At 69.2% G+C, this 57,041-nt stretch carries 51 protein-coding genes and 1 riboswitch (1 of these 52 running past the window's edge); of the genes, 35 read left to right on the top strand and 16 right to left on the bottom strand.

From position 1 onward, the window contains the following. The 5 genes in view from FHS97_RS15915 to FHS97_RS15895 are tightly spaced (at most 53 nt apart) and all read left to right on the top strand, a layout consistent with a single transcriptional unit that may run on beyond the window. Positions 1–916 carry the final stretch of a heme lyase CcmF/NrfE family subunit gene (locus FHS97_RS15915; protein ID WP_184040319.1) on the top strand. It extends 1,010 nt beyond the left edge of the window, so only the last 916 of its 1,926 coding nucleotides appear in the window; its start codon lies beyond the left edge, outside the window; it ends in the stop codon at positions 914–916. Beyond that, positions 913–1,440 carry a DsbE family thiol:disulfide interchange protein gene (locus FHS97_RS15910; RefSeq protein WP_184040316.1) on the top strand — a complete coding sequence of 176 codons (528 nt, stop codon included), beginning with the start codon at positions 913–915 and terminating at the stop codon, positions 1,438–1,440. The genes FHS97_RS15915 and FHS97_RS15910 overlap by 4 nt, the downstream gene beginning before the upstream one ends. Next, positions 1,437–1,829: a cytochrome c-type biogenesis protein gene (locus FHS97_RS15905; protein ID WP_184040313.1), complete on the top strand. Its 393-nt coding sequence runs from the start codon at positions 1,437–1,439 to the stop codon at positions 1,827–1,829. Before FHS97_RS15910 ends, FHS97_RS15905 begins: the two co-directional genes overlap by 4 nt. Positions 1,830–1,882: 53 nt before the next feature. Continuing rightward, on the top strand, positions 1,883–2,356 hold the full coding sequence (locus tag FHS97_RS15900; protein WP_246346723.1) for a DUF1440 domain-containing protein: 474 nt from the start codon (positions 1,883–1,885) through the stop codon (positions 2,354–2,356). A gap of 45 nt (positions 2,357–2,401) precedes the next feature. Beyond that, positions 2,402–2,986, top strand: coding sequence for an STN domain-containing protein (locus FHS97_RS15895; protein ID WP_184040307.1), 585 nt, complete (start codon positions 2,402–2,404; stop codon positions 2,984–2,986). A gap of 84 nt (positions 2,987–3,070) precedes the next feature. Here the strand turns inward: FHS97_RS15895 and FHS97_RS15890 are convergent, their stop codons facing one another. Further along, complete coding sequence (locus FHS97_RS15890) at positions 3,071–3,238, bottom strand: hypothetical protein (RefSeq protein WP_184040304.1); 168 nt, start codon at positions 3,236–3,238, stop codon at positions 3,071–3,073. Positions 3,239–3,368: 130 nt separating this feature from the next. Between FHS97_RS15890 and FHS97_RS15885 the strand changes: the two genes are divergently transcribed. From FHS97_RS15885 to FHS97_RS15870, 4 genes are all read left to right on the top strand, one after another. Next, the gene (locus tag FHS97_RS15885; RefSeq protein ID WP_184040301.1) at positions 3,369–5,333 is read left to right on the top strand and encodes an autotransporter assembly complex protein TamA; all 1,965 of its coding nucleotides are present in this window, start codon (positions 3,369–3,371) and stop codon (positions 5,331–5,333) included. After that, complete coding sequence (locus FHS97_RS15880) at positions 5,333–9,448, top strand: translocation/assembly module TamB domain-containing protein (protein ID WP_184040298.1); 4,116 nt, start codon at positions 5,333–5,335, stop codon at positions 9,446–9,448. Before FHS97_RS15885 ends, FHS97_RS15880 begins: the two co-directional genes overlap by 1 nt. 265 nt (positions 9,449–9,713) lie before the next feature. After that, positions 9,714–11,444: an SLC13 family permease gene (locus tag FHS97_RS15875; RefSeq protein ID WP_246346722.1), complete on the top strand. Its 1,731-nt coding sequence runs from the start codon at positions 9,714–9,716 to the stop codon at positions 11,442–11,444. A gap of 98 nt (positions 11,445–11,542) precedes the next feature. After that, the gene (locus tag FHS97_RS15870; protein WP_184040292.1) at positions 11,543–12,025 is read left to right on the top strand and encodes a DUF4142 domain-containing protein; all 483 of its coding nucleotides are present in this window, start codon (positions 11,543–11,545) and stop codon (positions 12,023–12,025) included. Between the two features lie 118 nt (positions 12,026–12,143). Here FHS97_RS15870 and FHS97_RS15865 read toward each other — a convergent pair whose 3' ends face one another. Then, positions 12,144–13,799 carry an alkaline phosphatase family protein gene (locus FHS97_RS15865; RefSeq protein WP_184040288.1) on the bottom strand — a complete coding sequence of 552 codons (1,656 nt, stop codon included), beginning with the start codon at positions 13,797–13,799 and terminating at the stop codon, positions 12,144–12,146. An 89-nt stretch (positions 13,800–13,888) separates the two neighbouring features. Here FHS97_RS15865 and FHS97_RS15860 point away from each other — a divergent pair, with 89 nt between their 5' ends. The 5 genes from FHS97_RS15860 (at position 13,889) to FHS97_RS15840 (ending at position 20,429) form a co-directional block, all read left to right on the top strand. After that, positions 13,889–15,871, top strand: coding sequence for a protein-disulfide reductase DsbD family protein (locus FHS97_RS15860; protein ID WP_246346721.1), 1,983 nt, complete (start codon positions 13,889–13,891; stop codon positions 15,869–15,871). A 90-nt stretch (positions 15,872–15,961) separates the two neighbouring features. Next, positions 15,962–17,455, top strand: a complete 1,494-nt coding sequence (locus FHS97_RS15855) for a circularly permuted type 2 ATP-grasp protein (protein WP_184040282.1) — start codon at positions 15,962–15,964, stop codon at positions 17,453–17,455. After that, positions 17,455–18,390 (top strand): alpha-E domain-containing protein, encoded by a 936-nt coding sequence (locus tag FHS97_RS15850; protein ID WP_184040279.1) that lies wholly within the window; start codon positions 17,455–17,457, stop codon positions 18,388–18,390. Before FHS97_RS15855 ends, FHS97_RS15850 begins: the two co-directional genes overlap by 1 nt. Continuing rightward, complete coding sequence (locus tag FHS97_RS15845; protein ID WP_184040276.1) at positions 18,390–19,190, top strand: transglutaminase family protein; 801 nt, start codon at positions 18,390–18,392, stop codon at positions 19,188–19,190. The genes FHS97_RS15850 and FHS97_RS15845 overlap by 1 nt, the downstream gene beginning before the upstream one ends. Before the next feature lie 28 nt (positions 19,191–19,218). Continuing rightward, positions 19,219–19,324, top strand: a riboswitch (SAM-I-IV-variant riboswitch). A 55-nt stretch (positions 19,325–19,379) separates the two neighbouring features. Beyond that, positions 19,380–20,429, top strand: coding sequence for a threonine aldolase family protein (locus FHS97_RS15840; protein ID WP_184040273.1), 1,050 nt, complete (start codon positions 19,380–19,382; stop codon positions 20,427–20,429). An 88-nt stretch (positions 20,430–20,517) separates the two neighbouring features. Here the strand turns inward: FHS97_RS15840 and FHS97_RS15835 are convergent, their stop codons facing one another. The 3 genes from FHS97_RS15835 to FHS97_RS15825 form a co-directional block, all read right to left on the bottom strand. Further along, a complete protein-coding gene (locus tag FHS97_RS15835; protein ID WP_184040270.1) occupies positions 20,518–21,276 on the bottom strand; it encodes an arginyltransferase in 759 nt (252 codons plus the stop codon). A gap of 133 nt (positions 21,277–21,409) precedes the next feature. Beyond that, the gene (locus tag FHS97_RS15830; RefSeq protein WP_184040266.1) at positions 21,410–22,651 is read right to left on the bottom strand and encodes a threonine ammonia-lyase; all 1,242 of its coding nucleotides are present in this window, start codon (positions 22,649–22,651) and stop codon (positions 21,410–21,412) included. A gap of 187 nt (positions 22,652–22,838) precedes the next feature. Further along, a complete protein-coding gene (locus FHS97_RS15825) occupies positions 22,839–23,549 on the bottom strand; it encodes a DUF4163 domain-containing protein (RefSeq protein ID WP_184040263.1) in 711 nt (236 codons plus the stop codon). Between the two features lie 44 nt (positions 23,550–23,593). Between FHS97_RS15825 and FHS97_RS15820 the strand changes: the two genes are divergently transcribed. Beyond that, complete coding sequence (locus FHS97_RS15820; RefSeq protein ID WP_184040260.1) at positions 23,594–25,264, top strand: amidohydrolase; 1,671 nt, start codon at positions 23,594–23,596, stop codon at positions 25,262–25,264. Between the two features lie 204 nt (positions 25,265–25,468). On the opposite strand, the gene FHS97_RS15815 is transcribed toward FHS97_RS15820, so the two are convergent. Both FHS97_RS15815 and FHS97_RS15810 read right to left on the bottom strand, forming a co-directional pair. Next, positions 25,469–27,322: a methyl-accepting chemotaxis protein gene (locus FHS97_RS15815; RefSeq protein ID WP_184040257.1), complete on the bottom strand. Its 1,854-nt coding sequence runs from the start codon at positions 27,320–27,322 to the stop codon at positions 25,469–25,471. Positions 27,323–27,405: 83 nt separating this feature from the next. Then, a complete protein-coding gene (locus tag FHS97_RS15810; RefSeq protein WP_343053476.1) occupies positions 27,406–28,767 on the bottom strand; it encodes a helix-turn-helix domain-containing protein in 1,362 nt (453 codons plus the stop codon). 231 nt (positions 28,768–28,998) lie between these two features. On the opposite strand from FHS97_RS15810, the gene FHS97_RS15805 reads away from it, so the two are divergent. The 14 genes from FHS97_RS15805 (at position 28,999) to FHS97_RS15745 (ending at position 43,437) form a co-directional block, all read left to right on the top strand. Beyond that, positions 28,999–30,525 carry an acyl-CoA carboxylase subunit beta gene (locus FHS97_RS15805; protein ID WP_184040253.1) on the top strand — a complete coding sequence of 509 codons (1,527 nt, stop codon included), beginning with the start codon at positions 28,999–29,001 and terminating at the stop codon, positions 30,523–30,525. A gap of 114 nt (positions 30,526–30,639) precedes the next feature. Then, positions 30,640–30,909: a GIY-YIG nuclease family protein gene (locus tag FHS97_RS15800; RefSeq protein WP_184040359.1), complete on the top strand. Its 270-nt coding sequence runs from the start codon at positions 30,640–30,642 to the stop codon at positions 30,907–30,909. Between the two features lie 108 nt (positions 30,910–31,017). Beyond that, on the top strand, positions 31,018–31,440 hold the full coding sequence (mce, locus tag FHS97_RS15795; protein WP_343053475.1) for a methylmalonyl-CoA epimerase: 423 nt from the start codon (positions 31,018–31,020) through the stop codon (positions 31,438–31,440). Continuing rightward, a complete protein-coding gene (locus FHS97_RS15790) occupies positions 31,437–32,219 on the top strand; it encodes an enoyl-CoA hydratase-related protein (RefSeq protein WP_184040247.1) in 783 nt (260 codons plus the stop codon). Before mce ends, FHS97_RS15790 begins: the two co-directional genes overlap by 4 nt. Before the next feature lie 2 nt (positions 32,220–32,221). Beyond that, positions 32,222–34,414, top strand: a complete 2,193-nt coding sequence (gene scpA / locus FHS97_RS15785) for a methylmalonyl-CoA mutase (protein WP_221233353.1) — start codon at positions 32,222–32,224, stop codon at positions 34,412–34,414. Between the two features lie 128 nt (positions 34,415–34,542). Continuing rightward, a complete protein-coding gene (locus tag FHS97_RS15780) occupies positions 34,543–34,923 on the top strand; it encodes a lysozyme inhibitor LprI family protein (RefSeq protein ID WP_184040244.1) in 381 nt (126 codons plus the stop codon). Beyond that, positions 34,911–35,927, top strand: coding sequence for a biotin synthase BioB (gene bioB, locus FHS97_RS15775; protein ID WP_343053474.1), 1,017 nt, complete (start codon positions 34,911–34,913; stop codon positions 35,925–35,927). The genes FHS97_RS15780 and bioB overlap by 13 nt, the downstream gene beginning before the upstream one ends. A 35-nt stretch (positions 35,928–35,962) precedes the next feature. Beyond that, positions 35,963–36,136, top strand: coding sequence for a hypothetical protein (locus tag FHS97_RS15770; RefSeq protein ID WP_184040241.1), 174 nt, complete (start codon positions 35,963–35,965; stop codon positions 36,134–36,136). A gap of 223 nt (positions 36,137–36,359) precedes the next feature. Then, positions 36,360–38,180, top strand: coding sequence for an ATP-binding protein (locus tag FHS97_RS15765; protein ID WP_281391789.1), 1,821 nt, complete (start codon positions 36,360–36,362; stop codon positions 38,178–38,180). Beyond that, on the top strand, positions 38,098–38,463 hold the full coding sequence (locus tag FHS97_RS17665; protein WP_343053473.1) for a DUF2118 domain-containing protein: 366 nt from the start codon (positions 38,098–38,100) through the stop codon (positions 38,461–38,463). Before FHS97_RS15765 ends, FHS97_RS17665 begins: the two co-directional genes overlap by 83 nt. A 69-nt stretch (positions 38,464–38,532) precedes the next feature. After that, positions 38,533–40,044: an efflux transporter outer membrane subunit gene (locus FHS97_RS15760; protein WP_184040238.1), complete on the top strand. Its 1,512-nt coding sequence runs from the start codon at positions 38,533–38,535 to the stop codon at positions 40,042–40,044. Next, complete coding sequence (locus FHS97_RS15755; protein WP_184040235.1) at positions 40,044–41,414, top strand: efflux RND transporter periplasmic adaptor subunit; 1,371 nt, start codon at positions 40,044–40,046, stop codon at positions 41,412–41,414. The genes FHS97_RS15760 and FHS97_RS15755 overlap by 1 nt, the downstream gene beginning before the upstream one ends. Continuing rightward, positions 41,404–42,126, top strand: a complete 723-nt coding sequence (locus FHS97_RS15750) for an ATP-binding cassette domain-containing protein (protein ID WP_184040231.1) — start codon at positions 41,404–41,406, stop codon at positions 42,124–42,126. The genes FHS97_RS15755 and FHS97_RS15750 overlap by 11 nt, the downstream gene beginning before the upstream one ends. A gap of 102 nt (positions 42,127–42,228) precedes the next feature. Further along, positions 42,229–43,437 (top strand): ABC transporter permease, encoded by a 1,209-nt coding sequence (locus tag FHS97_RS15745; RefSeq protein WP_184040228.1) that lies wholly within the window; start codon positions 42,229–42,231, stop codon positions 43,435–43,437. 192 nt (positions 43,438–43,629) lie between these two features. Here FHS97_RS15745 and FHS97_RS15740 read toward each other — a convergent pair whose 3' ends face one another. From FHS97_RS15740 to FHS97_RS15720, 5 genes are all read right to left on the bottom strand, one after another. After that, positions 43,630–44,301 (bottom strand): nucleotidyltransferase family protein, encoded by a 672-nt coding sequence (locus FHS97_RS15740; RefSeq protein ID WP_184040224.1) that lies wholly within the window; start codon positions 44,299–44,301, stop codon positions 43,630–43,632. Next, a complete protein-coding gene (locus FHS97_RS15735; RefSeq protein ID WP_184040221.1) occupies positions 44,288–45,211 on the bottom strand; it encodes an XdhC family protein in 924 nt (307 codons plus the stop codon). The genes FHS97_RS15740 and FHS97_RS15735 overlap by 14 nt, the downstream gene beginning before the upstream one ends. A 251-nt stretch (positions 45,212–45,462) precedes the next feature. After that, on the bottom strand, positions 45,463–47,712 hold the full coding sequence (locus tag FHS97_RS15730) for a xanthine dehydrogenase family protein molybdopterin-binding subunit (RefSeq protein ID WP_184040218.1): 2,250 nt from the start codon (positions 47,710–47,712) through the stop codon (positions 45,463–45,465). Further along, positions 47,709–48,674, bottom strand: a complete 966-nt coding sequence (locus FHS97_RS15725) for an FAD binding domain-containing protein (protein ID WP_184040215.1) — start codon at positions 48,672–48,674, stop codon at positions 47,709–47,711. Before FHS97_RS15725 ends, FHS97_RS15730 begins: the two co-directional genes overlap by 4 nt. Further along, positions 48,671–49,180 (bottom strand): 2Fe-2S iron-sulfur cluster-binding protein, encoded by a 510-nt coding sequence (locus FHS97_RS15720; protein WP_184040212.1) that lies wholly within the window; start codon positions 49,178–49,180, stop codon positions 48,671–48,673. Before FHS97_RS15720 ends, FHS97_RS15725 begins: the two co-directional genes overlap by 4 nt. Before the next feature lie 124 nt (positions 49,181–49,304). On the opposite strand from FHS97_RS15720, the gene FHS97_RS15715 reads away from it, so the two are divergent. Then, positions 49,305–49,568, top strand: a complete 264-nt coding sequence (locus FHS97_RS15715) for a hypothetical protein (protein WP_184040209.1) — start codon at positions 49,305–49,307, stop codon at positions 49,566–49,568. A 102-nt stretch (positions 49,569–49,670) separates the two neighbouring features. Here FHS97_RS15715 and FHS97_RS15710 read toward each other — a convergent pair whose 3' ends face one another. The 4 genes from FHS97_RS15710 to FHS97_RS15695 form a co-directional block, all read right to left on the bottom strand. Then, positions 49,671–49,919: a hypothetical protein gene (locus tag FHS97_RS15710; RefSeq protein WP_184040206.1), complete on the bottom strand. Its 249-nt coding sequence runs from the start codon at positions 49,917–49,919 to the stop codon at positions 49,671–49,673. A 48-nt stretch (positions 49,920–49,967) separates the two neighbouring features. Next, a complete protein-coding gene (locus tag FHS97_RS15705) occupies positions 49,968–50,510 on the bottom strand; it encodes a hemerythrin domain-containing protein (protein WP_184040203.1) in 543 nt (180 codons plus the stop codon). 3 nt (positions 50,511–50,513) lie between these two features. Continuing rightward, positions 50,514–51,038, bottom strand: coding sequence for a ferritin-like domain-containing protein (locus FHS97_RS15700; RefSeq protein WP_184040187.1), 525 nt, complete (start codon positions 51,036–51,038; stop codon positions 50,514–50,516). A 206-nt stretch (positions 51,039–51,244) separates the two neighbouring features. Then, a complete protein-coding gene (locus FHS97_RS15695) occupies positions 51,245–52,369 on the bottom strand; it encodes an NADH:flavin oxidoreductase (RefSeq protein WP_184040185.1) in 1,125 nt (374 codons plus the stop codon). Between the two features lie 90 nt (positions 52,370–52,459). On the opposite strand from FHS97_RS15695, the gene FHS97_RS15690 reads away from it, so the two are divergent. The 5 genes from FHS97_RS15690 (at position 52,460) to FHS97_RS15670 (ending at position 56,811) form a co-directional block, all read left to right on the top strand. After that, positions 52,460–52,849 (top strand): winged helix-turn-helix transcriptional regulator, encoded by a 390-nt coding sequence (locus FHS97_RS15690; protein ID WP_028967862.1) that lies wholly within the window; start codon positions 52,460–52,462, stop codon positions 52,847–52,849. Between the two features lie 169 nt (positions 52,850–53,018). Continuing rightward, entirely contained in the window at positions 53,019–54,035 is a 1,017-nt protein-coding gene (locus FHS97_RS15685) for an LLM class flavin-dependent oxidoreductase (protein WP_184040182.1), read from the top strand. A gap of 222 nt (positions 54,036–54,257) precedes the next feature. After that, positions 54,258–55,871 (top strand): NAD(P)/FAD-dependent oxidoreductase, encoded by a 1,614-nt coding sequence (locus tag FHS97_RS15680; RefSeq protein WP_184040179.1) that lies wholly within the window; start codon positions 54,258–54,260, stop codon positions 55,869–55,871. After that, positions 55,868–56,407 carry a pseudouridine synthase gene (locus FHS97_RS15675; RefSeq protein WP_184040176.1) on the top strand — a complete coding sequence of 180 codons (540 nt, stop codon included), beginning with the start codon at positions 55,868–55,870 and terminating at the stop codon, positions 56,405–56,407. The genes FHS97_RS15680 and FHS97_RS15675 overlap by 4 nt, the downstream gene beginning before the upstream one ends. After that, positions 56,404–56,811: a reverse transcriptase-like protein gene (locus FHS97_RS15670; protein ID WP_184040173.1), complete on the top strand. Its 408-nt coding sequence runs from the start codon at positions 56,404–56,406 to the stop codon at positions 56,809–56,811. The genes FHS97_RS15675 and FHS97_RS15670 overlap by 4 nt, the downstream gene beginning before the upstream one ends. Positions 56,812–57,041 lie beyond the last annotated feature (230 nt).

Here is a 57,041-nt window from a genome sequence, read left to right as displayed (position 1 = left end):
GCAGGGCAAGTTGTTCGAGCCGTTCAGCCGCGAAGGCTCGCTGGTCGCCAACAACCTGCTGCTGACCGTGATTCTCGGCATCGTGCTGATCGGCACCTTCTACCCGATCATCGCCGCCGCGTTCGACATCCAGCTCTCGGTGGGACCGCCGTTCTTCGATTCCACCGCCGGGCCGATCGCGCTGCTGCTGGTCGCGGTGATGGCAGTCGGGCCACTGCTGCGCTGGCGGCGTGACGAGGCCGAGGCGCTGATCCAGCGCGCGTTTCCCGCGATCGCCGCGGCGTTGTTCGCCGGGGTCGGCGTGTTCCTGCTCGGCGGGCCGATCGGCGTGCTGCCGCTCGCCGGGGTCGCCTTAGCGGCCGGACTGGCGGTGGCGAGCGTCGCGCCGCTCGCCAAGCGCAACCTCGCGCGTGCGCCGCTGCACCTGTGGGGGATGGTGATCGCGCATCTCGGGATCGCGGTGTCGTTGACGGGAATGGCGATCAGCACCGCCTATACGCAGGAGACGTTGCTCGCGGTCGGGGTCGGCGATCCGGCGCGGATCGCGGGCTATACCGTCCGGCTCGAGGGCGTGCGCCCGCTGGTCAGCGACAATTGGAGCGCGCTCGAGGGGCGGCTGGCGATCACCGACGAGCGCGGCGCGCGCTTCGTGCTGCGCCCGCAGGTCCGCTACTTCACCACGCCGGTGACGACCACCAACGAAAGCGCGATCGCGACGATGTGGAACGGGCAGCTCTACACGGTGCTCGGCGCCTTGGGCGACGACGGGCGCTGGCAGTTGCGCTTGTGGTGGAAGCCGTTCGTGACCTTGATCTGGCTGGGCGGCGCGATGATCGCGGTCGGCGGCGCGCTGTCGCTGGTCGGCCACCAATACCGGCTGTGGCGGACGCGGCAGCGCGCGGAGGCGTTCGCGTGAAGCGCTGGCTGGTGTGGCTGCCGCTCTGCGCGTTCGGCGTCATCGTCGCGGTGATCGCCTGGGGGCTGTGGCAGCCCGCCGACCGCACGGTGCGCTCGGCGCTGGTCGGGCGACCCTTGCCCGACTTCGTCCTGCCCGCGATCGCGCCCGGCAAGCCCGGCCTGGCCAGCGCCGACTTCCGACAGGGCAGCCCGCGGCTGCTCAACGTCTTTGCGAGCTGGTGCGTGCCGTGCGTCGCCGAGGCCCCGCAATTGCTGACGCTCAAGGCCGCGGGCGTGCCGATCGACGCGATCGCGATCAAGGATACGCCCGGCGACGTTTCCGCCTTCCTGCGCCGCAACGGCGACCCCTACGCCCGCGTCGGCGCCGACGCGCACAGCCGCGTCCAGCTCGCGCTCGGCTCGTCGGGCGTGCCCGAGACGTTCGTGGTCGACGGCAAGGGCGTGATCCGCGCGCAGCATGTCGGCGACATTCGCGCCGAGGACGTGCCCGACTTGCTGCAAGCGCTGGCGGACGCGAAGTGAGGGCGCTGGCGATCGTGGCGCTGCTGCTCGCCGCGCCGCTCGCTGCGCAGACCGCGCTGCCACGGCTCGCCTATACGCAATTGCGCGACCCCGATCAGGAGCGACAGGCACGCGCGCTGATGGAGACGCTGCGCTGCGTGGTCTGTCAGGGGCAGTCGATCGCCGACTCGGATGCCGACATGGCGGGCGAGATGCGCGCTTTGGTGCGGCAGCGGATCGCGCGCGGCGAGGCACCCGAGGCGGTGCGGACGTGGCTGATCGCGCGCTACGGCGATTACGTCAGCTACGCCCCGCCGCTGCGCGCCGCGACCCTGCCGCTGTGGCTCGCGCCGCTGGTGCTGCTCGCGCTGGGCGTGTGGCTGGCGCGCGCGACCTTCCGCCGGCGGTGATGCGTCGCCCGGCCTGATCGTGCGTTTAGCGTGCGATGGCTCGGGAGATCGTGATGCGTTCGTTGTTCACCACTGCCCTGATCGGCGTCGGCGCCGGCCTCGCCGCCTCGTTCGTCATGGATCGCTTTCAGGACCTCGCCGCACCCGCGTTCGGGATGGACGGCGGCAATGACGACCCGTCCACCGTCAAGGCTGCCGACACGCTCAGCAAGGCGGTCGAGGGCCGCCCGGTCACGCAGAAGCATCGCGAAGCCGCGGGCGCGGCGATGCATTACGCTTTGGGAGCAGCGATCGGTGGCGGCTATGCGCTGGCGGTGCGGCAATGGCCGGATCTGGCGAAGGGCTGGGGCGTGCCGACCGGGCTGACGACGATGCTGCTGCTCGACGACGTGCTGGTCCCCGCGGCCGGCTGGGGGCCGTGGCCGGAGGCGGAGGTGCCGGGGAACGCTTATGGCCTCGCCTCGCACCTCGTCTTCGGGGTCGCGCTGGAGGGCGTGCGCCGCGCCGGCGAGGCGTTGCCGGGCTGACGCCCGCGCGCTAACCCATGGTCCTTGTCTCCGGGGGTACCGTCCATGTTCTCGCCGATCGTTCGTCCGCTCGCCCTGCTGGGCACGGCCTGTGCCCTGCTCGCCGCGCTGCCGGCCGCGGCGGAATGCACGCGCGAGAAGGTGCGCGTCGATCTGCCCGAACAGCGGATGGACGAGCGCGTGCAGGCGCTGGCGCATCTGTCGGGCTGCTTCATGGAGGTCGACACGACGTTGCTCGCCGACAAGCAGGCGCGGCGGCTGAAGGGGCGGATGATCCCGCGCGACGCGCTCTATCGCTCGTTGCGCGGCAGCGGGCTGGAAGCGGCGCGCTACAAGGGCCATTGGCGGATCGACCGCCGCCAGCAGGAGCGGTTTGCGCGCCGCGTCGCGACGCTGCGCGCCACGACCGCCGAACAGCGCGAGCGCGAGGCGATCGGCAAGATGCGCGCGGCCGATGTCGGCCATACGCTGCGCCATGTCGAAAAGGCCGTCCCGCGCGAGGTGAACGAGCAGGCGCATCTCAACGTCGCCGACCGCATCCGCTATGACGAGCGCCTCGACCGCGTCGCGCGCAAGATCGGCACGCCGCCCGCGCCGCTGGCATTGGGCTGGGTCGCGCCGGTCAAGTAGTCGTCCGTCATTGCGAGCGAAGCGAAGCAATCCAGGGTCGGACCAGGGCACCCTGGATTGCTTCGCTACGCTCGCAATGACGGTCTACCGCTCCCGCCACCAGATCAACACCGCCAGCACGACGCCCGCGGCGATCCCGGCGAGGAACCCGATCGAGGGCTGTCCGGCATAGAGGCCGATCGCGGTGCCGCCCAGCGCGCCGATCGCGATGGGGAAGCCGCCGGCGGAGGGGGTGCGCGGGGGAGGAGCCATGCCGCGCTGTGCCACGCCGATGCGCGATGCGCCAGCCGCCGCGACGGGCCGGGGCGCGCGCGGGACATGGTTACGCAATCGTTGCGCATTGGCCCTTCTTCTCGGCGAATCGCTCCGCTAGACCGCAGGCATGTGGCCGGACGTGGGGCGGCACCGCGTGCTGGGTCACGTCGTGTGCGGCGCGATGATTGTGACGGGACCGGCGTTCGCGCAGACCGCGCCCGCGCCGCCCTTGGTCGTGCCGCCCGCGCCGATGAGCGACGTCGATCCCAACGACCAGCTCGCGCCCTTGCCCGACATCGGGGTCGACTGGCCCGATCTCGCCACCGCCCCCGGGGAGCCGACCGCCGCGGCGAGCAACGTCGCCGCCAGCTTCCGCTACGGCTGGCGGATCGACGGCGTCGACGCGATCGGCGGCCCACTCCTGCGGCAACGTTTCCGCGAATTGTCGGTGCTCGCCGGTGCCGAGGGCAAGGAGGCGAACGCCGCACAACTCGATCGACGCGCGCGGCAGGATGCCGACCTGCTCGTCACCCTGCTGAAGGGTGACGGCTATTATGATGTCGCCGTCGCCACGCGGGTCGAACGCGAGAAGGGGCGTCCGGTCGTGGTGCTCGCCGCGACGCCGGGGCCGCTCTACCGTTTCACCGGCGTGACGCTCGCCGGGGTCGAGGCGGCGGGGGCGAAGGAGCCCACGTTGCGCGACGCCTTCGGGGTCAAGGCGAACGATCCGGTCAACGCCGACGCGATCGCGGCCGCCGAGGCCAATCTGAAGACCCGCATCGGCGAGGAGGGCTTCCCCTTCGCGCAGGTCGGCGACCCCGAAGTGGTGGTCGACCGTGCGACGCAGACCGCGACGCTGGCGATGGAGGTCGCGCCCGGCACCGCGCGGCGCTTCGGCCGGATCACCGTCAACGCCGACAACAAGGTGTTCGACGCCGCGCACGTTCAGGACATCGCGCGGTTCAAGCCCGACGAGCCCTATGAGACGTCGCAGATCGACGATCTGCGCCGCGCGCTGGTGCAGACCGGACTGGTGTCGACCGCCGAGGTACGCGCGGTGCCGGGCGCCGACCCGGCGGTGGTCGATGTCGCGGTGCGGCTCGAATCCGCGCCGCCGCGCACCGTCGCGGTCGAGTTGGGCTATGGCACCGGCGAGGGCGCGCGTTCCGAAATCAGCTGGACGCATCGCAATCTGTTCCCGCCCGAAGGCGCGGTGACGCTGCGCGGCGTCGCGGGCACACGCGAACAGCTGGGGCAGATCACCTTCCGCCGCAACAACTTCCACGCTCGCGACCGCGTGCTGACCGCGCAGCTCTCCGCCGCGCACCTGCGCCGCGACGCGTTCGACGCGCAGACGATCTCGCTGTCGGCGGCGCTGGAGCGGCAGACCAACATCTTCTTCCAAAAGACCTGGACGTGGTCGCTGGGAGCAGAGCTGGTCGCGACCGACGAGCGCGACGTGATCGCCGCGACCGGCGTGCCGCGCCGCCGCACCTTCCTGATCGGCGCGCTGCCGACCAGCCTCGGCTATGACGGCTCGGACGATCTGCTCAACCCGACGCGCGGCTTCCGGCTGTCGGGGCGGGTCAGCCCCGAAGTGTCGTTGCAGGACAGTGTGTTCGGCTACACCCGCGTCCAGCTCGACGCGAGCAAGTATCAGCCGGTCACCGATGCGGTCGTGCTGGCGGGGCGGCTGCGCGTCGGCACGATCCTCGGCGCGCCGCGCGACCAGATCGCGCCGTCGCGGCGCTTCTATGCCGGCGGCGGCGCGTCGGTGCGCGGCTACAGCTTCCAGTCGATCGGCCCGCGCGACGTCAACAACGATCCGATCGGCGGTCGCAGCCTCGCCGAGTTCGCGATCGAGGCGCGCGTGAAGGCGTTCGGCAACTTCGGCGTTGTGCCGTTCCTCGACGGCGGCAACATCTACACCGGCGGGCTCCCCGATTTCAGCGGGCTGCGCTACGGCGCCGGGGTCGGCGTGCGCTATTACAGCAACTTCGGCCCGATCCGCGTCGATGTCGGCACCCCGATCAACCCGCAGCGCGGCGATTCGCGGATCGCGGTCTATGTCTCGCTCGGGCAGGCGTTCTGATGCGCGCCTTGCGCATTTTCGGCTTCGTCGTCGCCGCCCTGCTGGCGCTGGTCGCGATCGTCGCGGTGGTGATCGACACCGATATCGGCCACCGGATCGTTGCCGATCGCGTTAACGCGCTCAAGCCCGACAATGGCCTGCGCTTCCGGCTCGGGCGGATCGAGGGGTCATTGTACGGCAAGGCCGAGCTGGTCGACTTCCGGCTGTACGATCCCAAGGGGCTGGTGCTGTCGGTGCCGCGCGCGCGGCTCGACTGGTCGCCGTTCGCGTGGCTCCACAACCGGCTCGACATTCATGCGCTCGACATTCCGGTCGCGACGCTCGCCAAGCTGCCCGAGCCGCGCGACACCGGCCGTTCCGGGCCGCTGCTGCCGAAGTTCGACATCGCGATCGGCCGCTTGTCGATCGCACGGCTGATCGTCGCGCCGGCGGTGACCGGGCGGGTGCGCGATGGGCGGCTGCTCGCGCGCGCCGATATCCGCAACGGCCATGCGGTGGTCGCGCTAGACGCGCTGGTGGCGGGCAGCGACCGCGTCCGGCTGCGGCTCGACTCGCGCCCGGACGCGGGCAAGTTCGACATCGCCGCGCACGCGCAGGGCGCGGCGACCGGGGTGCTCGCGCAACTGACCGGGCTGCGGCGGACGATCGCGCTCGACATCGACGGCGCGGGCGACTGGCGGCAGTGGCGCGGGCAGGCGGTGGCGGTGGCGGGGGGCGCGCGGCTCGTCGACCTCGCGCTCGGCAACAACGCCGGCCGTTACACGCTGACCGGCACCGTCGCGCCGGCCAGCGTGACGCGCGGCAAGCTCCAGTCGCTCACCGCGCCGCGCGTGCTGGTCACCGGCGCGGGTACGTTCGCCAGCCGCCGCCTCGACGGGACATTGTCGCTGCGCTCGCCGTCGCTGGCGTTGCAGGCCGAGGGGATGGTCGACCTCGCCGACAGCGCGTTCCGCAACCTGCGCGTCACCGGCCGCCTGCTGCGCCCGCCCGCGCTGTTCCGCAACATGACCGCGCGCGAGCTGCGGCTGCGCGCGATCCTCGACGGCAATTTCCGCACCTTCGCCTTCAACTATCGCCTCACCGCCGACCGCTTCGCGTTCGACGACACCGGGTTCGAACAGGCGCGCGCCGCCGGGCGCGGACATTGGGGACCACGCCCGATCGCGCTGCCGGTCGCGTTCACCGCCGCGCGCGTCACCGGGGTCGGCGATGTCGCGGGCGGGATCCTGCGTAATCTGTCGGTGGCGGGGGTGCTGCGCGTCACCGCGGATACGATCACCGGCGACGGGCTCAAGCTGCGTTCCGACAAGCTCTCCGGCGACATCGGGCTGACGCTCGACCTGCACACCGGGCGCTATGACGTCGCGCTGTCGGGCGCGCTCGGGCGCTATCTGATCCCCGGGCTCGGCGTGGTCGATGTCCGCTCGCAATTGCGCGTCGTTCCCGGACCCGACGGCCACGGCACGCGCGTGATCGGGCGCGGCACCGCGCGGATGCTGCGGCTCGACAACGGCTTCTTCCGCAGCCTCGCCGGCGGGTTGCCGCAGATCGAGACCTTGCTCGAGCGCACCCCCGACGGCGTGCTCCACTTCACGCGGCTCGTGCTCACCGCGCCGTCGCTGCGACTGGCGGGCGCGGGCTATCGTCGCCGCGACGGCACGTTCGTGTTCGAGGGCGCGGGGACGCAGAGCAGCTACGGCCCCGTCCAGCTCAAGCTCGACGGCAGGATCGAGAAGCCGACCATCGATCTCGTCTTCGCGCGACCCAATGCCGCGCTCGGGCTCAGCAATGTCCGCGCGCATCTCGATCCGACGCCGCAGGGTTTCGCCTTCACCGCCGCGGGCGGGTCGCGGCTCGGGCCGTTCGAGAGCGCGGGCGCGATCCTGCTGCCGCCGGGCGGACAGGCGCAGATCGCGATCGCGCGGCTCGACGTCAGCGGCACCCGCGCCACCGGCACGCTCGACATCGTCGACGGCGGGTTCCGCGGGCGGATGACCGTCGCGGGCGGCGGCTTCAGCGGCGCGCTCGACTTCGCGCCGGTCGGCGCGGTGCAGCGGATCAGCGGCCGGATCGACGCGCGCAACGCGCGGCTCGCCGGTGCGGCGACCGTCCGGCAGGCGCGGGTCGACTTCAACGTGCTGCTCGAACCCGATGGCGCGCGCGTCAACGCCACCACCAGCGGCGCGGGGCTGCGGCGTGGTGCGCTGTCGGTGTCGCGCTTCTCGGGGCAGGCGGCGCTGACCGGCGACACCGGCGAGGTCCGCGCGTCGATCGCCGGCTCGCGCGGGGTCGGCTTCCGCGTCGACACCGTCACGCAGATCACCGCCGACGGCTATGCGGTGCGCGCCTCGGGGACGATCGGGGCGCAGCCGATCCGGCTGGAGACGCCTGCGGTCTTCCGCCGCGACGGCGACCTGTGGGCGCTCGCGCCGACGAAGCTGACCTTCGCGGGCGGTGCGGCGGAAGTGTCCGGTCGCCTCGGCAACGGCGAGACGGCGGTGCGCGCGTCGCTCACGCGCCTGCCGCTCGGCGTGCTCGACATCGGCTATAGCGGGCTCGGGCTCGGCGGCACCGCGACCGGCACGTTGGAGCTGAACGCGCGCGACGGCGCGGCGCCGACCGGGCGCACCAATCTGACGATCCGCGGCCTCACCCGCTCGGGGCTGCTCAGCTCGTCCGCGCCGATCGACATCGGCGTTGCGGGCGTGCTCAGCCCCGACAAGCTCGGCGTGCGGATGGTGATGGCGTCGGGCGGGCGCACCGTGGGTCGTGCGCAGGCTTTGCTCAAGCCGCTGGGCAGCGGCGATCTCGTCGAGCGGCTGACCAAGGCGGGTGTGTTCGCGCAGCTCCGCTATTCCGGCCCCGCCGACACGCTGTGGCGGCTTACCCGGATCGAGCTGTTCGACCTCTCCGGACCGGTCGCGCTGTCCGCGGACGTCACCGGCACCGTCGCCAGCCCGCAAATCCGCGGACTGGTCCGCGCCAGCAACGCGCGCATCCAGAGCGCGACCACCGGCACCGTCGTCACCAACATCCAGACCGCCGGGCGCTTCGACGGGTCACGGCTTCGGATCGAGCGCTTCACCGGCGATGCCGGGCGCGGCGGGCGGGTGACCGGCACCGGCACGTTCGATTTCGCCGCCGCGAACGGTGTCGCGTTCGACCTGCGCATCGACGCCGATCACGCCGTGCTGATCGACCGCGAGGACATCGGCGCGACCGCGACCGGGCCGCTCGCCTTCACGTCGGACGGCGTCGGCGGGGTCATTTCGGGCGATGTGCGGCTCGACAGCAGCCGCTACCGGCTCGGGCAGGCGACCGTCGCCAGCGCGCTGCCGCAGATCAACGTCCGCGAGATCAACGTGCCCGGCGGCGATCAGGCCGACGACGATGCCGCCGCGCCGTGGCGGCTCGACGTTCACGCCCGCGCGCGCAACGGCCTGATGGTCTCGGGGCTGGGGCTCTCGAGCGAATGGACCACCGATGTCCAGATCGCCGGCTCGCCGACCAATCCCGCGATCACCGGGCGCGCCGATCTCGTTCGCGGAGATTACGAATTCGCGGGGCGCGAGTTCGAATTGTCGCGCGGGATCATCCGCTTTGCGGGCGAGGTACCGGCCAACCCCGCGCTCGATATCGAGGCGGCGGCGAACACCACCGGGCTCAACGCGACGATCCGCGTCACCGGCGTCGCGCAAAAGCCGGAGATCAGCTTCGCGAGCACCCCGGCGCTGCCGCAGGACGAATTGCTTTCGCGACTGCTGTTCGGCACCTCGATCACCAACCTGTCCGCGCCCGAGGCGCTCCAGCTCGCCGCCGCGGTGGCGGCGTTGCAGGATGGCGGCAACGGGCTCAATCCGATCAACGCGGTGCGCCGCGCGGCAGGGCTCGACCGGCTGCGCATCCTCCCCGCCGATCCGCAGACCGGGCAGGGCACGTCGATCGCCGCGGGCAAATACGTGACGCGGCGGCTCTATGCCGAGATCATCACCGATGGGGCGGGCTATTCCGCGACGCGCGTGGAGTTCCAGGTGACGCGCTGGCTGTCGCTGCTGTCGTCGATCTCGACGCTGGGGCGGCAGAGCGGCAACGTGCGGGTGTCGAAGGATTATTGAGCGGAGGCTTGAAATAACCTGCTGCGAGACGCCAGTCCGACTTCGCTCGATGGCTCCTCAGCACGAACGAAGTGATTGGCGGCAGGATGATGCTTTGTCTCACCCACATCCGTTCGTGCCTCGTCTCGAAGGACAAGCGCACCCGCCGCCACGCCAATTCAACCTATCCTGCGGCAACACGCCGGAACCCCGCGACAGGGCCATTGTTGAGCGCCAGACGATGACCACCCCACAACTTCTCTCGATCGCAACCTTGATCGGGATGATGGCGCTCTTCATCTGGGGGCGCTTCCGCTACGATGTGGTCGCGAGCATCGCGCTGCTCGCCAGCCTCGCGCTCGGCATCGTCGCGCCCGCCGATGCCTTCAAGGGCTTCTCCGACGACATCGTCATCATCGTCGCCTCGGCGCTGGTCCTGTCGGCGGCGGTGCAGCGCTCGGGGGTGATCGAGCGCGTGCTGCGGCAGGTCGCGCGCCGCGTCCGCCGCGTGCGCGGGCAATTGCTGGTGCTGACCGGCTCGGTCGGTGTCGCCAGCGCGTTGGTCAAGAACATCGGCGCGCTGGCGATGCTGATGCCCGCCGCGATCCAGATGGCGAAGAAGAACAACGCCTCGCCCTCGGTGTTCCTGATGCCGATGTCGTTCGCGTCGCTGCTCGGCGGGCTGATGACGCTGGTCGGCACCTCGCCGAACATCATCGTCAGCCGCTCGCGCGAACAGATGCTCGGCGAGCCGTTCGGGATGTTCGACTATACGCCGGTCGGGCTCGGGCTGCTGGTCGTCGGCTTGCTGTATCTCAGCATCGCCTATCGCCTGATCCCCGCCGACCGCCGCGCCGCGCCGAGCATGGCCGAGGCGCTCGACATCAACGGCTATGTCACCGAGATCGTGATCCCCGAAGGCTCGCCCGCGGTCGGCGAGACGGTCGAAGCGTTCCTCGACCGCCACGAACATGAGGTGACGATCACCCGCATGGTGCGCGCCGGGATGCGCAGCCATCCGCTCGCGGCGACCGAGCTGCGCGCGGGCGATACGCTGATCCTCGGCGGCGACCCCGATGCACTGGAGCGCGCGATCGCGGGCGACCGGCTGACGCTGGAAAGCGAGGAGCGCGAGAAGCGCACCGATCGCGGCGAAAGCGAGATCGGCGTGATCGAGGCGGTCATCAATCTCGGCTCGCCGCTGGAAGGCCAGACCGCCGGGCGACTCGACATGCAGGCGCGCTACGGCGTCAACCTGATCGCGATCTCGCGGCGCGACGAGCGGCTGTCGCGCCGGCTCGGCAACATCGCGCTGCGCACCGGCGACGTCGTGGTGTTGCAAGGCACGCTCGACACCTTGCCCGAAAAATTGCGCGAACTCGGCTGCCTGCCGCTCGCCGAGCGCGAGCTGCGGCTCGGCACCAGCCGGCGCGGCTGGTTGCCGGTCGCGGTGCTCGGTGCGGCGATGTTCGCGACCGCGATGGGCTGGGTGCCGGTCGGCGTCGCCTTCTTCGCGGCGGCGGCGGTGGTCGTCGTGACCGGGCTGCTGCCGGTGCGCGAGGCGTACAATCATATCGAATGGCCGATCCTCGTGATGCTCGGCGCGCTGATCCCGGTGTCGGATTCGCTCCGCACCACCGGCGCGTCGGACGTGATCGCGACGTGGCTGGCGCAGACCGCGACCGTGCTCCCGGCGTGGGGCGCGGTGGCGCTGATCCTCGCGGCGGCGATGGCGGTGACGCCGTTCCTCAACAATGCCGCGACCGTGCTGGTGATGGCGCCGATCGCCGCGCAGTTCGCGGGCGATCTCGGCTATCGTCCGGAGGCGTTCCTGATGGCGACCGCGGTCGGGGCCGGCAGCGATTTTCTCACCCCGATCGGGCACCAGTGCAATACCTTGGTGCTGGGACCGGGCGGCTATCGTTTCGGCGATTATGCGCGACTCGGCGCGCCGCTCTCCGCGCTGGTGCTGCTGGTCGGCACGCCGCTGATCCTGTTCTTCTGGCCGCTGCATTGATCGGGATCACACAGAAATAGCTGCCTCTTTCCGGGACGTTCGCGGGGCGCGGCGCGTTTGCGACAGCACGTTTCTAAGCAAATTGACGGAGAGAGAAGATGAAGCGTTTCCTGCCGGTCGCTGCCCTTGCCATCGTGCTCGCCACGCCGGCCGTCGCGCAGCAAATGGCCCCTGCCGCCTATGTTGCCGCCGCGGGGGCAGGCGATCTTTATGAGAAGACGTCGAGCCAGCTCGTCCTGCAATCGACCAAGGACCCGAAGGTCCGCTCGTTCGCGCAAGGCATGATCCGCGACCACAACAAGAGCACCGCGATGGTCAAGAGCGCCGCCGCACAGGCCGGTCTGAAGCCCAAGCCGCCGGTCATGACGCCCGAACAGAGCGGGATGGTGGCGCAGCTTCGCAAGGAAAGCGGCACCGCGCGCGACCGCACCTATCTGACCCAGCAGCAGACCGCGCACCAGCAGGCGCTGGCGCTGCATCAGGGCTATGCCGCCAACGGCACCGCCGGTTCGTTGAAGACCGCCGCCGGCCAGATCGCGCCGGTCGTGCAGCATCACATCGACATGCTCGCGGGCATGTAATCACTTTCGTCGCCCCGGACCTGATCCGGGGCCCCGCCTTCACCGCAGCGCGACTTGAAGAAGCGGGGCCCCGGGTCAAACCCGGGGCGACGAAGTTACAAGGAAATGAAAGCGCCCGTCATTTCGGGCAGCTGTCCTCCGCACCCGCATCCAGATCGAGGCACCGCCCGTCGAGCCCCGACACCGGCAGTCCGATCGTCGCCGCCAGCGTCGGCGCGATATCGACCGTCTCGACCGACAGCGGCTGCTCGAACGCGACCATCCCCTTGCGCCAGAACAGGATCGGCACGCGCCGATCGTAATCCCATGGACTGCCGTGCGTCTCGACATAGAATGGCGCGGGCTTGACGATCGTCGTCACGCGCGGCTTGAGCATCACCATCAGGTCGCCGGACCGCTCCGCATCATAGGAGGCGCGCGCGCGCTCAAGCAGCGTCCACGTCTCCGGCGGCGTCTTCGCGAACGACGTCGCCGCGATCTCGTCGCGGGTGAACGCCGCGGCGACCTGCGGCATCGCCAGATAGCGGCGCTTCGCCTCGGCGAGCACCTGCTTGCGCCGGGCGGCGGGCACGCTGTCGGCGATGTACACGTCGCTCTCCGGCCCGATCAGCACCGGCCCGGCAATGCCGAGATCACGCCCGATCGCCGCGCCGACCAGCTTGGCGGCGTTGCTGGCGTCGGCATGTTCCTCCATCGGCATCGCGCGCTGTTGCTGGCGCTCGGTCATGTCGTGCGCGCCGTGGTCGGCGGTCAGCATCACCTCATAGTCGAGCCCCCATTCGTCGAGCTGCGCGAGGAACGCGCCGATCGTCTGGTCGAGCTGCGCCATCTGGATGCACATCTCCGAACCCTGCGTGCCCAGCGCATGGCCGACATAATCGGTCGCCGACCCGCCGACCGCGATCAGATCGGTGCCCGCGCCTTGCCCGAGCTTCATGTCCTGGATCAGCCCCGCCGCCAGCGCGAACACCGCACCGTCAAGCGCGGGGGAGGCGCGGAACGACCTGGCGTCGCCCGCGGCGCGCTGGAACTGCCCGGTGCCGATCGTCTGCCCGCCGACCGCGATCGGCTGTGCCAGTCCCTTGCAATAGCCGGGCAGCGGCAGCGGCGCCTGCGCCCCCGCCAGCAGCTTGCCGACCGCGTCATTGGCGCGCGTCACCACCGCCGGCACCGGCGCGGTGCTGCGCGAGGGGAGAGTGATGAAATGGTCGGTCGCCCAGAACCACATCTGATCGGTGTGGTGCCCGCCCATCATGATCGCCGCGCGGTCCTTGCCCGCCACCGCGACGACGCGGGTGCGCGGATCGGCGCGCTTCATCATGTCGCCCAGCGTGTCGACGCGCAGGTGCAGGTCGGACGGCTGGTATTTGTCGTGATCCGAGCCCGGGGCCCGCTCGTCTTCCGCGCAATAGACCGCCTTGTCCGGCCGGCCGGCGCGCTGGTCGATCCAGGTGTTGGCGATGATCCCGGTATGCGCGGGGCGCATGCCCGTCAGGATTGTCGAATGGCCGGGGCAGGTCTCGGTCGCGGCATGGCTCTGATAGCCCGACGGGAAAACCACGCCCTGCTGCAACCGCGCCAGCCCGTCGGTGTAGCGGCTGCGATATTGCGCGAACAGATCGGCGGAGAATTGGTCGACCGAAATCGCGACGATCAGCTTGGGCTTGCCCTGCGGCGTCGCGGCGGCCGCGGGCGCGGCGGCCGGCGTCTGGGCGAGGGCGGGCAACACCAGCGCGGCACTGGTCAACAAAGCGGCGGCGAACAGTGATTTCATCGGGCAACCTTGATGCAACGTGGGGGCGAAGCGGCTATGATCCCGCTCCGATGATCAGGCAAGCAGTGCGCGCGGCGCTTTTCACTCTGATGACAGCCGTTTCGCTGCTGCTGCCCACCATGGCGGGCGCGCAGGCGCGGCATGTCGCGATGACGCTGCTCGCCGAGAGCGACCGGCCCGCGCCGGGCAGCACCGTCGCGCTCGCGATCCATGCCGTCCCCGCTTCGGGGTGGCACGGCTATTGGCTCAACCCCGGCGACGCAGGGGTGGCGACGCGCGCCACTTGGACGCTGCCGGCTGGGGCGACCGCGGGCGCGCTGGCCTATCCGCCGCCGGGGCGGCTGGTGATCGCCGGACTGATGAACCACGTCTACGAACGGCCGTGGACGATGCTGACCACGTTGACCGTTCCCAAGGGGCTGGCGCCCGGCACCGCGCTGCCGGTGCGCGTCAAGCTCGACTATCTCGTCTGTACCGAGACGATCTGCGTTCCCGAGACGCAGGAGCTGAACACGCAACTGACCGTCGGCGACGGCGCGGTCACGCCCGCGCGCCGTGCGCAATTCGACGCGTGGCGCCGCGCGCTGCCGCGCCCGCTCGGCAGCACCGCGACCTGGCAGATCGACGCCGAACGCTTCCGGCTGTCGGTGCCGTATCCCGCCGACGCGCCGCTGGGGCAGGCGTGGTTCTACCCTGCACGCGGCGGCGCGACCGACTATCCCGCGGCGCAGACCGTCACCCGCGACGGCGAGCGGCTGGTGATCGAGACCAAGGCCGCCGCCACGCCGGAGCGCGGCGCGCTGGAGGGCGTGCTGACGCTCGGCGACGGCACCGCGCTGGCGCTGGTCGCGCAGCCCGGCACCGTCGCGCCCGCAGCGGCGTCGGCAGAGCTCGACTGGGGCGTCGCGCTGGCGGCGTTCGGCGGCGCGGTGCTCGGCGGGTTGCTGCTCAACATCATGCCGTGCGTCTTCCCGATCCTCAGCCTCAAGGCGCTGGGGCTGGCGCGCTCGGGCGAGAGCGAGCGCCATGCGCGCAGCGAGGCGCTGGCCTATACCGCGGGCGTGGTGCTGGTATGCCTCGCGCTCGGCGCGACCCTGCTGGCGCTGCGCGCGGGCGGGGCGAGCGCGGGCTGGGCATTCCAATTGCAGGACCCGCGCGTCGTCGGCGTGCTGCTGCTGCTGGTCGTCGCGATCGCGCTCAACCTCGCCGGGCTGTTCGAGTTGCCGACCCCGCAATTCGCCGGCCGCAGCGGCGCGAGCGGCGCGTTCATGACCGGTGCGCTCGCCGCTTTCGTCGCGACGCCGTGCACGGGGCCGTTCATGGGCGCGGCGCTCGGCGCGGCGCTGGTGCTGCCGCCGGTCGCGGCGCTGATGGTGTTCGCAGGGCTGGGGCTCGGCATCGCGCTGCCGTTCCTGTTGATCGGCTTCGTCCCTGCGCTGCGGCGGCGCCTGCCCAAGCCCGGGATGTGGATGGTGCGGCTGCGTCATATCCTGTCGGTGCCGATGTTCGCGACCGCGCTGGCGCTCGCCTGGGTGCTCGGGCGACAGGCGGGGGTCGACGGGATGACGATCGCGCTCGCCGCCGCGTTGCTCGCCGGGCTCGGGCTGTGGTGGAGCGGGCGGCGGCAGGTGCAGGGCGGCCGGCTCGTCTGGGCGCCCGCGCTGGTCGCGCTGCTGCTGGGGGGTGTCGCGATCGCCACGGTCCGGGCGCAGCCGGCCGGTGCGGCTGTCGCTGGCGTTGCGGGGGCCGAGCCGTTCACCGAGGCGCGGCTCGCGGCGTTGCGCGCCGAGGGGCGGCCGGTCTTCGCCTATTTCACCGCCGACTGGTGCCTGACGTGCAAGGTCAACGAAAAGGCCGCGATCGAGACGCAAAGCGTGGCCGACGCCTTCAGGGGCAACAAGGTCGCGGTGCTGGTCGGCGACTGGACCGATGGCGATCCGGTGCTCGGCCGCTTCATCGCGCAGCACAATCGCGCCGGGGTGCCGCTCTACCTCTTCTACCCGCGCGGCACGGCCGACCCGCGCGTGCTGCCGCAGGTGCTCACCCCGGCGATGCTCACATCGTTGCGCTGAGGGACTGCTGCACTGCAATGAAGTGTTGCGCGCACCGTTGATCTCGCTCAGCATGCGACGAATCCGGTCGTCGGACGTTGCAGGGGACAAATGGGGACAGCGGCGTTCGACGAGATCATGGGGGCAAGCAGCGTCGACGGCGCGCGCCCCGAATTGCGGGACTTGTGTCGCTGGCTGGCGGACACGCCCGACGGCGAACTGCGCCGTCGTCAGCAATCGGCGGAGACGACCTTCCGCCAGCTCGGCATCACCTTCGCGGTCTATGGCGAGAGCGAGGCGGGCGAGCGGATCATTCCGTTTGACATCGTCCCGCGCGTCTTCCTCGCCGACGAATGGGCACGGCTGTCCGAAGGGCTGGTCCAGCGCGTCGAGGCGATCAACGCCTTCCTCGTCGACATCTACGGCGACCAGAAGATCCTGCGCGACGGCGTGCTGCCCGCCGACCTGATCCTCGGCAATGCGCAATTCCGCCCCGAGATCGCCGGCATCCGCCCGCCGCACGACGTCTGGGCGCATATCTGCGGGATCGACCTCGTCCGCACCGGCCCCGACGACTTCTTCGTGCTGGAGGACAATGCCCGCACGCCTTCGGGCGTCAGCTACATGCTGGAGAACCGCGAGGCGATGGTGCGGCTCTGCCCCGAGCTGTTCTCGAAATTTCGCGTTGCCGCGGTCGACAGCTATCCCGACCGCCTACTCGAGACGATGCGCTCGGTCGCGCCGCGCGGCTGCGGCGGCCCACGCCCGACCTGTGTGGTGCTGACGCCCGGCCATTACAATTCGGCCTATTACGAGCACAGCTTCCTCGCCGACTCGATGGGGGTCGAGCTGGTCGAGGCCGCCGACCTCGTCGTCGATGACGATGTCGTCTACATGCGTACGATCGACGGCCGCGTGCGCGTCGACGTCATCTATCGCCGCGTCGACGACGATTATCTCGATCCGTTGGTTTTTCGCCCCGATTCGATGCTCGGCGTGCCCGGATTGATCGCCGCCTATGCCGCGGGCAATGTCGCGATCCTCAACGCGCCCGGCAACGGTATCGCCGACGACAAGGCGATATACAGCTACATGCCCGAGATCGTGAAATATTACTCGGGCAGCGACGCGCGGCTGCCGAACGTCGAGACCTATCGCTGCCGCGAGCCGCAGGCGCTCAAATACGTGCTCGACCATCTCGACCAATTGGTCGTCAAGCTGGTCGATGGCTCGGGCGGCTATGGGATGCTGGTCGGCCCGACCGCCTCCTCGGCCGAGATCGAGCGCTTCCGCGCCGCGCTGGTCGCCGCGCCCGAACGCTACATCGCGCAGCCGACGCTCGCGCTGTCGACCGTCCCGACGCTGGTCGAGCAGGGCGTCGCGCCGCGCCACGTCGACTTCCGCCCGTTCGTGCTGACCGGCGCGAAGGGCGTGCAGGTCGTTCCCGGCGGGCTGACGCGTGTCGCGCTGCGCGAAGGCTCGCTGGTCGTCAATTCGTCGCAGGGCGGTGGGACCAAGGACAGTTTCGTGCTGATGGACGAGCCGCACGGCATGACCCAGACGATGGGAAACATGACCCAGACGCTCGGGCAGGGGCAGCGCTGATGCTCAGCCGCACCGCCGCCTCGCTCTACTGGCTCGGCCGCTATGTCGAGCGCGCCGATTTCGTCGCGCGGCTGATCGAGGCGACGCTGCGCCTCGATGTGCTCTCCCCGCGTTCGGCGGGCGAGGATGCGTGGCGTACTGCGCTGGCGGTCAGTGAAACCGCCGACGCCTTCACCGCGGGCGGCCACACGCTCAGCCGCGAGGAGGTCGCGCACTTCCTGCTCGCCGACAGCACGCATCCGGGCTCGATCCTGCGCTGCCTCGCGATGGCGCGCGACAACGCCCGTGCGGTGCGCACCGCGCTCAGCCGCGAGGCGTGGCAGGCGATCAACGGTGCGTGGCTGATCTTCGACCAGCGGATCGGGCGGCTCGATCCGACCGCGGTGCTCGGGGTGGTTGATGCGGTAAAGGCCGAGACGCGCGGATTCGAGGGAGCGGTGCACCGGATGCTCCGCAACCAGACGACCTCGTTCATCCGGCTTGGGCAGGCGGTCGAGCGTACCGACAACACCGCGCGGCTGCTCGACGTCAAATATCACATCCTGCTGCCGGAGGGTGAACGCGTCGGCGGCACGGTCGATCGCGACCAGTGGACGACGATCCTCCAGACCGTCTCGGCCGTCACCGCCTTCCGCTGGCTCTACAACGACGGGCTCAACCCGACCAACGTCATCGACCTGCTGCTCAGCCGCGCCGAACTGCCGCGCAGCCTCGCCGCATCGACCGAGGAGACCGTCGCGGCGCTCACCGCGCTCGCCCGCGCCAGCGGCACGCAGGGCGAGGCCGACCGGATGGCGCGCACGCGGCAGGCACGCGTCGCGCGCACCCGCACCGGTGACGTGATCGCCGCCGGGCTTCACCAGCATCTCCAGTCCCTGATCGTCGAAAATGCGCAATTGCACGACGCGATCGGCCGGCAGTTCAAGTTCCACTGATGCGCCTGACCATCGACCATCGCACCACTTACCGCTTCACCGCGCCGCAGGGCCGGGTGGTGCAGCTGTTACGGATGACCCCGCGCAACACGCACGACCAGACGGTCGCGGCGTGGGACATCAACATCGATTGCGACGCGCGGCTGCGAGAGCACCGCGATGGCTTCGGCAACATCACGACGATGCTCTACGCCGAAGGTCCGCTGTCGGGGATCGAGATCAGCGTCTCGGGCGAGGTGGTGACGAGTTCGTCGAGCGGCGTGCTGCACGGCACGTTCGAGCCGTTGCCCGCCGCGCTCTTCCTGCGCAGCACGCCCGCGACCCACGCCGAGCCCGCACTCGCCGCTTTCGCGCAGGCGGCGACCGTGGGCCGCGCGCCGATCGCCGCGCTCCACGCGCTCAATGCCGCGGTGCATGAGCGATTCACCCTCGTCGACGGGCGCCCCGAAGCCGGACTGACCGTCACCGCGGCGTTCGCGCGCGAGACCGCCACCGCGCGCGATCTGGCGCAGATGTTCGTCGCCGCCGCGCGTGCCGCCGGCTTCCCGGCGCGCTACGTCACCGGCTATTGCGATGCGCTGCCCAACGGCCGTCCGACGCCGCACGGCTGGGCCGACGCGTGGGTCGAGGGGCTCGGCTGGGTCGGGTTCGATCCGACGCTCGGCCGCTCGCCCGAGGCGCATCACGTGCGCGTCGCGGTCGCGCTCGATGCCGCCGGCTGCTCGCCGGTCGCGGGCTCGCGGCTCGGCGAGGGACGCGAATGGCTCGACGTCGAGGTGCAGGTCAGCGGACAGGATTGACCGCAACCGTCGGATCGTATACCGATCGCGCCGACATCAAGAGTCGACCTAGTTCGACGCCAACCTGCTCCCGAGCAAGGTGGCGCCTCCAGCGATGGGGGGATGTGGCCGGACCGGCAACCAACGGGACCTCTCGCCACATATCGTTCCGACTCCTGATGCCCGAACCGAGCAACAGGATCAGCGACCGTGACGACCGAGCCCCAGCAATTCGCCAGCGACAATTATGCCGGAGCCTGCCCGGAGGCGCTGGAGGCGATGCTTGCCGCCAATGCCGGCTCGGCGGTCGCCTATGGCGATGACGGCTGGACGCAGCGCGCCTCCGACAGCTTTCGCACCCTGTTCGAGACCGATTGCGAGATTTTCTTCGTCTTCAACGGCACCGCCGCCAACTCGCTCGCGCTCGCCTCGTTGTGCCAGAGCTATCACAGCGTCATTTGCTCGTCGGCGGCGCATGTCGAAACCGACGAATGCGGCGCGCCCGAGTTCTTCTCGAACGGCTCCAAGCTGCTGCTCGCGCCATCGGCCGACGGCAAGCTGACCCCCGAGGCGATCCGCACGCTCGCGGGCAGCCGTTCCGACATCCACTTTCCCAAGCCGCGTGTCGTCACGATCACCCAGCCGACCGAAACCGGGCAGGTCTATTCGGTTGCGGAGGTGCGCGCGATCTCGGCGGTGTGCCGCGAACTGGGGCTCAAGCTGCACATGGACGGCGCCCGCTTCGCCCACGCCTGCGCCGCGCTCGGCTGCACGCCCGCCGCGATCACCTGGGAGGCGGGCGTCGACGTTTTGTGCTTCGGCGGGACCAAGAACGGGCTGATGGTCGGCGAGGCGGTGATTTTCTTCGACCGCGCGCTTGCCGAGGACTTCGATTACCGCTGCAAACAGGCCGGGCAGCTCGCGTCGAAGATGCGCTTCCTGTCGGCGCCGTGGATCGGGCTGATCGAGAGCGGCGCATGGCTGCGCAACGCCGAGCACGGCAACGCCTGTGCCGAGCGGCTCGCGGCGCGGGTCGCCGATCTCCCTGCGGTGCAGTTGCTGTTCCCGGTGCAGGCCAATTCGGTGTTCCTCGTCGCGCCGGATGCGGTGCTCGACGAACTGCGCGCGCGCGGCTGGCGGTTCTACACCTTCATCGGCGGCGGCGCGCGCTTCATGTTCGCGTGGGACGCCGACCCGGCGCGCGTCGACCAGCTCGCCGCCGATATCCGCGCCGCATGTGAGGTGCGCGCGCTGGCGTAGTTCGTCATTGCGAGCGTAGCGAAGCAATCCAGGGCGTCCTGGTCCGGCTCTGGATTGCTTCGCTACGCTCGCAATGACGACTTGAAGATCAGGCGGTCACCGCTGCCGCTTCAACCTCGGGCATCAGCACCCAGCCTTGCGTGCCGAGCATCTCGATCGGCCGGTAGCGCGTCTTGTACGCCATCCGCTGCGAGCCCTTTACCCAATAACCGAGATACACATAGGGCAGGCCCGCCTCACGCGCGCGCGCGATATGGTCGAGGATGATGTAATTGCCGAGCGCCGGGCGCGCGTCCTGATCGGTGTCGAAGAAGCTGTAGACCATCGACAGCCCGTCCGCCTGCCGGTCGGTCAGGCAACAGCCGACCAGCTTCCCGGGCCGCGCGCCATCTGATAGCTCGCGATATTCGACCACCACCGAATTGACCGGCGAATGTTCGATCATGTCGGCAAAGTCGCTCTCGTCCATCGCCGCCATTCCGCCGCCGGGATGCCGCGCCGACAGGTAGCGGCGCATGAGCGTATATTGCTCGTCGGTCGCCCATGGCCGGCACGCCGATACGTCGAGGTCGGCATGCCGCCGCATCAGCTTGCGCTGCGTGGCGTTGGGCTCGAACTCGTGCGTCCGCACCCGCACCGAGACGCAGGCGGCGCAGCCCGCGCAGCTCGGCCGATAGGCGACCGACTGGCTGCGGCGGAAACCGATCCGGCCGAGCGCGTCGTTCAGCTCGCCGGCCTCCGGGCCGGACAATTCGGTGAACACCTTCCGCTCCTGCCGGCCGGGCAGGTACGGGCACGGCTGCGGGCTGGTGACGAAGAAGCGCGGGAAGCGGAACGGTGCCGTCATGCGTGCCGCCCCTTTCCTGCTCTGCCCATCTGACCACCTACCTTCACCGCAAAGCGCTTATGCCCCAGACACTTCATATGCGATGTCGCATATCCGGTGAAAAGCCGCTTTACCATGAAAGCGGTGGACCGTTTCAGGCCAGTTCGACGGTGCTCACCTCGAACCCCGCCTCGCGCAGCCCCACCATCAGCCCGTCGAGATGGGCCCGGTCGCGCGCCTCGCACTCGATATCGGTGATCAGCCCCTTGGCGGGGAGGGTGGTGAACACCCGCTGGTGATAGATTTCGATGATGTTGACACGCTCCCGATCGAACACCCGCATTACATTATAGAGCGCGCCGGGCTGATCCTGCAGCCGCAGCCGCAGCCGCGCCAGCCGTCCCGACCGCGCCAGATCGCGCAGCAGCACGTTGGCGAGCAGCCGCGTGTCGATATTGCCGCCGCACAGCACCACGCCGATCGTCCGCCCGCGGAACCGCTCGGGATGCGCCAGCAACGCGGCGAGCCCCGCCGCGCCCGCGCCTTCGACCACGGTCTTCTCGATCTGGAGCAACAGGCTCAGCGCCTCCTCCAGATAGCGTTCGGAGACGAGCACGATGTCGTCGACGAGCTGCGCGACCATCTGCGCGGTGATCCCGCCCGGCTCCTTGACCGCGATCCCCTCCGCCAGCGTATCGCCAGCGCACGGCATGTCGGTGCCGTTGATGCGATTGTACATCGACGGATACAGCTCGGCCTCGACCCCGACCACCTCGATTGGGCGATCGGCGGCGCGCGCCACTGTCGCCATGCCCGAGATCAGCCCGCCGCCGCCGATCGGCACCACCAGCAGGTCGATCTCGGGATGCTCCTCCAGCATCTCCAGCGCGACGGTGCCCTGACCCGCGATGATCCGCGGATCGTCGAACGGGTGGACGAAGGTGAAGCCGCGCTCCGCCTCCAGCACGCGCGCATGGGCATAAGCGGCGTCGAACGTGTCACCTTCGAGGATCACGGTCGCGCCGTGGCCCTGCGTCTGCACCACCTTCACGACGGGCGTGTTGCGTGGCATCACGATCGTCACCGGCACGCCCAGCCGGTTGCCGTGATAGGCGAGGCCCTGCGCATGATTGCCCGCCGAGGCGGCGATCACGCCCTTGGCGCGCGCCGCGTCGGAGAGTTGCAGCAGCGTGTTGAGCGCGCCGCGTTCCTTGTAGGCGGCGGTGAATTGCAGGTTCTCGAACTTCAGGTAGACGGTCGCGCCGGTCAGCTTCGACAGCGTCTGGCTGATGAGTGTCGGCGTCCGCACGATCGCGTCGCCGATGCGGATCTGCGCGGCGCGCACGTCCTCGATCGAGACGGGAAGGGCCGGGGCGGACGCGAGCTGGGTTGCCATCCGTGGGACGTAGCGGAACACCGTTACGAAAGGAACACCCGCGCGACCCGTACGCCGTCGCCCCTGCGCAGGCAGAAGCCCATGTCTGTCGAGTTAAAGAACAAGGCTGACACACCATCCGCCTGCATTGTGTCAGATGCCCCGACGCACGAAGCAGCCATAGGCCCCTGCCTTCGCAGGGGCGACGTTACTTCGTGGCGAACGCCCCGCGCCACTCAGGCCGCACGAGCGCCAGCACGGCCGGGGTCACCGGCACCGTCATCTCGTACATCCCCTCGGCATAGGAGCCCGCGACATATTGCCCCGCCACCAGCCCGATGCGGTCGATCGCGCGGCGGTCGGTCGAGCCGAGCAGCACCGTCAGGTCCGACACCGGCGGGCACGGGAAGATGTCGTCCGCACCCGGATCATTCCCAAATCGTCGCCGCCGCTCGCCCTTCAGCCACGCGCACCAGCCCGCGCCGAACACGCGCTGCATCGCGGAGGGCGACTCGAACATCGCGCGCGGGTCGATCCGCCGCGCCTTGGCCTTGTCCCACACCAGCGGCTCCAGCACGGTATTGCCATGCGCGCCGCCGGTGAAGCTGTAGCTCTCGCCCGACAGGCTCAGCAGCCGCGGCGTCTCGGTCACCACCTTCCACTCACGCGTGGCGTCGTGCCGGTGGAAAGGGAAGTCGCTCTTCGCCGCCTCGCGCCGGTCCGCCGCCGCCATCTTCGCGGTGCGGGTGCGCAGCCACGCCCGGTCGGCCTCCAGCCAGCGGCGCAAGGGCGCGACCCGCGCGGCAGCGGCGGGGTAGGTATAGGAGAAGTCGAGTGTCGCGGTCTTCGCCTCGACCTTGGTCTGCGCCGTCGCCGGCATCGACAACAACAGCGCGATCAACCCCATTACCCGCCGCATGACATCCCTCGCCAAAACCGTGCCGCTTCCATATGGCAGCGGACATGAACCGACGCCATCTCACCGCCGCGATCGTCGCGCTCGCCGGGCTCGCGACGACGCTCCCCGCGGGGGGCGACGCGCTGATCGACAACGTCAACGGCCTGACGCTCAACCGCGACCGGCAGGTGGTGCGCTTCAAGGCGATGGTGATCGACGCGCAGGGCAAGGTCGTCCGCCTGATCGCCCCCGACGAGCAGCCGCCCAAGCCGACCAAGAAGAACCCCGGCCCGCGCTACGACTGGCGCGCCGACATGAAGGGGCGCGTGCTGGTGCCCGGCATGATCGATGCGCACGGCCATGTCATCGAACTGGGGCTGGCGGCGCTGACGCTCGACCTGTCGGATACGCGCTCGCTCGACGAGGCGAAGGCGAAGATCGCCGACTATGCGCGCGCCAATCCGGATCGGCAGTGGATCATCGGGCGCGGCTGGAATCAGGAAGTGTGGCAGCTCGGGCGCTTCCCGACCGCCGCCGATCTCGACGCGGTGGTCGGTGACCGCCCGGTGTGGCTGGCGCGTGCCGATGGCCATGCCGGGTGGGCGAACAGCGCCGCGCTCAAGCTGGCCGGCGTCACCGCCGCCACCGCTGCCCCGGCGGGCGGTCGTGTCGAGAAGCCGCTCGGCGTGCTGGTCGATCGCGCGAAGGAACTGGTCGAGCGCGTCGTGCCGAAGGTAAGCCCCAAGGACCGCACCGCCGCCTTCCTCAAGGCGCAGCAGATCCTGCTCGGCTACGGCGTCACCGCGATCGCCGACATGGGCACCAGCGTCGACGACTGGATGACCTATCGCCGGATGGGCGACATCAACGCGCTGCGCGTCCGCATCATGTCCTTTGGCCTCGGCATCGAGAATGCGGTGACGATCGGCGGCACCGGCCCGACGCCGTGGCTGTACGACGATCGCTTGCGGCTGGAGGGCGTCAAGCTCTACGCCGATGGTGCGCTCGGCTCGCGCGGCGCGTGGCTGAAGGCCGATTACGCCGATGCGCCGGGGCAGCGCGGGCTCGGCTTCCTCGCCGACGACCAGTTGCAGAACATCATGAGCCGCGCCGCGATGGACGGCTATCAGGTCGCGGTCCATGCGATCGGCGACCGCGCCGACAAGCAGGTGCTTGACGCGATCGCCGAACTCTCGGAGACGTACAAGGGCGACCGCCGCTGGCGGATCGAACATGCGCAGATCGTCGATCCGGTCGATATGGCCGCGTTCGGAAAATACCATATCGTCGCCTCGATGCAGCCGACGCACCAGACCAGCGACCGCGTGATGGCGGAGGCGCGGCTCGGGCCGGCGCGGCTGGCGGGTGCCTATGCGTGGAAGACGTTGCTCGATGACGGCGCGACGCTGGCATTCGGCTCCGATGCGCCGGTCGAGAAGCCCGATCCGTGGGCGGGCTGGGCGGCGGCGTTCACGCGCACCGATGCCGAGGGGCAGCCGGTCGGCGGCTGGCACCCCGAACAGGCGGTGTCGCGCGAGCAGGCGTGGTGGGCGTATACCGGGGGCGCGAGCTATGCCGGCTTCGGCGAGCAGAAGTTCGGGACGCTGGCGCCGGGCCAGCGCGCCGACTTCCTGTTGCTCGACCGCGATCCGATGACCGCGACGCCGGCCGACCTGCGGCAGACGAAGGTGCTGGAGACGTGGATCGGCGGGACGAAGGCGTGGGAGCGGAAGTAGGCTGCGTTGGTCCCGACTTTACGTCGCCCCGGACTTGATCCAGAGCCCCGCTTCTTCCTTTTCTTCGCGGTCGACGGTGCGTGGCGGCGGAAACTTCGTACGCTCGCAATGACGATCGTTGGCGTTCTCTACCTAGCCGCCCGCCAGAAAAAGCGGGGGCCCGGATCAAGTCCGGGGCGTCGAGGATAGGGCGGCGTCGCCCCTTCAGAACTCCGACCAATCCTCCTGCACCGCCACCGCGGCTGCGCCCCGGCTGCGTGCACTGGCGGCGATCCGCGCCCCGGCCTGCGCCGCGCGCGCCTGCAACTGGTGGACCGGCGAGGCGGACGGCGGAACCGCGACCGCCGCGCCGATCGCCAGCCGGAAGCGACCGACCTCGCGCGCCATCACGTCGGTTTCCTCGACGAGGCTCCGTGCCGCGGCGGTCGCTTCCTCGACCATCGCCGCATTCTGCTGCGTCACCCCGTCCATTTCCGATACCGCGGTATTGACCTGCTGCAAGCCCGTCGACTGCTGCTCGGCGGCAGAGGCGATGGTGCCGACCAGCGTGCTGATCTCGCCGATCCGCGCCGTGATCCGCTGCAGCGCTGCGCCCGCTTCCGCAACCAGCCCGACCCCCAGATCGACCTGCTCGGTGGAGGCGGTGATCTTGCTCTTCACGTCCTTCGCCGCATCGGCGGACCGCTGCGCCAGCGCGCGTACCTCGCTGGCGACCACCGCGAAGCCCTTGCCGGCATCGCCCGCGCGGGCCGCCTCGACCCCCGCATTGAGCGCGAGCAGATTGGTCTGGAACGCGATGCCATCGATCACCGCGATGATCTCGCTGATCTCGCTCGACGAGCGCTCAATGCCGGTCATCGCCTCGACCGCGCGGCGCACCACGTCGCCCGACGCCTCGGCATCGCGGCGCGTCTCGACCACCACCGCATCGGCGTGCGACGCGGTCTCGGCGGTCTCCTTCACCGTCGTCGTGATTTCGTGCATCGCCGCGGCGGTTTCCTCCAGCGAGGCGGCCTGCTGCTCGGTGCGCTGCGACAGATCGTCGGACGCCTGACGGATGTCGTTGGCGCCGTTGGTGATTCCGGTCGCGCTGGTCGTCACCGCCGCCATCGCCGCCGAGACCGCGGTCATCGCATTGTTGAAGTCGCTCTTCAGCTTGGCGAACGGCCCTGTCAGTTCGGCGTCGATCCGCGCTGTCAGGTCGCCCTGCGCCAGCGCACTCAGCCCGCGCCCGATATTGTCGACGATCAGCGCGGTCTGCTCGGCCTTGGCGCGCTCGGCGGCGGCGAGCTGGTTGCGGAACTGCACCATCACCTTCGCGAGCTGCCCGACCTCGTCGCCGCGCTCGTCGACCGCGACCTGCGCGTCGAGATCGCCCGCGGCGAGCTTGCCCAGCGCCTCGGTCATCGCCTTGATCGGCGCGGCGATCCCGCGGATCAACGCGGTTAGCAGCACGCCCGCGAGCAGCAGCGCCGCGATCACCAGCGCCAGCGACAGCACGCGCGAGAAGGAATATAGCGCGCGGGCGTCGCCCATCTCCTTGTCCATCAGGTCGACCTGCACGGCCTGCGATGTCGCGGCCTCGGCATTGGCGCGATCGAACAGCGGCTGGCTGGCGCGGAACGCCTGCGTCGCTTCCTCATTGCGATTGGCCTCGCCGAGTCGGCGCGTGGCGTCCGAGCGCGTGACGAACGCGGTCCAGAATTGCTTGAGGCGCGACAAGGATGCGCGCGCCTTCGGGTTGGTCACGGCCTTGTCGAGGAAGGCGAGATTGTGGTCGATCAGCGCCAGCTTCGCCGACGCGGCCTGATCCGCCTCGTGGATCTTGTCGGGTTCGGTCGACAGGATGACGGTCGCTTCGGCGATGCGATAGTCCGAGGTGGCGGCATTGATCGTCGCGATCGCCACCAGCTTGTCGCGGCGCTCCTTGCCGAGCACCTCGGTGGACTGGTTCAATTTGCTCTGCGTCCACAGCGACATGCCCGCCATGGCCACCAGCGCCAGCGCAAGGATGCCGAACGCGAGCAGGAGTTTGCGGCCAATCGCCAGATTTTTCATCGCTGCGGCCTTCACCGAGTCGGAGTTGATCCGGCCAGGGTTAGCCACGAGAGTTTTAGAAGCAGTTAAGTGTCGGACCGGTCCTAAATCACGCGATAGGGTACGACGCCGCGCACCTCCGCCTCGACCGCGATCGCGCGGTCGGTCGGTGGAAAGGCGCGCTGGTCGCAGTCCGGGCGCGGGCACAGCCGGCAGCTGATCCCGATCGGCGTCGCCGCGCGCAGGTCGACCGCATCGGCATAGACGAAGTCGGCGGCGTGCGCCGCCTCGCACCCCAGAGCGACCGCATAGCGGCGCGGCGCGCGCGCGAAGCGCCCGGACGGCTTCACCAGCCCTTTCGCCATCGACACGTAGCGCACGCCGTCGGGGGTCTCGGCATGTTGCACGAGGATCCGGTCCGGGATCGCGACCGCTTCATGGACGTGCCACAGCGGGCAGGCGCCGCCGAAACGCGCGAATTGCAGCCGGGTGGCGGAATGGCGCTTGGTGATGTTGCCCGCCATGTCGACGCGGCAGAAATAGAAGGGGATGCCCTCGGCCTCCGGACGTTGCAGCGTCGAGAGCCGGTGACACGCCTGTTCGAAGCTGGTGCCGAACCGCCGCGACAGCCGGTCGATATCGTGGCGCAGCGCGCGCGCGGCGCTGCGGAACGCCTCATAGGGCATCAGCATTGCCCCGGCGGCGTAATTGGCGAGCCCGATCGCGAGTAGCCGCCGCGCCTCCGGCTGCGCGAGCCCCGAGGCGGCGACGGTCGCGGTGATTGGCGCGGCAAAGGCGAGCGCGGCGATGCGGTGCGCAATCAGGAAGCGGCGGCTTTCCGGCGGCACCGCGGCGTTGAGGTGCAGCACGCTGCCGTCGAAGCGCGCGAGCGGCGCATCCTCCTGCGCCGCAAGGCGCAACGTCACGCCATGTTCGGCCAGCGCGGTGTCGATCGTTGCGGCGTCATGCGCCTGCGCCCATTGCTCGGCGGCACGATCGAGCGTGTCGATGTAATTGCCCGCCTCGTGGAACCAGTCGCGCACCGCCTCCCACGGCAGCCGCGTCCCGGCCCCGGCGGTCAGCGCCTCCTCGGCGAGCGCGACGCGCTCCTCGGCGGCGCGCTTGGCGGCGTGGAGCGCGATGAGCCGGTCGGCGAGCGCCGGGCGCTCCTCCGCCAGCCGCGCGACGTCTTCGGGGGGCAGCGGCGCGACCGCCGGGTCGGCGAGCGCATGGCGTAGCGCCACCAGTCGACGCGCGGGCGCCGCGCCTTCGATATCGGCGAGCGCGGCGGGGAAATGCTGCGCCAGCGCCGCGCTCACCGCCGCGGTCAGCGGACGCTCGTCGCTTTCGAGCTGCGACAGATAGCTGACCGACAGCCCGAGCCGCGCCGCCATCGCCCGCTGGTTGAGCTGCGCCGCGGCCCGCAACGCGCGCAACTGCGCCCCGGCGTAGAGCCGCGCCTTCACGCGCCGTCGCCCCTGCGCAGGCAGGGGCCCATGTCTGTATCGTGCCGCGCGCGGCTGCACACATTCGGCGCGGCGAATGGGTCCACGATCCACGAGCAATCGACAGCCATAGGCTCCTGCCTACGCAGGAGCGACAGGGTTTGCAACTGCATCCTTCGCAAATTCGCAACTTCACATTTGCCCCGTCGCGCCGCGCCGGGCACAACGCTCCGGGACGTCCGGGAGAGAAGAATGTCAGCGACGATCGCCGAACTCGAGAACCGCCGTGCCGCCGCCCGCGCCGGCGGCGGGCAGAAGCGGGTCGATGCGCAGCACGCCAAGGGCAAGCTGACCGCGCGCGAACGGCTCGACGTGCTGCTCGACGAAGGCAGCTTCGAGGAGCTCGACATGTTCGTCGAGCACAATTGCACCGATTTCGGGATGCAGGACCAGATTGTCCCCGGCGACGGCGTCGTCACCGGATCGGGGACGATCAACGGCCGGCTAGTGTTCGTCTTCTCGCAGGACTTCACCGTCTTCGGCGGCTCGCTCTCCGAACGCCACGCGCAGAAGATCTGCAAGATCATGGACATGGCGCTCAAGGTCGGCGCGCCGGTGATCGGGCTCAACGATTCGGGCGGCGCGCGCATTCAGGAGGGCGTCGCGTCGCTCGGCGGCTATGCCGAGGTGTTCCAGCGCAACGTGCTCGCCAGCGGCGTCGTCCCGCAGCTCAGCCTCATCATGGGGCCGTGCGCGGGCGGCGCGGTCTATTCGCCGGCGATGACCGACTTCATCTTCATGGTGAAGGATTCGAGCTACATGTTCGTCACCGGCCCCGACGTGGTGAAGACCGTCACCAACGAGGTGGTGACGCAGGAGGCGCTGGGCGGCGCGGTGACGCACACCACGAAGACCAGCGTCGCCGATGTCGCGTTCGACAACGATATCGAGGCGCTGCTGGCGGCGCGCGACTTCATCGACTTCCTGCCGTCCTCGAACCGGGAGGGCGTGCCCGAGCGCCCGACCGACGATCCGTGGGACCGCGCCGAAGCGGGTCTCGACACGTTGATCCCCGCCAACGCCAACCAGCCCTACGACATGCACGAGCTGCTCGCGAAGGTGGTCGACGAGGGCGACTTCTTCGAGATCCAGCCCGCGCACGGCGCGAACATCATCTGCGGCTTCGGGCGGATCGAAGGGCGGACCGTCGGTTTCGTCGCCAACCAGCCGATGGTGCTGGCCGGCGTGCTCGACATCAACTCCAGTCGCAAGGCGGCGCGCTTCGTGCGCTTCTGCGACGCGTTCGAGATCCCGATCGTCACCTTCGTGGATGTTCCCGGCTTCCTGCCCGGCACCGCGCAGGAGCATAACGGCATCATCAAGCACGGCGCGAAGCTGCTGTTCGCCTATGCCGAAGCGACCGTGCCCAAGATCACCGTCATCACCCGCAAGGCCTATGGCGGCGCGTATGACGTGATGGCCTCCAAGCACTTACGCGGCGATCTGAACTATGCATGGCCGACCGCCGAGATCGCGGTGATGGGCGCGAAGGGCGCGGTCGAGATCATCTTCCGCGGCCGCACTCCCGAGGAGATCGCCGAGCGGACGGCGGAATATGAGGCGCGCTTCGCCAACCCCTTCGTCGCGGCGAGCAAGGGCTTCATCGACGAAGTGATCCAGCCCCATTCCACCCGCCGCCGCATCGCGCTCGGCCTGCGCAAGCTGCGGAACAAGACGCTGGAGAACCTGTGGAAGAAGCATGACAATATTCCGCTGTAAGATCCGTCATTGCGAGCGGAGCGAAGCAATCCAGGGCGTCGCGCGGAACACTGGATTGCGTCGCTGCGCTCGCAATGACGAGGCGGTGGCGTGAAGCAGCCTTCAGTCTACATCATGGCTAGCTGCCGTAATGGAACGCTTTATGCCGGCGTAACGTCGAACCTGGCGCAGCGTGTCTGGCAGCATCGTGAAGGTGTCGTCGCAGGCTTTACGAAGCAATATGGCTGCAAGCTGCTGGTCTGGTTCGAGATCGCCGACACGATGGACGTCGCGATCACCCGCGAGAAGCAAATCAAAAGCGGATCGCGCGCCAGGAAGATCGCGTTGATCGAAGCGATGAACCCTCACTGGCACGACCTCTACGAGCAAATTGCCCATGGATAACGACATGACACACGCTCCGATCGTCATTGCGGGCGCAGCGAAGCAATCCAGTGTTCCGCGCGCTGCCCTGGATTGCTTCGCTACGCTCGCAATGACGGGAGAGTCGCGGTGATGTTAGGCCGCCTCAACCACGTCGGCATCGCCACGCCGTCGATCGCCCGCGCGGTCGAGACCTATCGCACGCTGCTCGGCGCAGACGCGATCGGCGAACCGTTCGACCTGCCCGCGCAGGGCGTGAAGGTGTGCTTCATCGACGCGCCCAACACGCAGATCGAGCTGATCGAACCCTATGACGACACTTCCCCGATCGCGGGCTTCCTCAAGAAGAACCCGGCCGGCGGCCAGCACCACGTCTGTTTCGAGGTGCCCGACATCCATGCCGCGGTCGCCGATCTCAGGGCCAAGGGTGCGACGATCCTCGGCGAACCGCGGATCGGTGCGCATGGCACGCCGATCGTCTTCGTCCATCCGCGCGACATGGGCGGGGTGCTGGTCGAACTGATGGAAACGCCGCAGGAGGGCGCGCATTGACGTACGAGACGATCACCTTCGACCTCACCGACCGCGTCGCGACGCTCGCGATCGACCGGCCGGCGCGGATGAATGCGCTCACCCCGCGCGTCTTCGCCGAGCTGACCGCTGCGATCGACGCCGCGCTGGAGCAAGGCGCGCGCGCGATCGTGCTGACCGGCACCGGTGGCGCGTTCTGCTCGGGCGCGGACCTCGTCGGCGACGGCAGCGCGCCGATGCCGCGCGATCTCGGCGAGTCGCTCGACACCAGCTACAACCCGTTCGTCCGCAAGGTCGCCGCGCTCGACGTGCCGTTCCTCACCGCGATCAACGGCCCGGCGGTCGGCGCGGGGCTCGGGCTGGCGTTGCTTGGCGATATCAGCGTGATGGCGCGCTCGGCCTATGTGCTGCTCGCGTTCGTCAACATCGGGCTGGTCCCCGATGCCGGCGCGACGTGGCTGGTCGCCAAGGCGGCGGGGCGCACCAAGGCGCTGGAGATGGCGCTGCTCGGTGAGCGCGTGTCGGCCGAGGAAGCGCTCGCCGCCGGGCTGGTGACGCGCGTCGTCGACGATGAGCAGGTGCTCGGGCAAACGCAGCAGCTCGCCGCGAAGCTCGCCGCCGGGCCATCGGTCGCGATCGGGATGATCCGCAAGCAGGTCGCCGCCGCTTTGTCGCTCGACCTCGACCAGTCGCTGGCGGTCGAACGCGAGAACCAGACCCGTGCCGGCCATACCCGCGACTTCGCCGAAGCAGTCCGCGCCTTCGGCGAGAAGCGCAAGCCGGTGTTCGAGGGCCGCTGAGGATGACCGAAGAGCGCAACCTCGGCGAAGACAGCGGCGCGGCGGCGTCGATCGGCACGCCCGCGCCCACCGGCACCGAAAGCTGGGCCGCCGCCGCCGCGAAGGAGGTGAAGGGCCGCGACCTGACGTGGCACACCCCCGAGGGGATCGACGTCAAGCCGCTCTACACACCCGCCGATGTGGAGGGCTGGGACCCCGGCCTGCCCGGGTTCGCGCCGTTCGCGCGCGGGGTGCGCGCGTCGATGTATGCGGGCCGCCCGTGGACGATCCGCCAATATGCCGGCTTCTCGACCGCCGAGGAATCGAACGCTTTCTACCACCGCAACCTCAAGGCGGGGCAGGAGGGGCTGTCGGTCGCGTTCGATCTCGCGACGCATCGCGGCTACGACAGCGATCATCCGCGCGTCACCGGCGATGTCGGCAAGGCCGGGGTAGCGATCGACACCGTCGAGGACATGAAGATCCTGTTCGACGGCATCCCGCTCGATCAGATGTCGGTCAGCATGACGATGAACGGCGCGGTGATCCCGATCCTCGCCTTCTTCATCGTCGCCGGCGAGGAACAGGGCGTCGATCGCAAGCTCCTCGACGGGACCATCCAGAACGACATCCTCAAGGAGTTCATGGTCCGCAACACCTATATCTACCCGCCCGAACCGTCGATGCGGATCATCTCCGACATCTTCGCCTATACCTCGGCGGAGATGCCGAAGTTCAACAGCATCTCGATCTCCGGCTATCACATGCAGGAGGCCGGGGCGACGCAGGTGCAGGAGCTGGCCTTCACCATCGCCGACGGCATGGAATATGTGAAATACGGCGTTGCGTCCGGGCTCGACATCGACAAATTCGCCGGACGCCTGAGCTTCTTCTTCGCGATCGGCATGAACTTCTTCATGGAGATTGCCAAGCTGCGCGCCGCGCGCGTGCTGTGGCACCGCGTCATGACGCAACTCGGCGCGAAGGACGAACGCAGCAAGATGCTGCGCACCCACTGCCAGACCAGCGGCGTCTCGCTGACCGAGCAGGACCCGTATAACAACGTCATGCGCACGACGATCGAGGCGATGGCAGCGATGCTCGGCGGCACGCAGTCGCTCCACACCAACGCGCTCGACGAGGCGATCGCGCTGCCGACCGACTTCTCGGCGCGGATCGCGCGCAACACGCAATTGGTGATTCAGGAAGAGACCGGGATGACCAACGTCGTCGATCCGCTCGGCGGCAGCTATTATGTCGAGGCGCTGACCAAGCGGCTGGTCGACGACGCCTGGGCGATCATCGAGCGCGTCGAGCGCGAGGGCGGGATGGCCAAGGCGGTCGCGGCGGGCTGGCCCAAGGCGATGATCGAGGAAGCGAGCGCCGCCCGCGCCGCACGCGTCGACCGCGGCGAGGACGTGATCGTCGGGGTCAACAAATACCGTAAGGACAATGAGGATCCGGTCGAGATCCTCGCGATCGACAATCATGCCGTCCGCGACGCACAGGTCCGCCGCATCCGGCAGGTGAAGGCGGCGCGCGACGAGGCGGCGGCGCGCGCGGCGCTCGACGCGCTGCGCGATGGCGCGCGCGGCGACGCGAACCTGCTCGCGCTTGCGGTCGAGTGCGCCCGCGCCCGCGCCACGCTCGGCGAGATTTCCTCGGCGATGGAGGATGTCTTCGGCCGCTACGGCACGCAGCCGACGCCGGTGAAGGGCGTCTATGGCGGTGCCTATGCCGACGATGCGCGGTGGGTGCGGCTGGAGGACGGCGTCGCCGCTACCGAGCGCCGGCTCGGTCGCAAACCGCGGATGCTGGTCGCGAAAATGGGGCAGGACGGTCACGACCGCGGCGCCAATCTGGTCAGCAGCATGTTCGGCGACCTCGGCTTCGAGATCGTCCCCGGCCCGCTATTCCAGACGCCGGAGGAGGCGGCGGTGCTGGCGCTGGCCAAGGACGTCGACATCGTCGGCGCGTCGAGCCTCGCGGCGGGGCACAAGACGCTGATCCCCGAGCTGATCGGCCATCTGCGCGACGCGGGGCGGGCGGACATCAAGGTAATCGCGGGCGGGGTGATCCCCGCGCAGGATTATCAGGCGCTGTTCGACGCGGGCGTGCAGGCGATCTTCGGACCGGGCACCAATCTGATCACGGCGGCGGAGGAGGTGTTGCGGCTGCTCGGCCACAACATGCCCCCGCAAGGAGAAGCGGCATGATGGTTCTGCACGTCGTACGTAACACGCGCGCCACACACTCCGTCATCCCCGCGCAGGCGGGGATCTATGGTGCCGCATACACATCGGCGGCAGCATGTGCGGAACGATGGCTTTCCGCCTGCGCGGGAATGACGAAGCGGGCGGGGGTAGCGACCATCCTCGCCTTGCTCGCGGCGACGACCACCTCCGCCACCGCCCAGACGCAGGCCGACATGAACGCGCAGGCCGCCGCCAGTTACAAGACGGCCGACGCGGCGATGAACGCGCAATGGCCGCGCACCTATGCCGCGATGAAGCGCCGCGACGCCACCGCACGCGACGGCTTCGGCTATGCCGCCGCCACACTCGCCAGTCAGCGCGCGTGGCTGACGTTCCGCGACAAACAGTGCACGATCGAAGGCGGCGAGTTCGCCGGCGGCTCGCTCCAGCCGATGGCGCGCTTGCAGTGTCTGGCGCGCCTGACCAAGGAGCGCACCACGCAATTGAAGGACCTGATGTGGCAACGCTGACCGAGACGACGACCCGCAACGACTGGACGCGCGAGGAGATCGCCGACCTGTTCGACCTGCCGTTCGACGAATTGATGTACCGCGCGCAGACCGTCCACCGCATGCATCACGCGCCCTCCGAAGTGCAGCTCTGCACCTTGCTGTCGATCAAGACCGGCGGCTGCCCCGAGGATTGCGGCTATTGCTCGCAGTCGGTCGCGGCGGAGAGCGGGGTCAAGGCGACCAAGCTGATGGACGTACAGGCCGTGCTCCAGCGCGCCGCCGAGGCGAAGGATGGCGGCTCGCAGCGCTTCTGCATGGGCGCGGCGTGGCGCAACCCCAAGGACCGCGACATGGACGCGATCATCCAGATGATCGAGGGCGTGCGCGGCATGGGGATGGAAACCTGCATGACGCTGGGGATGCTGACGACCGCGCAGGCGCAGCGGCTCGGCGAAGCGGGGCTCGACTATTACAACCACAATATCGACACCTCGCCCGAGCGCTACGGCGACGTCATCACCACGCGCACCTTCGGCGAGCGGCTCGACACGCTCGAGAACGTCCGCTCGGCGGGGATCAACGTCTGCTGCGGCGGGATCGTCGGGATGGGCGAGACGCGCGCCGATCGCGTCGGCTTCGTCCACGCGCTCGCCACGCTGCCGCGCCACCCGGAGAGCGTGCCGGTCAATGCGCTGGTGCCGGTCAAGGGCACGGTGCTCGGCGACATGCTCGCCGACACCCCGCTCGCGAAGATCGACGACATCGAGTTCGTCCGCACCGTCGCTGTCGCGCGGATCACGATGCCGCTCAGCATGGTGCGGCTGTCGGCCGGGCGCGAGAGCATGGGTGAGGCGACGCAGGCCTTGTGCTTTATGGCGGGCGCGAACTCGATCTTCACCGGCGACAAATTGCTGACCGCCGGCAACCGCGGCGACAGCGCCGACGCGGCGCTGTTCGCCAAGCTGGGCGTCCGCCCGATGGAAGCGGCAGAGCCGATGCGGGTGTGCGAGGCGGCGGAGTGAAAGCCTCCCACCTGGTTATCTTCGTAGCATGGTCGTTGACCGTGCTGCTGGTGACCGGGTTCTTTCTCATCGGTTTTACAATGGGTGACTGCATGGATGTGGTGGCATGTGTCGCATCAAAGAAAAATGCCACCACGATAACGCTTGCCGTCGGCTTTGTGACTTACTGGGCGGTCGCGCTTCTGTTGTTCAGAAGGTGGAATCGCTGATGAAATTCACTTGGCGTTCGCTCAATGACGTGCTGATCCGGGTCTTCAAGACGTCCGACAACAACCACCGTCGCCCCTGCGCAGGCAGGGGCCCATGTCTGTCGAATGAGGCGAGCGGTTTGACACAGTAGCGACGTGCCTGTGTCAGCCGACACCGAACGACGACACAGACATAGGCCCCTGCCTGCGCAGGGGCGACGAAGAACGAAAACAGGAGAGGCCGTTGTTCAAGAAGATCCTGGTCGCCAACCGCGGCGAGATCGCCTGTCGGGTGTTCCGCACCGCCAAGAAGATGGGCATCGCCACCGTCGCGGTCTATTCGGACGCCGATGCGCGCAGCCCGCACGTGCTGATGGCGGACGAGGCGGTGCGGCTCGGGCCGGCGCCGGCGGCGGACAGCTATCTCAAGGCCGAGCTGATCCTGCTCGCCGCGAAGGAGACCGGCGCGGACTGTATCCACCCCGGCTACGGCTTTCTCTCCGAACGCGAGAGCTTCGCGCGCGCCTGCGCCGAGGCGGGGATCGCCTTCGTCGGCCCGCCGCCGAAGGCGATCGCCGCGATGGGTGACAAGATTGAATCGAAGAAGCTCGCGAAGGCGGCGGGGGTCAATGTCGTTCCCGGCTATCTCGGCGAGATCGCCGACACCGACGAAGCGGTGCGGATCGCCGCCGAGATCGGCTTCCCGGTGATGATGAAGGCCAGCGCGGGCGGCGGCGGCAAGGGGATGCGGCTGGCGTGGTCCGAACAGGACGTCCGCGACGGCTTCGAAGCGACCAAGCGCGAAGGACTTGCGTCGTTCGGCGACGACCGCGTGTTCATCGAGAAGTTCATCGAGAGCCCGCGCCACATCGAGATCCAGCTGCTCGGCGACCAGCACGGCAATATCGTCTATCTCAACGAGCGCGAATGCTCGATCCAGCGCCGTCACCAGAAGGTTGTCGAGGAGGCACCGTCGCCGTTCGTCACCCCCGCGATGCGCAAGGCGATGGGCGAGCAGGCGGTCGCGCTCGCCCGCGCGGTCGGTTATTACAGCGCGGGCACGGTCGAGCTGATCGTCTCGGGCGCGGACACGACCGGCGAGAGCTTCTACTTTCTCGAAATGAACGCCCGGTTGCAGGTCGAGCATCCGGTAACCGAGGAGATCACCGGGCTCGATCTGGTCGAGCAGATGATCCGCGTCGCGGCGGGCGAGCGCCTGTCGTTCGGGCAGGACGACGTGCGGCTCGACGGCTGGTCGATCGAGAACCGCGTCTACGCCGAGGACCCGTATCGCGGTTTCCTGCCGAGCATCGGCCGGCTGGTCCGCTACGCGCCGCCGTCGACCACCGACAACGACCCGTCATCCCCGCGCAGGCGGGGATCCAGAACCTATGTCGCCGATGGGGCCGACACGTCCGCGGGTCTGGATTCCCGCCTTCGCGGGAATGACGGCGGGGGCGGGGAGGACGCGGTTCGCATCCGCGTCGACGACGGCGTCGCCGAGGGCGGCGAGGTCAGCATGTTCTACGACCCGATGATCGCCAAGCTCGTCACCTGGGCGCCGACCCGCGAAGCTGCGATCGACGCGCAGGTCGCCGCGCTCGATGCGTTCACGATCGAGGGGCCGGGGACCAACCTGCACTTCCTCTCGGCGCTGATGCAGCACCCGCGCTTCCGCTCGGGCGAGATCACCACCGGCTTCATCGCCGAAGAATATCCCGATGGCTTCCACGGCGCGCCCGCAAGCGCTGCGCTCAAGACGACGCTCGCCGCGGTCGGTGCGGTCGCGGCGCACGCGCAGGTGACGCGTGCGCGCCTGATCGACGGGCAGCTCGGCCATGTCCTTTCCGCGCCCGCCGACTGGGTGGCACGCGTCGACGGCCACGATCATCACGTCACGATCCGCGACGGCCGCATCACGGTCGACGGCACCCCGCTCGACGCCACGATCGCCTACACCCCCCGGCGCGCGCACCGTGCAGGTGAACGGCCAAGATCCGCTGACCGTCGCGATCACCAAGCAGCGCGACGGCTTCACGCTCACCGCGCGCGGCGCGCGCCATAAGGTTCGCGTCCTTCCCGCGCATGTCGCGCCCTACGCCGCGCATCTGATCGAGAAGGTCCCGCCCGACCTGTCGAAGTTCCTGATCGCACCGATGCCGGGACTGCTCGTCCGGCTCGACGTGGCGGAGGGCGACCGCGTCGAGGCCGGGCAGGCGCTGGCGGTGGTCGAGGCGATGAAGATGGAGAACATCCTGCGCGCCGAGAAATCCGGCACCGTCGCCGCGGTACAGGCGCAGGCCGGCGACAGTCTGGCGGTCGATCAGGTCATTCTCGAGCTGGAATGATGCGGCCGCGACATACCGCGACATATTAGCGCTGGACGCGCGCCTTATGCGTGCGTCATGCACGACGATATGAGGCGCGTTCTTCTCTGCACGACGATGGCGCTGGCGGCGGCCGGCTGCACCGTCGGCCCCGATTATCGTCCGCCCGCCGCCGCCGAGCTGGCGGTGCCCGCCGGCTATTCGGTGCGCGCCGCCCCGACGCCCGAGGATCTGACCCGCTGGTGGCAAAGGTTCGACGATCCGGTGCTCGGGCAGCTGGTGGAGCAGGCGTCGGCCGCCAACACCGATGTCGCGCAGGCGGTCGCGCGGCTGCGGCAGGCGCGCGAGGCGCTGGTGCAGAGCCGCGCCGACCTGCTGCCGACGCTCAGCGGGAATACGGGCTACAGCCGGTCGGAGACGCTGCGCGGCGGCGGCCAGACGATCACGCTTCCCGACGGCACCGTCCAGAACATCGGCGGCGGCGGCGGCGCGAACAACTTCTCGGTCGGCGGCAGCGCCTCCTACCAGCTCGGGCTGTTCGGCGGGGTGCGCCGTACGATCGAGGCGAGCCGCGCGCAATATGAGGCGTCCGGTTTCGACTATGCCGCCACGCTGCTGACCGTTCAGCAGGAGACCGCGCGCAACTACATCCTCGCGCGGCTCTATCAGCAGCAGCTCGCCAATGCGCGCGCCAGCCTGGCGTTGCAGGAGGACAATCTCGAGATCGCGGGTTTCCGGTTGCAGGCCGGGCTCGTCTCGTCGCTCGATCAGGAACAGGCGCGGCAGCAGCGTGCGCAGACCGCCGCGACGATCCCGACGCTCGAACAGCAATATAATGCGGCGGTGTCGCGGCTCGGCGTGCTGACCGCGCAGGCGCCCGGCGCGCTCAAGCCGTTGCTCGCCGCGGTGCGCGCGATCCCGACCGGTGCGCCGCCCGCCGGGATCGGCATCCCCGCCGACGTGCTCCGCCAGCGCCCCGACGTGCGCGCCGCCGAACGCGCGCTCGCCGCCGCCACCGCGCAGATCGGCGTCGCACAGGCCGCGCTCTACCCGAACTTCACGTTCAGCGGGAACATCAACGCGCGCGCCAACGCCGTCGGCTCGCTGCTCGACACCGTCACCGGCGGGTTGTTCGCGGGGTTGACGCAGGCGATCTTCAACGGCGGCCGGCTGCGCAGTCAGGTGCGCGGGCAGGAGGCCGCCGCCGACGCCGCGCTCGCCGCCTACAAGGGCACCGTCCTGACCGCGCTGGAGGATGTCGAGAACGCCGTCGTCGCGCTCGACACCGCCGACCGCCGCGAGCGCGAGCTGGCGGTCGCGTTCGACGCCGCCGGCAACGCCGCCCTGTTGTCGCGCGAACAATATCGCAGCGGGTTGAGCGACTTCACGACGCTCAGCCAGCAGGAAGCGACCCTGCTCACCACCCGCAACAGCGCGGCACAGGCGCGCGCCGACGAGGCAACCGCGCTGGTCCAGCTCTTCGCCGCGCTCGGCGGCGGCTGGGACAGCACGACCGTGCCGACCGCCCCGCCGCGCGTCGCCCCCGCGCCGACGCTCGCTCAACCCGCGCCCACCCCCGGCTCCACCAACGGGAACCCCTGATGGCCGACCCCAATCTCGACGATTTCCTCGGTGTGAAGCCGCAGCCGGCATGGCGGCGCTGGGGCAAGTGGGTGCTGGTGCTCGCCGCGGTCGTGCTGGTCGGGCTGCTGCTGTCGCGCTGCGTGTTCGGCGATCCCGACAAGGTCGATTACGCCACCACGCCGGTCACGCGCGGGCGCCTGACCGTCTCGGTTTCGGCGACCGGCAAGCTCGCGCCGACCAATCAGGTCACGGTCGGCTCGCAGCTGTCGGGGCTCGTCACCAAGGTGGTGGTCGACGTCAACGACCGCGTCACCGCCGGGCAGCCGCTCGCGCTGATCGACCCCGAACAGATCGACGACCAGATCAACGCCGCCAAGGCGACGCTCGCCGCCAATGAGGCGCAGGTCGCGCAGGCACGCGCGACGCTCGCCGAATCGCAGGCGCAGCTCGCGCGACTCAACGAGGTCTATCGGCTGTCGAAGGGCCGCGTACCCTCGAAGACCGAGCTTCAGACCGGGCAGGCCGACGCGCAACGCGCGAAGGCGGCGCTCAACGTCGCCGAGGCGAACGTCACCGCCGCGCGCGCGCAATTGTCGCAGCAGCAGACGCAGCGCGCGCGCGCGATCATCCGCTCGCCGGTCAACGGCGTGGTGCTGGCGCGGCAGGTCGATCCCGGCCAGACGGTCGCGGCGTCGTTCAACACCCCGACCTTGTTCGTCATCGCCGAGGACCTGACGCGCATGAAGCTGGAAGTTGCGATCGACGAGGCCGATGTCGGCGAGGTGCAGGTCGGGCAGAAGGCGACCTTCACCGTCGACGCCTTCCCGGGCAAGACCTTCCCGGCGGCGATCACCCGCGTCGACCTCGGCTCGAACCTGACCGTCAGCAACGCGACCGCCTCGTCGTCGAGCAGCACCGGCACCACCAGCACGACCGGGCAGGTGGTGTCCTATGCCGCCGACCTGACCGTCGCCAACCCGACGCTGCAGCTGCGCCCCGGCATGACCGCGACCGCCGACATCGTGACCGCCGACCGCCAGAACGTGCTGCTCGTCCCCAATGCCGCGTTCCGCTTCAAGCCGAGTGCTGGCGGCGGCAAGCGCGGTGGGATCACCGGCACGATCCTCGCCGGTCCGCCGCGCCGCAACGCCGCGCAGCGCAGCGCGACGCTCGGGCGCGGCGCGACGCAGACCGTCTACGTCAAGGGCGCGGACGGCACGCCGCAGCCGGTGCAGGTGACGACCGGCGACACCAACGGCACGCTGACCGAGGTGACCGCTGGCGCGCTGCAGCCGGGGCAGCAGGTCATCACCGGGCAACTCGCGGCGGGCGAGAGCGCGGGCGGTGCTGGTGGCGCGGCGAAGGGCGGCCGCTCGCGTGGCCAGTGACGCCGCGTCCCTGATCGCGTTGCGCAACGTGACCAAGGTCTATGGTCAGGGCGCCACGCAATTCCAGGCGCTCAAGGGCGTCGACCTCGACATCGCGGCGGGCGATTTCGTCGCGGTGATGGGGCCGTCGGGGTCGGGCAAGTCGACGACGATGAACATCCTCGGCTGCCTCGACGTGCCCTCGGCGGGGACGTTCCTGTTCCGCGGGCATCACGTCGAGACGCTCGACCGCGACGAGCGTGCCTTGCTGCGCCGCCGCTATCTCGGCTTCGTCTTTCAGGGCTTCAACCTGCTCAGCCGCACCACCGCGCTCGAAAATGTCGAGCTGCCGCTCCTCTACCGCGGCGACGAGAAGCGCGCGCGCCGCGCGACCGCGATGGCGGCGCTGGAGAAGGTCGGGCTCGATCGCTGGTGGGATCACACCCCCGCCGAGCTGTCGGGCGGCCAGCAGCAGCGCGTCGCGATCGCGCGCGCGATCGTCACCCGCCCCGACGTGCTGCTCGCCGACGAGCCGACCGGCAACCTCGATTCGGAACGCTCGGTCGAAATTATGGAATTGCTGACCGACCTCAACCGCGAGAGCGGGATCACCGTGCTGATGGTCACCCACGAACCCGACATGGCCGCCTTCGCGCGCACCGTCGTCCACTTCAAGGACGGGCTGGTCGAGCGGATCGAGACCCAGCACGCGCAGGGGGAGAAGGTGTCGTGACCTGTCGTCATTGCGAGCGAAGCGAAGCAATCCAGGGCGGCACGCGCGCGGCTCTGGATTACCGCGTCGCTTCGCTCCTCGCAATGACGAGAGCAGCGTAACATGTTCGGCACCACGCTCCTCCTCGCGCTGCGCTCGATCCGCCGGCACATCCTGCGCTCGTTCCTGACGATCCTCGGCATCGTCATCGGCGTCGGCGCGGTGGTGACGATGGTGACGCTCGGCAAGGCGACCACCGCCGCGGTCCAGTCTCAGATCGCCGCGCTCGGCACGAACATCCTCCAGATCCGCCCCGGGCAGGGGTTCGGCCGCGGCGGCGGCGGGCCGCGCCCGCCCGACTTCACGCCGGAGGACGTCACCGCGATCGCGACGCAGATCGCCGGCGTCACCGCGGTCGCGCCGCAGGCGCAGGCCAGCGCGACCGCGATCTACGAAGGCGCCAACTGGTCGACGACGATCAACGGCACCACCGCCGCCTATTTCCAGGTCCAGCCATGGCCGCTTGCGAGCGGACGCTATTGGACGACGCCCGAGGAACAGGCCGGCAAGGCGGTGTGCATCATCGGCAATACCGTCCGCCAGAACCTGTTCCGCGGCGGCGAGGCAGTCGGCGAGCGCTTCCGGCTCGGCGACGTCAGCTGCGACGTGATCGGCACGCTCAGCACGCGCGGGCAGGCCGGGTTCGGCGGCGATCAGGACGATGTCGTCATCATGCCGATCAAGGCGGTGCAGCGCCGCTTTACCGGCAGCCGCGACATCCGGCTGATGCTGGTTGGGGTCGACCAGCGCTACCAGACCGCCGGGGTGCAGTCCGCGATCACCGACCTGCTGCGCGAACGCCGCACGATCACCGATGGGCGCGAGGATAATTTCAACATCTTCGATACCAAGCAGATCAGCGACACGCTGACCGGCACCACCACCGCGCTGACGCGGATCGTCGCGGCGGTGGCGGCGATCAGCCTTGTCGTCGGCGGGATCGGGATCATGAACATCATGCTGGTCAGCGTCACCGAACGCACGCGCGAGATCGGCATCCGGCTCGCGATCGGCGCGGTGGCGAACGAGGTGCTGCTGCAATTCCTCGTCGAGGCGGTGGTGCTGTCGTGCCTCGGCGGGCTGATCGGGCTGGTGATCGCGCAGGCGGTGATCGCCGGGCTGACGCCGCTGCTCGACGTGCCGTGGACGTTCGACCCGCAGATCAACATGATCGCGTTCGCGATCTCGGCGGTGATCGGCGTCGTGTTCGGCTATTTTCCCGCCCGGCGCGCGGCGGCGCTCAACCCGATCGACGCGCTCCGCCACGAGTAGGGGCGGCGCGCCGCTACGGCGGGATCCACCCAGACGTGGAGCGCGCGATCACGTGCGGTCGACCATACCGTCCGTCATTGCGAGCGTAGCGAAGCAGTCCAGGGCGTCCTGGTCCGGCTCTGGATTGCTTCGCTACGCTCGCAATGACGGATCAAGCTGACGTTATCGCGCTCAGCTTCGCCGACTCGAACTTCAAAGCGTGCCGTCGAACGCGGCGCGGCGCTCCTCGCTCGACCCCGCACGCAGCAGGTGCGAGTCGGGACGCATCAGGGCTTCGGGCGCATGGACCAGCTCGCGGAGCCGCTCCAGATCCTCGGGCGTGTCGACGTCGATCAGCTCGGCGGCATTCGCGACGACATGGCGGCCGGCCTGGATCAGGTCGCGCGCGCCCTGATCGCCGGTGATCGCCAGCACCTCCTCGAAGCGGTCGCGACCGAACAGCACCGGCGGGCGCGGCGTGGTGCCGTCGCTCGACGCGACAACGGCCCTGTCATCGAGATCGGCGGCGGCGTCGAACAACCGGTAGATGTGTGCGGCGGTGACGCGCGGCATGTCGGCCAGCGCGATCAGCACCGCCTTCGCGTCGCGCGCCCGCGCGCAATCGACCCCCATCCGCACCGACGACGCCATGTCGCGGTCCGGCGCGGCATTGTGCAGCACGCTGAACCGATGCGCGGCATAGTCGATCGTGCAGCCGTCGACGACCACGATCCGCTCGCGGAACGGCATGTCCTCCAACGCGACCGCGACGTGCAGTCCCAGCGGACGCGCGAGAAACTGTTCCTCCAGCTTGTTGCCGTCGCCGAAGCGGTCGGAACGTCCGGCGGCCAGCAGAATCAGGACGGTGTCTTCAACGGCGATCATGAAAGGCTCCCACCATCGCGGCGGCGATCGACAAAGCGATCTCCGCCGGGCCGATCGCGCCGATGTCGATGCCCACCGGGCCATCGATGCGGTCGAGTTGATCCGCGTCAACGCCCGACGCCGCCAGTCGCTCCCGCCGCGCGGCATGGCTGCGGCGGCTGCCCAGCGCTCCTACGTAAGCGGCGTCGCTCGCCAGCGCGGCGAGCAGCGCGGGATCGTCGATCTTGATGTCATGGCTCAGCGTCACGACTGCGGTCGCGCGCCCCGGCTTCCACGCCGCGACCGCCTCGTCGGGCCAGCGATCGTCGAGCGTCACGCCCGGAAAGCGCTCTTCGGTCAGGAACCGCCCGCGCGGATCGATCACCACCACCTCGATCCCCAGCGTCGTCGCGAGCGCGGCGAGGCTTTGCGCGATCTGCACCGCGCCGACGATCAGTAGCCGGCGCGGCGGGTCATAGCGGTTGACGAACATCTCGCCCGTCTCGTGCGGGCGCAGGTCGGCATGCCCGGTCGCAAGATCGGTGGTGACGGTCAGCGACTCGCCCGCCGCGCGCGCCGCGGCGATGCGATCGAACAATTCGGGATCGAAGCCCTCCGCGCTGACCGGCTGGACCATCACCGAAATCTCGCCGCCGCACGGCAGCCCGACCTGCCACGCGCTGTCGTCGGCGACGCCATAGGTCTTCACCGCGAATGGCGCGCCCGCGATCACCTGCGCGGCGGTGTCGAGGATATCGCCCTCGACGCACCCGCCCGACACCGATCCCTCGAAGCGCCCGTCGGCATGGACGAGCATATGGCTCCCGCGCGGCCGCGGCGCCGAGCCCCAGGTTGAGACCACGGTGGCGAGCGCCAGCGGCTCGCCCTTCCAGGCGGCAGCGGCGGCGAGGACGGAATCATTGTCGGCCATTATCGTCTTTCAAGGAGCCTCGTCATTGCGAGCGGAGCGAAGCAATCCAGTGTTCCGCGCACCACCCTGGACTGCCGCGTTGCTTCGCTCCTCGCAATGACGGGAAGGGCTGGAACTGGACATGAGCGCTGACCTCCCCAACATCGTCGTTCCGGACTTGATCCGGGATCCCGCTCCTTCTTCTCCGCCGCAAGAAAGAAGCGGGGCCCCGGATCGAGTCCTCAGCGACGAACGACGTCGACCACCCGCCCTCAAACCGCCGGCAGCTCCGCCAGCAACTTGTCGCAGGTGATCGGATAGTCGCGCACCCGCACGCCGGTCGCATGATAGATCGCATTGGCGATCGCCGCGCCCGCGCCCGAGATGCCCAGCTCGCCGATCCCCTTGGCGTGGATCGGGTTGGCGTGAATATCGCGCTCGTCGAGAAACGCGACCTCGATCTGCGGAATGTCGGCGTTCACCGGCACGTGATATTCGGCGAGATCGCGGTTCACCACCTTGCCGTTGCGCGGATCATGGACCAGCTCCTCGGTCAGCGCCGCGCCGATCCCGAACGTCATCCCGCCAAGGCATTGCGAGCGCGCGGTCTTCTCGTTGAGGATGCGCCCCGCCGAGAACACGCCGAGCATCCGCTCCACGCGCACCTCGCCGGTGGTGACGTTCACCTTCACCTCGGCGAAATGCGCGCCATAGCTGGCCTGACGGTGGAGCTTCTCCTGCTTGCCCGGCGCGATCGTGCCGGTGACGGTCATGCCGTCGCCGGCCAGCTCGGCGATGTCGACCGCGCGGTTCTCGGCGATCGCGCGCCCGTCCTTGAGCGTCATCGCCTCGACCTCGACACCCATCGCCTTGGCCAGCTTCTCGCGCAGTCCCTCGCACGCGAGATACACCGACGACCCCGACGAGCCCGCGCCCCACGACCCGCCCGACCCGGCGGAGGGCGGGGCGGCACCGTCGCCGAGCTGGACCGTCACGCTTTCCAGCGGCAACCCCAACGTCTCGGCAGCGATCTGCGCGAGGATCGTATAGGTGCCGGTGCCGATGTCGGTCATGTCGGTCGAGACGATCGCGCGTCCTTCGCCGGTCAGCTCGACCGTCGCCGACGATTTCTGGAGCATGTTCGACCGCACCGCCGCGGCGACGCCGGTCCCATGCAGCCACTCGCCGCGCCGGTCGCCCGCCGGCTCGGCCTTGCGGTCCGACCACCCGAACAAGTCCGCGCCCTTGTCGAGGCACGGGATCAGCTGCCGCGTCGAGAAGGGGACGTCGTTGGTCGGATCGATCGCCGGTTCGTTGCGGCGGCGCAGCTCGATCGGATCGATGCCGACCTTGTACGCCAGCTCGTCCATCGCCGCTTCCAGCGCCAGCATCCCGACCGCCTCGCCCGGCGCGCGCATCGATCCCGACAGCAGCCAGTTAAGCCGCACGAGCTTGTGGTCGATCAGCCGGTTCTCGGCGGCATAGGCGAATTGCGTTCCGATCCCGGCCGGCTCAAAATAATCCTCGCCGGGCAGGTTGCTGGCGAGCGTCTCATGCCCCAGCCCGGTCAGCTTGCCGTGCGCGTCGGCCGCCAGCCGGATGCGCTGCTCGGTGTTCGAGCGGCGGACGGTGGCGTCGAACACCTGCTGGCGTGCCATCGCGACCTTCACCGGCCGGTCGAGCCGCTTCGCCGCGATCGCCGCCGCGACGCTCTCCGGCGCGATCCCCAGCTTCGACCCGAAGCCGCCGCCGACATAGCGCGAGATGATCCGCACCTTGTCCTTGCCGACCCCCAATGCCGCCGCGAGCTGCATCTGGTCGGAGGCGACCATCTGATAGCTGCCGTGCAGGACCAGCGCGCCGTCCTTCCACTCGGCGATCGAGGCGTGCGGCTCCATCGCCGCCGAATTCTGGCTGGGCGTGGTATAGGTTTCGTCGATCGAGAACGCGGCATCCGCCATCGCCGTGTCGAGATCGCCTTTCGCCATATGCGGCGGGATCTGGTCGGGGGGCGGGCGGTCCGCCTGATCGCGGTGCGCGGCGAAGACGTAACTGCCCTCGCGCGGCTCGTACTCCACCTTGACCTGCGCCGCCGCGTCGCGCGCCGCCTCGAAGGTTTCTGCGACGACGATCGCGACGATCTCGCCGTGGTAATCGACCTTTTCGACCCCCTGCGTCGGCGCCTTCTTCTCGCCGCCCTGTTGGGGGTTGCGGATGAAGCTGGGGTAATCGGTGATGACGTCGATCACGCCGGGCAGGCTGCGCGCCGCGTCGGCGACCACGTCGGTGATCTTGCCCGACCCGAACGGCGCGCGCACCAGCACGCCATAGCTCAGCCGCTCGACGGGATATTCGGCGGCATAGGTCGCCTGGCCCGACACCTTCAGCGGCCCCTCGACGCGGTCGAGCGGCTTGCCGATCACGCCCTGCGTACCCGCATCCAGCCAGCTGTGCGGATGCGCTTCGTTCATCGTCAGCGAGCGGGTATCCTCGCGCCCGAGCACCTTGTTGATCAGCGTCATTGCGTCACCTCGCGCAAGCTGGCGATCAACGTGCGCCGCGCCAGCGGGATCTTGAAGTCATTGGTGCCGAAGCCCGTCGCGCCGTCGAGCAGCGCATCGGCCGCGGCGTTGAAGGTTTCGTCGGACGGCGCCTTGCCCACCAGCGCCGCCTCGACCGCCGGGTTCCGCCACGGCAGGTGCGCGACCCCGCCGAACGCCAGCGCCGCCGCGGTGATGATGCCGTCCTCGACGGTCACCACCGCCGCGACCGAGAATAGCGCAAAGGCATAGGACGCGCGGTCGCGCACCTTGCGATACAGATGCCGCCCGACGGTCGGCGCGGGCAGCTCGACATGCGTGATGAGTTCGCCCGCCTCCAGCACGTTCTCGATGTGCGGCGTGTCGCCGGGCAGCCGGTAGAAGTCGCCGATCGGCACACGGCGCTTGTCGCCGTCGGCCTTCTGCGTGACGATCACCGCGTCCAGCGCGCGCATCGCCACCGGCATGTCGCCGGGGTGCGTCGCGATACACTGGTCGCTGGTGCCGAGGATCGCGTGGATGCGGTTGAACCCGCCGATCGCCTCGCACCCGCTGCCCGGCTGGCGCTTGTTGCAGCCGGCGGCGGTGTCGTAGAAATAATAGCAGCGCGTCCGCTGGAGCAGATTGCCGCCGGTTGTCGCCTTGTTGCGCAACTGCCCCGACGCGCCGGCCAGCAATGCGCGGCTCAGCACCTCGTATTTGGCGATCACGCGCGGGTCGGCGGCGAGATCGCTGTTCGGCACGAGCGCGCCGATCGTCAGCCCGCCGTCCTCGCGCTCCTCGATCGTGTTGAGGTCGAGCCGGCTGATGTCGACCAGCTTCTCGGGCGTCTCGACCTGCAATTTCATCAGGTCTAGCAAATTGGTGCCGCCGGCGATGAACCGCCCGCCCGCGCGCGTGGCGGCTTCGACGCTGTCGGCGCGCGCATAGTCGAAGGTCTTCATGCGTCCACCTTCGCGCTGGCGTCGGCGACCTCACGGATCGCGTCGACGATATTGGGATAGGCGGCGCAGCGGCAGATGTTGCCGCTCATCCGCTCGCTGATCTCGGCATTGTCGAGCGAGGCGCCGGTCAGATCGGCCGAGGCATGGCTCGGCCAGCCCTTCTTGACCTCGTCGAGCATCCCGACCGCCGAACAGATTTGCCCCGGCGTGCAATAACCGCATTGATAGCCGTCATGCCGCACGAACGCAGATTGCAGCGGGTGGAGATTCTCGGGCGTTCCCAGCCCCTCGATCGTTACGATCTCGTCGTCCTGGTGCATCACCGCCAGCGTTAGGCAGGAATTGATCCGCCGCCCGTCGACCAGCATCGTGCACGCGCCGCACTGGCCGTGGTCGCAGCCTTTCTTGGAGCCGGTCAGCCCCAGATGTTCGCGGCACAGGTCGAGCAACGAGGTCCGGACATCCACCTCCGCCTCGTGCGACTGGCCATTGATCGTGAAGTGCATCTGTTCCGCCTCTCGCTTACCCGCCAAGAACGTCGCCGGGGACGGGGAGGGTCCGTGCGAACGATTCTCATAGGATTCGTTCAGCTTTGCGCTGCTATGCGCTGCGCAAAGGCGGGAGGTCGGTATGGTGCGTAAGGTGATGATGGCAGGCGCGGTGCTGCTGGCGACCAGCGGCTGCGTGCGCACCGCGTGGAACGTCGCGACGCTGCCGGTGAAGGCGGTCGGCAAGACCGCCGACCTGATGACGACCAGCCCGAAGGAGCGCGACGAAAAATACGTCCGCAAGATGCGCAAGGAACAGGAAAAGCGCGACAAGGAATGCCGCAAGCATCCGGATACCTGCGAGGCGGACGGACATCAGGGGCAACGCTTGCCGCCGGGTTATTGATCTTAGTCTCGTCGCCCCGGACTTGATCCGGGGCCCCGCTTACTTCTCAGCAGTCGGCCAGAAGCGGGACCCCGGATCAAGTCCGGGGTGACGGCAAAAAACTCACTCCGTCGACGGCGCGTTTGGCTGCGGCCCGTCCTTCTCGTCGCCGGCCTGATTGCCGCCGTGATAGCCGCGCTCCGACTGTCCGCCCTTGAAATGCCCGCCTTCCTTGCCGGTGTGCGGGTTCGGATAGGCGCCGCCCTGGCTCTCGCCGCTGCTGTCGCGCCGGCTCGCCACTTCGCCGCTGCCGTCGGGATCGTGCGGTGTGGTGCCCTCGCCATCGGCCTGTATCGGTTGCTTGTCGGTCATCAGATCCTCCAGACCTCTCCTACGCACGGCCGCGCCAAACGGACGCAGCTACGCGAGCTTGACGCCCTCGCGGTGCATCGCAACCGTGACATGGCGGTTCTGCGCCTCGGACAGCGACCCGCGCAGCCGCGGGAACAGCTCGTCCTCTTCCTCGCGCATATGCTCCACGATCATCGTCCGGAACTCCTGCACCTTGGGCAGCCACTCGGGGCTGTCCGCTGGCATCTCGCCGAGATCGAAGAAATATTGCTTCACGTAACCGTGATCGTGGTTGAGGTGATCCGCCGCCTCGGTCAGCCCGTGGTCGCGCATCATCGTGTAGATGACATTCTCTTCCTGAAACGCGTGCCGCGCGATCGCATATTTCAGCGACGCCAGCAGCACCTTGCGCTGCGCGCTCTGCTGCGTGTCGGTCCGCTCGATCAGGTCGAACACGCGCAGCGCCGCGGCATGTTCGGCTGCCAGCGCCGTATCCCATGCGCCGGTCGCCGCGCTCGCGCCCTGCACCGCCGCCTTGCGCAGCCAGTGCGCCGACAGCCCGAGCGCGACCCCTGCGGCGACCGCGACGCCGCTCCGCGTGTTCGCCCTCATCGCTCAGACCTTCGCCTGGCTGCTGCCGCCCGCGGCGTACAGCTCGGCATAGCGGCGCGTGACGCTCGGCAGCGCCTCGTCGATCCACCGCGCCATCGACTGTTCCTCGTCGAGCGTCTGGCGCAGCGGGGTCATCGCCTGCCCGAACCCGCCATCCTCGGCGAGCGTCAGCAGCGACTTGTACGCCGCGATCTCGAAATGCTCGAAAGCGAAGTTCGCGAAGCTGTTCTTGACGATCTCGTCGCCCGCGAACGTGTGCGTGATCGCGGCCATCCCGCCGCTCATGCTCAGCGCCGCGTCCTTGAGCGCCGACCCGCTCGTCTCGAACGAGGCGAGCAGTTCGTCGAGCCGCTCGATCTGTCCGTTGGTCTCGTCGATGTGCAGCCGAAGCCGCTCGGCGACCTCGGGATAATGTTCCAGCCGCGCGACCTGCGGCGTCATGATCGACAGCGCCTGTTTCTCGACGGCGTGCGCGTTGCGCAGCCCCGTCACGAACAATTCGCGCAGCGTGTCCTGATCGGTCGGCATCGTCGTTCTTCTCCCGTTCTGGATGAGAAAAGAACCCGTGCCGCGACGGCGACGTTCCGGAAAAGCCGAGCAAAAACAACCTGATCCAGATCGCTGTACGCGGTTTGCCGTCGCCCCGGACCCGATCCGGGGCCCCGCTTCTTGCTTGCGCCGGGGCAGGAAGCGGGATCCCGGATCGGGTCCGGGATGACGGCGTCAGACCTACTTCACACCAATTCGGCCAGCGCGCTCGCCTCGAAGCCCTTCAGCCCCGCGGCGTCGCCCGCACGCACCTTCGCCACCCATTCCGGATCGCTGATCAGCGCACGCCCGACCGCGATCAGGTCGAATTCGTCGCGCTCCATCCGCGTCACCAGCCGGTCGAGATCGGTGCTGGTCGACCCTTCGCCGCCGAACGCCGCGAGGAACTCGCCCGACAGCCCGACCGAGCCGACGCTGATCGTCGTCGCGCCGGTCAGCTTCTTGGCCCAGCCCGCAAAGTTGAGGCCCTGCTCGCCGTCCAGCTCGGGGAACTCGGGCTCCCAGAATCGCCGCTGCGAGCAATGCAGCACGTTCGCGCCGGCCTCGACCAGCGGCAGCAGCCAGTCGGTCATCGCCTCCGGCGTCTCGGCGAGCCGCGCGCGATAATCCTGCTGCTTCCACTGGCTGACGCGCAGGATCATCGGCATGTCCGGCCCGACCGCCGCGCGCACCGCCTTGACCACCTCGGCTGCGAACCGCGACCGTTCGCGGATCGTCGCGCCGCCGTAATTGTCGTTGCGCTGGTTGGTGCCGCCCCAGAAGAACTGGTCGATCAGGTAACCGTGTGCGCCATGGATCTCGACCGTGTCGAAGCCGAGCGCCTTGGCCTCCGCCGCCGCGCGCGCGAAGGCGGCGATCGTGTCGGCGACATCCTCGTCGCTCATCGCCTGTCCGCGCGCTTCGGCCGGCGCGTTATAGCCCGACGGGCTCTCGACCGGCTGCGGCGGCGCCCAGTCGCCGGCGGGCGGGCCATTGGTCGCGCCGGTGTGCCAGATCTGCGGCCCCATCTTGCCGCCCGCCGCGTGGACCGCGTCGATCACGCCCTTCCAGCCCGCCAGCGCGGCGTCGCCGTGGAAGAACGGGATCCCCGGATGGTTGCGCGACGACGGCCGGTCGATCACCGTGCCCTCGGACAGGATCAGCCCGACGCCGCCCTCGGCGCGGCGGCGATAGTAAGCGGCGTTCGCCTCGCCGACCACGCCGCCCGGCGCCATCGTGCGCGTCATCGGCGCCATGACGATGCGGTTGGGCAGCTCGAGCGAGCCGAGCGAGAAGGGACGGAACAACGTATCGACCGAAGCGGAGGACATCCACGGCGCCTTTTCTTGTGATTGCGGCCCTTCAGGTATATATCGGAAACCTGAGGTCAATAACGCACCTGCGATCGACTAGGTATACTCATGGAAACCGCCACCCTCTCGCCGCCGCACGTCTGCCAGCATTTTTCGGTCGATTGCCCGAGCCGCGCGCTGCTCGACCAGATTGCCGACAAATGGTCGATGATGGTGCTCACCGTGCTCGACGCCGGGCCGATGCGCTTCAACGCGATCCGCCGCCATCTGGAGGGCGTGACGCAAAAGGCGCTGACGCAATGCCTGCGCCGCTTGGAGCGCAACGGCATGGTCTCGCGCCGCGTGATCCCGGCGTCGCCGGTCGCGGTCGAATATGCGATCACACCGCTGGGGCGCTCGCTGCACCAGCCGTTCAAGGCGCTGTACCGCTGGACGATCGAGAACATGCCGCACGTCGAGGAGGCCCGCCGCAGCTTCGACGAGAAGGTGGCGGCCTGACGCCCTAGCGGCTCACCGCATCACACCCCACCCCCGTTCGTGCTGAGGAGGCATTGAGCGAAGTCGAAATGCCGTCTCGAAGCACCGCCCCGCGCGCAGGCCCTTCGAGACGAGGCTTCGACGGGCTCAGCCTCTCCTCAGGACGAACGGAGGGAGTAAAGGATTGAACATGAAGAAAATTGGCTTCCTCTCCTTCGGCCATTGGTCGAACGCACACGGCTCCGCCACCCGCTCGGCCAGCGACGTGCTGCTCCAGTCGATCGACCTCGCGGTCGCGGCGGAAGAACTCGGCGCGGACGGTGCCTATTACCGCGTCCACCATTTCGCGCAGCAGCTCGGCTCGCCGTTCCCGCTGCTCGCGGCGGTCGGCGCACGCACGAAGTCGATCGAGATCGGCACCGGCGTCATCGACATGCGCTACGAAAACCCCTTCTACATGACCGAGAATGCCGGCGCGGCGGATCTGATCGCGGGTGGGCGGCTGCAACTAGGGATCAGCCGCGGCTCGCCCGAGCAGGTGATCGAGGGCTGGCGCTATTTCGGCTACGCCCCCGCCGCCGGGGAGAGCGACGCCGACATGGGCCGTCGCCACAGCGAATTGTTCCTGCGGCTGTTGCAGGGCGAGGGCTTCGCCAAGCCCAATCCGCAGCCGATGTTCCCCAACCCGCCCGGGCTGCTCCGCCTCGAACCGCACGCGGAGGGCTTGCGCGAGCGGATCTGGTGGGGCTCGGCGTCGAACGCCACCGCGATCTGGGCGGCGCAGATGGGGATGAACCTGCAAAGCTCGACCTTGAAGGCCGACGAAAGCGGAGAGCCGTTCCACGTCCAGCAGGCGAAGCAGATCCGCGCCTATCGCGAGGCGTGGACGGCGGCCGGCCACACCCGCACCCCGCGTGTCTCGGTGTCGCGCTCGATCTTCGCGCTGACCGACGACCGCGACCGCGCCTATTTCGGGCGCGACGGCGGCGGCGACCAGATCGGCGTGATCGACAATATGCGCGCGGTGTTCGGCCGCTCCTACGCCGCCGAGCCGGAGAAGTTGATCGAGCAGCTTCGCGCCGACGAGGGCATAGCCGAGGCCGACACCTTGCTGCTGACGGTCCCCAACCAGCTCGGCGTCGACTACAACACGCACGTGCTGGAGAACATCCTCCGCCACGTCGCGCCCGCGCTGGGCTGGCGGTGACTCCCACGTGCGTCATTGCGAGCGTAGTGAAGCAATCCAGGGCGTCCTGATCCAACCCTGGATTGCCGCGCTACGCTCGCAATGACGGGGCAGGGCGATGTCCTACATCACCCGCTTTAGGCTATTCATTCCACAGCCGCAGACCCGACCAATACCCCCGCCATCGTCTCAACATTCGCAACATTCGCCTCGCTCCGCGAACCCCGCTAAAGCCCCGCCGCCATGATCCGCATCACCGACCTGAAACTGCCGCTCCACCATGCCGACGAGGCGCTGCCCGCCGCGATCGTCAAGCGGCTGCGCATCACCCCGCGCGACCTGATCCGCTTCACGGTGGCGCGGCGCGGCAACGATGCGCGCGAACATGGCCGCATCCAGCTCGTCTACACGGTCGATGTCGCGGTGAAGAACGAGGGCACGGTGCTCGCGCGCAACCGCCGCGATCGCGACGTCTCGCTCACCCCCGACACCCGCTACCGCGCGCCCGAACCCGCGAAAGACGGCGCGCCGCGCCCGGTGGTGATCGGCGCCGGCCCGTGCGGGCTGTTCGCGGCGCTGATCCTCGCGCAGGCCGGCTATCGCCCGATCATCCTCGAACGCGGCAAGGTGGTGCGCGAGCGGACCAAGGACACCTGGGGCCTGTGGCGGCGCAGCGTCCTCAACCCCGAATCGAATGTCCAGTACGGCGAGGGCGGGGCAGGGACCTTCTCGGACGGCAAGCTCTACAGCCGCATCAAGGACCCGCGCCACCTCAACCGCAAGGTGCTGACCGAGTTCGTCAAGGCCGGCGCGCCCGAGGAAATCCTCACCGAAGCACACCCGCATATCGGCACCTTCCGCCTCGTGACGATGGTCGAGAGCATGCGCGCGACGATCGAGGAACTCGGCGGCGAGTATCGCTTCTCGACCCGCGTCACCGGCTTCGACGTCGCCGAGCAGGGCGGGGAGCGCCGCATCAGGGGGCTGCACCTCCACGACGGCGGCTATCTGGAGGCCGAGCATGTCGTGATGGCGATCGGCCATAGCGCGCGCGACACGTTCGGAATGCTGGTCGAGGCCGGGGTCCATGCCGAGGCCAAGCCTTTTTCGGTCGGCGTCCGCATCGAACATCCGCAATCGTGGATCGACCGCGCGCGCTTCGGCCCCGACGCCGGGCATCCGGTGCTCGGCGCGGCCGAATATCACATCTCGCATCACTGCTCGAACGGGCGGACGGTCTACAGCTTCTGCATGTGCCCCGGCGGCACCGTCGTCGCCGCGACCAGCGAGGAAGGCCGCGTCGCCACCAACGGCATGAGCCAATATTCGCGAAACGAGCGCAACGCCAATTCCGGCTTCGTCGTCGCAATCGACCCGGAGCGCGACTATCCCGGCGACCCGCTCGCCGGGCTGGCGCTGCAACGCGAGATCGAGGCGAAGGCGTTCGTCGCGGGCGGCTCGACCTACCACGCCCCCGCGCAGCGCGTCGGCGACTTCCTCGCCGGCCGCGCCTCGACGACGCTCGGCAGCGTCGTGCCGTCGTACAAGCCCGGCGTCACCCCGACCGACCTCGCCGAATGCCTGCCCGACTTCGCGATCCAGGCGATGCGCGAGGCGATCCCGGTGTTCGGTCGCCAAATCAAGGGCTACGACCATCCCGACGTCGTGATGACCGGGGTCGAGACGCGCACCTCCTCGCCGGTGCGCTTCACGCGCGGCGAGGACATGCAGAGCCTCAACACGCGCGGCCTCTACCCGGCGGGCGAGGGGGCGGGCTATGCCGGCGGCATCCTGTCGGCGGCGGTCGACGGCATCCGGGTGGCGGAGGCGGTGGCGCAGCAGATCGCGCGCGCATGACGCTGATCCTGTTCAACAAGCCCTATGACGTGCTGAGCCAGTTCACCGATCGCGGTTCCCCGACGACGCGCGCGACGCTATCGGACTTCATCGACGTGCCCGGCGTCTACCCCGCCGGCCGGCTCGACCGCGACAGCGAAGGGCTGTTGCTGCTCACCGACGACGGACGCCTCCAGTCGCGGATCGCCGACCCGAAGTTCAAGCTGCCCAAAACCTATTGGGTGCAGGTCGAGGGCGTCCCCGACGCCGCCGCGCTGGCGGCGCTGCGATCGGGCGTGCCGCTCAAGGACGGCATGACCCGTCCCGCAGACGTCGAATCGCTCGACGCGCCCGACGTGTGGCCGCGCACGCCCCCGATCCGCTACCGCGCCAGCATCCCCGACGCATGGATCGCGCTGACGATCCGCGAGGGGCGCAACCGGCAGGTGCGCCGCATGACCGCCGCGGTCGGCCACCCGACGCTGCGGCTGATCCGCTGGCGCGTCGGCGACTGGTCGCTCGGCGATCTCGCGCCCGGCACGTGGCGGACGGCATGAAGATCTTCTTCGACGGCGGCTATTCGCCCGCCGGGATGGAATATGCGCTGGTCGCGGGCGGGCGGACGTATATGCGCCGCGATCTCGGCGAGGGCAGCAGCATGGCGGCCGAGTGGCTGGCGCTGATCGCCGCGCTGACGCTCGCCAACGATCTCGGCTTGCCCGAGGCGGTGCTGCTCGGCGACGCCGCGGCGGTGATCGCGCAGGCGCACGGCGCGATCCGCTGCCCGCCGGCGTACCGCGAGCATTATGAGCGGTTCCACGCGCTTCCACGCCCGGCCGGGCGACTGCGCATCCGCTACGTCAAGCGCACGCAGAATCTAGCGGGCATCGCGCTGGAATCCGTCCAGCGCTGGACCCCGCCGTCGCCGTTGCCCGTCATCACCCCTTCGGCTTTGGGCTGACCCGGACCTTCCCATCACGCTTGCCCGTCATTCCCGCGAAGGCGGGAATCCAGACGCGCAGGTCTGTCGATAGAAGCGAAACGTCAAAGGTTCTGGATTCCCGCCTTCGCGGGAATGACGACAAATTGGCCGTTCTCCCCCTGAGTTCACAAACGAAGTGCAACACCTGAGACAGGTGCTGCCATGTCGAGATATCGTCAGCTTACGCTCGAGGAGCGGTGTTCGATTGC

It is taken from the genome of Sphingomonas endophytica (genome assembly GCF_014199415.1).
In the GTDB taxonomy this organism is placed as follows: Bacteria; Pseudomonadota; Alphaproteobacteria; order Sphingomonadales; family Sphingomonadaceae; genus Sphingomonas; species Sphingomonas endophytica.
Note: the sequence above shows the minus strand (reverse complement) of the source record. Positions and strands in the feature narration are given on the sequence as shown.

Excerpts from the sequence above, each read along its gene's own strand:
- FHS97_RS15900 (WP_246346723.1), top strand. The coding sequence starts at position 1,883 with ATGCGTTCGTTGTTCACCACTGCCCTGATCGGCGTCGGCGCCGGCCTC.
- FHS97_RS15895 (WP_184040307.1), top strand. The coding sequence starts at position 2,402 with ATGTTCTCGCCGATCGTTCGTCCGCTCGCCCTGCTGGGCACGGCCTGT.
- FHS97_RS15890 (WP_184040304.1), bottom strand. The coding sequence starts at position 3,238 with ATGGCTCCTCCCCCGCGCACCCCCTCCGCCGGCGGCTTCCCCATCGCG.
- FHS97_RS15885 (WP_184040301.1), top strand. The coding sequence starts at position 3,369 with ATGTGGCCGGACGTGGGGCGGCACCGCGTGCTGGGTCACGTCGTGTGC.
- FHS97_RS15880 (WP_184040298.1), top strand. The coding sequence starts at position 5,333 with ATGCGCGCCTTGCGCATTTTCGGCTTCGTCGTCGCCGCCCTGCTGGCG.
- FHS97_RS15875 (WP_246346722.1), top strand. The coding sequence starts at position 9,714 with ATGGCGCTCTTCATCTGGGGGCGCTTCCGCTACGATGTGGTCGCGAGC.
- FHS97_RS15870 (WP_184040292.1), top strand. The coding sequence starts at position 11,543 with ATGAAGCGTTTCCTGCCGGTCGCTGCCCTTGCCATCGTGCTCGCCACG.
- FHS97_RS15865 (WP_184040288.1), bottom strand. The coding sequence starts at position 13,799 with ATGAAATCACTGTTCGCCGCCGCTTTGTTGACCAGTGCCGCGCTGGTG.
- FHS97_RS15860 (WP_246346721.1), top strand. The coding sequence starts at position 13,889 with ATGACAGCCGTTTCGCTGCTGCTGCCCACCATGGCGGGCGCGCAGGCG.
- FHS97_RS15855 (WP_184040282.1), top strand. The coding sequence starts at position 15,962 with ATGGGGACAGCGGCGTTCGACGAGATCATGGGGGCAAGCAGCGTCGAC.
- FHS97_RS15850 (WP_184040279.1), top strand. The coding sequence starts at position 17,455 with ATGCTCAGCCGCACCGCCGCCTCGCTCTACTGGCTCGGCCGCTATGTC.
- FHS97_RS15845 (WP_184040276.1), top strand. The coding sequence starts at position 18,390 with ATGCGCCTGACCATCGACCATCGCACCACTTACCGCTTCACCGCGCCG.
- FHS97_RS15835 (WP_184040270.1), bottom strand. The coding sequence starts at position 21,276 with ATGACGGCACCGTTCCGCTTCCCGCGCTTCTTCGTCACCAGCCCGCAG.
- FHS97_RS15830 (WP_184040266.1), bottom strand. The coding sequence starts at position 22,651 with ATGGCAACCCAGCTCGCGTCCGCCCCGGCCCTTCCCGTCTCGATCGAG.
- FHS97_RS15825 (WP_184040263.1), bottom strand. The coding sequence starts at position 23,549 with ATGCGGCGGGTAATGGGGTTGATCGCGCTGTTGTTGTCGATGCCGGCG.
- FHS97_RS15820 (WP_184040260.1), top strand. The coding sequence starts at position 23,594 with ATGAACCGACGCCATCTCACCGCCGCGATCGTCGCGCTCGCCGGGCTC.
- FHS97_RS15815 (WP_184040257.1), bottom strand. The coding sequence starts at position 27,322 with ATGAAAAATCTGGCGATTGGCCGCAAACTCCTGCTCGCGTTCGGCATC.
- FHS97_RS15805 (WP_184040253.1), top strand. The coding sequence starts at position 28,999 with ATGTCAGCGACGATCGCCGAACTCGAGAACCGCCGTGCCGCCGCCCGC.
- FHS97_RS15800 (WP_184040359.1), top strand. The coding sequence starts at position 30,640 with ATGGCTAGCTGCCGTAATGGAACGCTTTATGCCGGCGTAACGTCGAAC.
- scpA (WP_221233353.1), top strand. The coding sequence starts at position 32,222 with ATGACCGAAGAGCGCAACCTCGGCGAAGACAGCGGCGCGGCGGCGTCG.
- FHS97_RS15780 (WP_184040244.1), top strand. The coding sequence starts at position 34,543 with ATGACGAAGCGGGCGGGGGTAGCGACCATCCTCGCCTTGCTCGCGGCG.
- FHS97_RS15760 (WP_184040238.1), top strand. The coding sequence starts at position 38,533 with ATGAGGCGCGTTCTTCTCTGCACGACGATGGCGCTGGCGGCGGCCGGC.
- FHS97_RS15755 (WP_184040235.1), top strand. The coding sequence starts at position 40,044 with ATGGCCGACCCCAATCTCGACGATTTCCTCGGTGTGAAGCCGCAGCCG.
- FHS97_RS15745 (WP_184040228.1), top strand. The coding sequence starts at position 42,229 with ATGTTCGGCACCACGCTCCTCCTCGCGCTGCGCTCGATCCGCCGGCAC.
- FHS97_RS15740 (WP_184040224.1), bottom strand. The coding sequence starts at position 44,301 with ATGATCGCCGTTGAAGACACCGTCCTGATTCTGCTGGCCGCCGGACGT.
- FHS97_RS15735 (WP_184040221.1), bottom strand. The coding sequence starts at position 45,211 with ATGGCCGACAATGATTCCGTCCTCGCCGCCGCTGCCGCCTGGAAGGGC.
- FHS97_RS15730 (WP_184040218.1), bottom strand. The coding sequence starts at position 47,712 with ATGACGCTGATCAACAAGGTGCTCGGGCGCGAGGATACCCGCTCGCTG.
- FHS97_RS15725 (WP_184040215.1), bottom strand. The coding sequence starts at position 48,674 with ATGAAGACCTTCGACTATGCGCGCGCCGACAGCGTCGAAGCCGCCACG.
- FHS97_RS15720 (WP_184040212.1), bottom strand. The coding sequence starts at position 49,180 with ATGCACTTCACGATCAATGGCCAGTCGCACGAGGCGGAGGTGGATGTC.
- FHS97_RS15715 (WP_184040209.1), top strand. The coding sequence starts at position 49,305 with ATGGTGCGTAAGGTGATGATGGCAGGCGCGGTGCTGCTGGCGACCAGC.
- FHS97_RS15710 (WP_184040206.1), bottom strand. The coding sequence starts at position 49,919 with ATGACCGACAAGCAACCGATACAGGCCGATGGCGAGGGCACCACACCG.
- FHS97_RS15705 (WP_184040203.1), bottom strand. The coding sequence starts at position 50,510 with ATGAGGGCGAACACGCGGAGCGGCGTCGCGGTCGCCGCAGGGGTCGCG.
- FHS97_RS15700 (WP_184040187.1), bottom strand. The coding sequence starts at position 51,038 with ATGCCGACCGATCAGGACACGCTGCGCGAATTGTTCGTGACGGGGCTG.
- FHS97_RS15695 (WP_184040185.1), bottom strand. The coding sequence starts at position 52,369 with ATGTCCTCCGCTTCGGTCGATACGTTGTTCCGTCCCTTCTCGCTCGGC.
- FHS97_RS15690 (WP_028967862.1), top strand. The coding sequence starts at position 52,460 with ATGGAAACCGCCACCCTCTCGCCGCCGCACGTCTGCCAGCATTTTTCG.
- FHS97_RS15685 (WP_184040182.1), top strand. The coding sequence starts at position 53,019 with ATGAAGAAAATTGGCTTCCTCTCCTTCGGCCATTGGTCGAACGCACAC.
- FHS97_RS15680 (WP_184040179.1), top strand. The coding sequence starts at position 54,258 with ATGATCCGCATCACCGACCTGAAACTGCCGCTCCACCATGCCGACGAG.
- FHS97_RS15675 (WP_184040176.1), top strand. The coding sequence starts at position 55,868 with ATGACGCTGATCCTGTTCAACAAGCCCTATGACGTGCTGAGCCAGTTC.
- FHS97_RS15670 (WP_184040173.1), top strand. The coding sequence starts at position 56,404 with ATGAAGATCTTCTTCGACGGCGGCTATTCGCCCGCCGGGATGGAATAT.